Origin of the sequence: Mycoplana azooxidifex (assembly GCF_014196765.1) — a bacterium.
In the GTDB taxonomy this organism is placed as follows: domain Bacteria; phylum Pseudomonadota; class Alphaproteobacteria; order Rhizobiales; family Rhizobiaceae; genus Mycoplana; species Mycoplana azooxidifex.
The window spans coordinates 1-46,336 of sequence record NZ_JACIEE010000004.1 but is presented as its reverse complement, the minus strand read 5'-3'; the positions used below and the strand labels follow the sequence as shown (position 1 = coordinate 46,336).

39 protein-coding genes are annotated in these 46,336 nt (G+C 65.4%); 23 read left to right on the top strand and 16 right to left on the bottom strand.

Annotated features, from left to right (window positions below):
* Positions 1 to 913 (bottom strand): cadherin-like domain-containing protein (locus GGQ64_RS09500; protein WP_246422553.1); only part of this gene is annotated, 913 nt, incomplete at its 3' end.
* 490 nt (positions 914 to 1,403) lie between these two features.
* Positions 1,404 to 2,738, bottom strand: a complete 1,335-nt coding sequence (locus GGQ64_RS09495) for a dicarboxylate/amino acid:cation symporter (protein WP_183802753.1) — start codon at positions 2,736 to 2,738, stop codon at positions 1,404 to 1,406.
* A 245-nt stretch (positions 2,739 to 2,983) separates the two neighbouring features.
* Between GGQ64_RS09495 and GGQ64_RS09490 the strand changes: the two genes are divergently transcribed.
* Together GGQ64_RS09490 and GGQ64_RS09485 are read left to right on the top strand one after the other, a co-directional pair.
* A complete protein-coding gene (locus GGQ64_RS09490; protein ID WP_246422551.1) occupies positions 2,984 to 4,822 on the top strand; it encodes an ATP-binding protein in 1,839 nt (612 codons plus the stop codon).
* The gene (locus GGQ64_RS09485; RefSeq protein WP_183802747.1) at positions 4,819 to 6,168 is read left to right on the top strand and encodes a sigma-54-dependent transcriptional regulator; all 1,350 of its coding nucleotides are present in this window, start codon (positions 4,819 to 4,821) and stop codon (positions 6,166 to 6,168) included. Before GGQ64_RS09490 ends, GGQ64_RS09485 begins: the two co-directional genes overlap by 4 nt.
* 15 nt (positions 6,169 to 6,183) lie before the next feature.
* Here GGQ64_RS09485 and GGQ64_RS09480 read toward each other — a convergent pair whose 3' ends face one another.
* The 5 genes from GGQ64_RS09480 to GGQ64_RS09460 form a co-directional block, all read right to left on the bottom strand.
* Positions 6,184 to 6,987, bottom strand: a complete 804-nt coding sequence (locus GGQ64_RS09480) for an ABC transporter permease (RefSeq protein ID WP_183802744.1) — start codon at positions 6,985 to 6,987, stop codon at positions 6,184 to 6,186.
* A 13-nt stretch (positions 6,988 to 7,000) separates the two neighbouring features.
* Positions 7,001 to 7,825, bottom strand: coding sequence for an ABC transporter permease (locus GGQ64_RS09475; RefSeq protein ID WP_183802741.1), 825 nt, complete (start codon positions 7,823 to 7,825; stop codon positions 7,001 to 7,003).
* 145 nt (positions 7,826 to 7,970) lie between these two features.
* Positions 7,971 to 9,086, bottom strand: coding sequence for an ABC transporter substrate-binding protein (locus GGQ64_RS09470; protein ID WP_183802739.1), 1,116 nt, complete (start codon positions 9,084 to 9,086; stop codon positions 7,971 to 7,973).
* Positions 9,087 to 9,178: 92 nt separating this feature from the next.
* Positions 9,179 to 10,252, bottom strand: a complete 1,074-nt coding sequence (locus GGQ64_RS09465) for an ABC transporter ATP-binding protein (protein ID WP_183802737.1) — start codon at positions 10,250 to 10,252, stop codon at positions 9,179 to 9,181.
* A 109-nt stretch (positions 10,253 to 10,361) separates the two neighbouring features.
* Positions 10,362 to 11,267, bottom strand: coding sequence for a LysR substrate-binding domain-containing protein (locus tag GGQ64_RS09460; RefSeq protein WP_183802734.1), 906 nt, complete (start codon positions 11,265 to 11,267; stop codon positions 10,362 to 10,364).
* A 126-nt stretch (positions 11,268 to 11,393) separates the two neighbouring features.
* Between GGQ64_RS09460 and GGQ64_RS09455 the strand changes: the two genes are divergently transcribed.
* Complete coding sequence (locus tag GGQ64_RS09455; protein ID WP_183802731.1) at positions 11,394 to 12,971, top strand: zinc-binding metallopeptidase family protein; 1,578 nt, start codon at positions 11,394 to 11,396, stop codon at positions 12,969 to 12,971.
* A gap of 47 nt (positions 12,972 to 13,018) precedes the next feature.
* The gene (locus GGQ64_RS09450; protein ID WP_183802728.1) at positions 13,019 to 13,942 is read left to right on the top strand and encodes a dimethylarginine dimethylaminohydrolase family protein; all 924 of its coding nucleotides are present in this window, start codon (positions 13,019 to 13,021) and stop codon (positions 13,940 to 13,942) included.
* Between the two features lie 19 nt (positions 13,943 to 13,961).
* Here GGQ64_RS09450 and GGQ64_RS09445 read toward each other — a convergent pair whose 3' ends face one another.
* The gene (locus tag GGQ64_RS09445; RefSeq protein WP_183802725.1) at positions 13,962 to 15,176 is read right to left on the bottom strand and encodes an adenylate/guanylate cyclase domain-containing protein; all 1,215 of its coding nucleotides are present in this window, start codon (positions 15,174 to 15,176) and stop codon (positions 13,962 to 13,964) included.
* Positions 15,177 to 15,342: 166 nt separating this feature from the next.
* On the opposite strand from GGQ64_RS09445, the gene GGQ64_RS09440 reads away from it, so the two are divergent.
* Complete coding sequence (locus GGQ64_RS09440) at positions 15,343 to 15,606, top strand: BON domain-containing protein (RefSeq protein WP_183802722.1); 264 nt, start codon at positions 15,343 to 15,345, stop codon at positions 15,604 to 15,606.
* Positions 15,607 to 15,691: 85 nt separating this feature from the next.
* Complete coding sequence (locus GGQ64_RS09435; protein WP_183802719.1) at positions 15,692 to 17,347, top strand: AMP-binding protein; 1,656 nt, start codon at positions 15,692 to 15,694, stop codon at positions 17,345 to 17,347.
* A 33-nt stretch (positions 17,348 to 17,380) separates the two neighbouring features.
* Here GGQ64_RS09435 and GGQ64_RS09430 read toward each other — a convergent pair whose 3' ends face one another.
* From GGQ64_RS09430 to secA, 3 genes are all read right to left on the bottom strand, one after another.
* Positions 17,381 to 18,643, bottom strand: coding sequence for a GNAT family N-acetyltransferase (locus tag GGQ64_RS09430; RefSeq protein WP_183802716.1), 1,263 nt, complete (start codon positions 18,641 to 18,643; stop codon positions 17,381 to 17,383).
* Position 18,644: 1 nt separating this feature from the next.
* The gene (locus GGQ64_RS09425; protein WP_183802713.1) at positions 18,645 to 20,063 is read right to left on the bottom strand and encodes a lipopolysaccharide biosynthesis protein; all 1,419 of its coding nucleotides are present in this window, start codon (positions 20,061 to 20,063) and stop codon (positions 18,645 to 18,647) included.
* Between the two features lie 202 nt (positions 20,064 to 20,265).
* The gene (secA, locus tag GGQ64_RS09420; protein ID WP_183802709.1) at positions 20,266 to 22,983 is read right to left on the bottom strand and encodes a preprotein translocase subunit SecA; all 2,718 of its coding nucleotides are present in this window, start codon (positions 22,981 to 22,983) and stop codon (positions 20,266 to 20,268) included.
* 232 nt (positions 22,984 to 23,215) lie between these two features.
* Between secA and GGQ64_RS09415 the strand changes: the two genes are divergently transcribed.
* The 6 genes from GGQ64_RS09415 (at position 23,216) to GGQ64_RS09390 (ending at position 27,402) form a co-directional block, all read left to right on the top strand.
* Complete coding sequence (locus GGQ64_RS09415; protein WP_183804210.1) at positions 23,216 to 24,133, top strand: peptidylprolyl isomerase; 918 nt, start codon at positions 23,216 to 23,218, stop codon at positions 24,131 to 24,133.
* 54 nt (positions 24,134 to 24,187) lie between these two features.
* Complete coding sequence (gene argJ, locus GGQ64_RS09410; RefSeq protein ID WP_183802706.1) at positions 24,188 to 25,429, top strand: bifunctional glutamate N-acetyltransferase/amino-acid acetyltransferase ArgJ; 1,242 nt, start codon at positions 24,188 to 24,190, stop codon at positions 25,427 to 25,429.
* A 62-nt stretch (positions 25,430 to 25,491) separates the two neighbouring features.
* A complete protein-coding gene (locus tag GGQ64_RS09405) occupies positions 25,492 to 26,259 on the top strand; it encodes a GNAT family N-acetyltransferase (protein WP_183802703.1) in 768 nt (255 codons plus the stop codon).
* Complete coding sequence (gene mutT / locus GGQ64_RS09400; RefSeq protein ID WP_183802700.1) at positions 26,256 to 26,672, top strand: 8-oxo-dGTP diphosphatase MutT; 417 nt, start codon at positions 26,256 to 26,258, stop codon at positions 26,670 to 26,672. The genes GGQ64_RS09405 and mutT overlap by 4 nt, the downstream gene beginning before the upstream one ends.
* A gap of 183 nt (positions 26,673 to 26,855) precedes the next feature.
* Complete coding sequence (locus GGQ64_RS09395; protein ID WP_183802697.1) at positions 26,856 to 27,176, top strand: hypothetical protein; 321 nt, start codon at positions 26,856 to 26,858, stop codon at positions 27,174 to 27,176.
* Positions 27,177 to 27,234: 58 nt separating this feature from the next.
* Complete coding sequence (locus tag GGQ64_RS09390) at positions 27,235 to 27,402, top strand: Flp family type IVb pilin (RefSeq protein WP_183802694.1); 168 nt, start codon at positions 27,235 to 27,237, stop codon at positions 27,400 to 27,402.
* A gap of 48 nt (positions 27,403 to 27,450) precedes the next feature.
* Here the strand turns inward: GGQ64_RS09390 and GGQ64_RS09385 are convergent, their stop codons facing one another.
* Entirely contained in the window at positions 27,451 to 28,326 is an 876-nt protein-coding gene (locus tag GGQ64_RS09385; protein WP_183802691.1) for a class I SAM-dependent methyltransferase, read from the bottom strand.
* Between the two features lie 85 nt (positions 28,327 to 28,411).
* On the opposite strand from GGQ64_RS09385, the gene GGQ64_RS09380 reads away from it, so the two are divergent.
* From GGQ64_RS09380 to GGQ64_RS09365, 4 genes are read left to right on the top strand one after another with little or no spacing between them, the layout of a single operon-like run.
* Positions 28,412 to 29,188 carry a ComF family protein gene (locus GGQ64_RS09380; RefSeq protein WP_183802688.1) on the top strand — a complete coding sequence of 259 codons (777 nt, stop codon included), beginning with the start codon at positions 28,412 to 28,414 and terminating at the stop codon, positions 29,186 to 29,188.
* 41 nt (positions 29,189 to 29,229) lie between these two features.
* Positions 29,230 to 29,487 (top strand): glutaredoxin 3, encoded by a 258-nt coding sequence (gene grxC, locus GGQ64_RS09375; protein WP_183802685.1) that lies wholly within the window; start codon positions 29,230 to 29,232, stop codon positions 29,485 to 29,487.
* A 12-nt stretch (positions 29,488 to 29,499) separates the two neighbouring features.
* Complete coding sequence (locus GGQ64_RS09370; protein ID WP_183802682.1) at positions 29,500 to 30,357, top strand: carbon-nitrogen hydrolase family protein; 858 nt, start codon at positions 29,500 to 29,502, stop codon at positions 30,355 to 30,357.
* Entirely contained in the window at positions 30,354 to 30,782 is a 429-nt protein-coding gene (locus tag GGQ64_RS09365) for a DUF1178 family protein (RefSeq protein ID WP_183802679.1), read from the top strand. Before GGQ64_RS09370 ends, GGQ64_RS09365 begins: the two co-directional genes overlap by 4 nt.
* 67 nt (positions 30,783 to 30,849) lie before the next feature.
* On the opposite strand, the gene ubiG is transcribed toward GGQ64_RS09365, so the two are convergent.
* From ubiG to GGQ64_RS09350, 3 genes are all read right to left on the bottom strand, one after another.
* A complete protein-coding gene (ubiG, locus tag GGQ64_RS09360; RefSeq protein WP_183802677.1) occupies positions 30,850 to 31,599 on the bottom strand; it encodes a bifunctional 2-polyprenyl-6-hydroxyphenol methylase/3-demethylubiquinol 3-O-methyltransferase UbiG in 750 nt (249 codons plus the stop codon).
* A 165-nt stretch (positions 31,600 to 31,764) separates the two neighbouring features.
* A complete protein-coding gene (locus tag GGQ64_RS09355) occupies positions 31,765 to 32,166 on the bottom strand; it encodes a nuclear transport factor 2 family protein (RefSeq protein WP_183802674.1) in 402 nt (133 codons plus the stop codon).
* 169 nt (positions 32,167 to 32,335) lie between these two features.
* Positions 32,336 to 33,202, bottom strand: a complete 867-nt coding sequence (locus GGQ64_RS09350) for a LysR family transcriptional regulator (protein WP_183804207.1) — start codon at positions 33,200 to 33,202, stop codon at positions 32,336 to 32,338.
* A 464-nt stretch (positions 33,203 to 33,666) separates the two neighbouring features.
* Here GGQ64_RS09350 and GGQ64_RS09345 point away from each other — a divergent pair, with 464 nt between their 5' ends.
* The 7 genes from GGQ64_RS09345 to clpB all read left to right on the top strand — a co-directional run bounded on the left by GGQ64_RS09345 (position 33,667) and on the right by clpB (position 43,869).
* Positions 33,667 to 34,941: an aspartate kinase gene (locus GGQ64_RS09345; protein ID WP_183802671.1), complete on the top strand. Its 1,275-nt coding sequence runs from the start codon at positions 33,667 to 33,669 to the stop codon at positions 34,939 to 34,941.
* Positions 34,942 to 35,012: 71 nt separating this feature from the next.
* Positions 35,013 to 37,280, top strand: coding sequence for a phosphoenolpyruvate--protein phosphotransferase (ptsP, locus tag GGQ64_RS09340; RefSeq protein WP_183802667.1), 2,268 nt, complete (start codon positions 35,013 to 35,015; stop codon positions 37,278 to 37,280).
* Positions 37,281 to 37,403: 123 nt separating this feature from the next.
* Positions 37,404 to 38,486: a peptide chain release factor 1 gene (gene prfA / locus GGQ64_RS09335; protein ID WP_183802664.1), complete on the top strand. Its 1,083-nt coding sequence runs from the start codon at positions 37,404 to 37,406 to the stop codon at positions 38,484 to 38,486.
* A 3-nt stretch (positions 38,487 to 38,489) separates the two neighbouring features.
* Positions 38,490 to 39,353, top strand: a complete 864-nt coding sequence (gene prmC / locus GGQ64_RS09330) for a peptide chain release factor N(5)-glutamine methyltransferase (protein ID WP_183802661.1) — start codon at positions 38,490 to 38,492, stop codon at positions 39,351 to 39,353.
* 348 nt (positions 39,354 to 39,701) lie between these two features.
* On the top strand, positions 39,702 to 40,382 hold the full coding sequence (locus tag GGQ64_RS09325) for a DUF4167 domain-containing protein (RefSeq protein ID WP_183802657.1): 681 nt from the start codon (positions 39,702 to 39,704) through the stop codon (positions 40,380 to 40,382).
* A gap of 218 nt (positions 40,383 to 40,600) precedes the next feature.
* A complete protein-coding gene (locus tag GGQ64_RS09320) occupies positions 40,601 to 41,050 on the top strand; it encodes a PACE efflux transporter (RefSeq protein ID WP_183802654.1) in 450 nt (149 codons plus the stop codon).
* Positions 41,051 to 41,265: 215 nt separating this feature from the next.
* The gene (gene clpB, locus GGQ64_RS09315) at positions 41,266 to 43,869 is read left to right on the top strand and encodes an ATP-dependent chaperone ClpB (protein WP_183802651.1); all 2,604 of its coding nucleotides are present in this window, start codon (positions 41,266 to 41,268) and stop codon (positions 43,867 to 43,869) included.
* A gap of 83 nt (positions 43,870 to 43,952) precedes the next feature.
* Here clpB and GGQ64_RS09310 read toward each other — a convergent pair whose 3' ends face one another.
* On the bottom strand, positions 43,953 to 45,893 hold the full coding sequence (locus GGQ64_RS09310; protein ID WP_183804204.1) for a M23 family metallopeptidase: 1,941 nt from the start codon (positions 45,891 to 45,893) through the stop codon (positions 43,953 to 43,955).
* Positions 45,894 to 46,336 lie beyond the last annotated feature (443 nt).

Sequence of the window (46,336 nt, the reverse complement as noted above, 5' to 3'; positions counted from 1 at the left end):
CCTTGAGGTCGCCGGTGAGCTTCGGCGCGTCGTTGACCGGGGTGACGCCGAGGTTGAAGATCTTGCCGACCGGCGTCGAGCCGTCCTCGTTGCCATCCTCGACTACGACCTTGAAGGAGGCCTTGGTCGTTTCTGAGCCCGAGTGGACGAAGGTGACCTTGCCAGCGGCGAGTTCGGCGCCGGTGAAGCTGGTCGCGGCCTTGCCGTCGACATGGACCTTGCCGTTCGAGGCGTCGGAGATGGTGAAGCGCACGCCGGAGGCGTCGTCGTCGGGGTCGGAGAAGTTGAGGTCGGCGGTGGTGATCCTGTAGCTGCCGCCTTCCTTCACCGTCGCCGTCAGGTCGCCCGTGAGCGTCGGCGGGACGGGGACGCCCGCCACGACGATATCGTCGATGACGAAGGCGATATCGGGCGCGCCGTTCGGCTGGACGATGCGAAACGTGTCGATCGACTGCCAGAATTTGCCCTGCAGCGTTACCGTCGTGTCGACGAAGTCCGTGACCGTGAAGTCCTGGTGGCCAACCTCCACCCCGTCGGCATAACCGACCACGCGGACGGTGTCGGAGAAGACATCGTTCTCGGCTTCTCCCATGCCGTAGTTGTCGATCTGGAAGCTCTTGAGCCAGAACTTCTCGCCATCGGTCGCGGCAAACTCCGCTGCAGCGATCGTCCCCAGGGTGCCGAGCACACGCAGGCCGTAGTCGCTCGAATTCACGAGGACGGATTCTTCCGTGTCGCTGATGACGTCGAGAAACTCGGTGTGGGACGAGCCGACATTGCCGTCCTCGTCCAGCAGTCTGATCGTCCAGTTTCCGATCGCCCGCTCGCTGCCGCCCAAGCTCGCGGTATCGTCGCCATCATCGTCGCCCGTTAGCGGAATGCCTTCGAAAGTAAGTGACTCCGGTGTGGCCATGGTGCGACTTCTCCTCAAGGGGCGGGGCGGATTGATCGGGACGGCGCGGTCGGTCGACCGGGCCCTGTGTGTGCTGTCGTCCCGCCTTGCGGATGGCGCCGCGCCTGTCGCGGCGACTGTGCGGGATGCCGGAAATTCTTTCTCCACCTAGGGTTATACGCAGGGACTGTCCGGAAACGAACACAGCCAATGGGCGAAATGGCCCCTCCCTTGCCACCGCCTATGAAGTGGGTGGGATGACCCACCCATGAGGTAGATCGGCGGTGGGAGGGGAGGTGATGGGCTATGGCAAAGGCCGTAGATGGCGGCTTTGGTCAGCCGTCACGCACCCTTGCGTTGCGTCCTATTCGCTAGCCCCATGATGCCCGGGTGCATGCGTCGAGACAGGTGAGCCGGTGCGGACTTTGCGACGGCGCCGAAACGACGAATGGCCCGCCGCGGGTTGCGGCGAGCCATTCACGGAGACCGCGGTCTCTTCCCTTGGGAGGAATTACTCTGCGGGCTGGAGCGCGCCGGCGGGCTGCAGCTGGCCGTTGCTCCTGCGTCCGCCCATGGCGCTGTTGAGCTTTTCGACGTCGAGCTCGTTTTCCCAGCGGGCCACGACGATGGTGGCGACGGCGTTTCCGACGAAGTTCGTCAGCGCACGGCATTCCGACATGAAGCGGTCGATGCCGAGGATCAGTGCCATGCCGGCGACCGGGACGGAGGGGACGACGGAGAGTGTTGCCGCAAGCGTGATGAAGCCCGCGCCGGTGATGCCCGCGGCGCCCTTGGAACTCAGCATGGCGACCAGAAGCAGCAGGATCTGGTCGGCGTAGGAGAGCTGGATGTCGACGGCCTGCGCGATGAAGAGCGCCGCCAACGTCATGTAGATGTTGGTGCCGTCGAGATTGAAGGAATAGCCGGTCGGAATGACGAGGCCGACGACCGAGCGCTTGCAGCCGGCGGCTTCCATCTTCTGCATCAGGCCCGGCAGGGCGGCCTCGGACGAGGAGGTGCCGAGCACGAGCAGCAGCTCCTCCTTGATGTAGCGGATCAGCGCCACGATCGAAAAGCCGTTGTAGCGGGCGACGGCGCCGAGCACGACGAACACGAACAGCAGCGAGGTGGCGTAGAAGGTGGCGATCAGGAAGGCGAGGTTGGCGATCGAACCGATGCCGTACTTGCCGATGGTGAACGCCATGGCGCCGAAGGCACCGATCGGGGCTGCCTTCATCAGGATGGCGACGAGGCGGAAGATCGGCGCGGTCAGCGCGTTCAGGAAATCGGTGACCGGCTTGCCCTTTTCGCCGACCATGCCGAGCGCAATGCCGAACAGCACGGAGAAGAACAGCACCTGCAGGATGTCGCCCTCGGCAAAGGCGCCGACGATCGTCTGCGGGATGATGTTCATCAGGAAGCCGGTGATGGTGCTCTCATGCGCCTTGGTCGCGTAGGTGGAAACCGCGCTCGCATCGAGCGAGGCCGGATCGATGTGCATGCCGGCGCCCGGCTGGACGACGTTGGCGACCAGCATGCCGACTGCCAGGGCCAGCGTCGAGAAGGTCAGGAAGTAGATCATCGCCTTGCCGGCGACGCGGCCGACCTTCTTCAGGTCGGACATGCCGGCAATGCCTGTGGCCACGGTCAGGAATATCACAGGTGCGATGATCATCTTGACGAGGCGGATGAAGGCATCGCCGAGCGGCTTCAGCGAGGCGCCGAGCTCGGGAGAATAGTGGCCGAGCAGGATGCCGGCGGCAATCGCCACCAGAACCTGGAAATAGAGGTGCCGGTAGAAGGGCAGGGTTTCGCGCTTGATCGCGCCGTCAGTCGAAATCTGCATGTGATCCTCCGTTGTGCCCCAACCGCAATCGGCCTCCCGGGGCGAACAGTTACGTCGGGGAATGGTTCAGCAAGCGTCGTGCCAGTTGCTCGTGGTCGATCTAACGAATTGAAATCATGCGATTTCGTGGAGAGGCGGAAAATCCAGCAACGTCAATATGTGCGATATTCCGCACGTCCGTTCTTGCCGTCCGTGTGATTTCATGCACATATTGGATCATGCATAGGTTTGCGCCTGCGACACTCATGACCAATTCGCTGGTCGGCAGCCGGCCCCGCCTCGCCTGGGCGACATTCGCCGGGATAGCGGCCCTGCTCGTCGCGGCCGCTCTGGTCGCTGCCGGCATCTATGGGCGCTCCAGCGCGCTGTCCGCCCTGGAAGGGCAGGGCCGGACCGATGCCAACATCAAGGTCGCTCTTCTGCGGGCCGTGCTGGAGCGGCCGCGGGCGGTGCCGTTGCTGCTTTCGCTGGACCGCGACGTGCAGGACGCGCTGTCGCAGCCGACGCCCGGGAACCGGGACCGTCTCAACCGCAAGCTGGAACAGCTCGTCCAGGCCAGCAGCGCCTCGGTCATCTACGTGACCGATGCCAGCGGGCTGGCGATCGCCTCCAGCAACTGGCAGGAACCGGACAGTTTCGTCGGCAACAACTACGCCTTCCGGTCCTATTTCACCCGCGGGATGGCGGAAGGGAAGGCGGAGCATTTCGCGCTCGGCACTGTCAGCAGGCGGCCCGGGCTCTACATTTCCCACCGGGTCGGCGACGCATCGGCCCCGCAGGGCGTCGTCGTGGTCAAGATGGAATTCGACGGGCTGGAGCGCGAGTGGTCGGATGCCCGGCGCCCCGTCTACGTCGTGGACGACAACGACGTCGTGCTGATCTCCAGCATTCCCTCGTGGCGGTTCATGACGACGCGGGCGCTTCCGTCTGACAGCCTTGCGGCGATCCGCGAAAGCCTCCAGTTCGGCGATGCCCCCCTCGTTCCGCTGCCGATCGCCGAGCGGCGCACGGTCGGTCCCAACAGCGAGATCATCACGGCGGCCATGCCCGGCGGCGGTAGTGCCGATTACCTGAGGATCCTCGTGCCGGCCGCATCGACGCCCTGGCGCCTGGGCTATCTCGTGCCGATGCAGCCATCCGTGGCGGCCGCCGTCCGGGAAGCGCGGATGATGGCGCTTCTGGCGCTGGCGCCGCTGCTAGCGACCGCCGCCTTCTGGCTCCGCCGCCGCCAGCTGGTGCTCGCCGAGATCGCGGCGGCGGAGGAGGCGCGGTACGCGCTGGAGCGGCGGGTGGAGGAGCGGACCGCCGACCTCAGCCATGCACGCGACCGGCTGCAGGCGGAGATCGCCGAGCACCGGTCGACCGAGACGCGGCTGCAGACGGTGCAGCAGGAGCTGGTGCAGGCCAACAGGCTGGCGATCCTGGGGCAGGTGGCCGCTGGCGTGGCGCATGAGATCAACCAGCCGGTCGCGACCATCCGCGCCTATGCCGACAACGCCAAGGTCTTCCTGTCACGACAGCAGGCGGGCACGGCGATGGAGAACCTCGACCAGATCGCCGGCCTGACGGAGCGCATCGGCGCGATCACCGACGACCTGAAGGCGCTGGCGCGAAAGGGCCGGGCCGGGGCCGAGCCGGTGAACCTGCGAGAGGCGATCGAGGGTGCGGTGGAGCTTCTGAGGAGCCGCTTTGCCGGCAGCCTGGAAGCGCTCCGCATCGATCCTTCCGCGCACCGTGTCTTCGTTCTCGGAAACCGGCTGCGGCTCGAGCAGGTGTTCATCAATCTCTTCCAGAATGCGCTGGAGGCCGTGGCGGAACGCTCCGACCCGATCGTTACGGTCTCGACCGAGGCGAAAGGCGACGTGGTCGCGGTGTCGATTGCCGACAACGGCCCCGGCATCGCGCCGGAGGTGATGGACGAGCTGTTCTCGCCCTTCAACTCGTCGAAGGAGAAGGGCTTGGGCCTCGGGCTCGTGATCTCCAAGGACATCGTGGCCGATTATGGCGGCCGGATCGAGGTCCGGACCGGGCCGGACGGCACCTGCTTCACCGTCCATCTCAAGCCTGCGGGAGAAAGCCCATGACGATCCCGGTGCATCTCGTCGACGACGACCGGGATCTGCTGCGGGCGACGGCGCAGACGCTGCAGCTCGCCGGTTTCGACACCTCGACCTTCACCTCGGGCCGGGAGGCGATTGCAGCGCTGGATGAGGATTTTTCGGGCGTCGTCGTCTCTGACATCCGCATGCCCGGCATGGACGGGCTGGAGCTTTTTGCACAGATCCAGGGGCTCGACGCGGAAATTCCGGTGGTGCTGGTGACGGGCCATGGCGACATTGCGATGGCGGTCAAGGCGATCCAGGACGGGGTCTACGATTTCGTCACCAAGCCGTTCGCCACCGACCGGCTGATCCAGTCCGTCCGGCGGGCGGCCGAGAAGCGGTCGCTGGTGATGGAGAACCGCAGACTGCGCGCCGCGGCGCGGGACGTGGAAGGCGATCTTCCGCTGATCGGCCAGTCGCGTGCCATGCTGCGCCTGCGCGACATGCTGCGGCAGATCGCCGACACCGACGTCGATGTGCTCGTCACCGGCGAGACCGGCACTGGCAAGGAGGTGGTGGCGACACTGCTGCACCGCTGGAGCCGGCGGGCCAAGGGCAATTTCGTGGCGCTGAACTGTGGGGCGCTGCCCGAGCAGGTGATAGAGAGTGAGCTCTTCGGTCACGAACCCGGCGCTTTCACCGGCGCGCAGAAGAAGCGCATCGGCCGCATCGAGCATTCGAGCGGCGGTACGCTCTTTCTCGACGAGATCGAAAGCATGCCGCCGGAGAGCCAGGTCAGGATGCTGCGGGTGCTGGAGATGCGCGAGGTGACGCCGCTCGGCACGAACGAGGTGCGGCCGGTGGACCTGCGCGTGGTAGCCGCCGCCAAGGTCGATCTCGGCGACCCCGCGCAGCGCAGGGACTTTCGCGAGGACCTCTACTACCGACTCAACGTGGTCAGCCTCGCCATTCCGCCGCTGCGCGACCGGCAGGACGACGTGCCGCTGCTGTTCGGCTATTTCGCCGAGCGGGCGGCCAGGCGCTTCGGCCGCGACCTGCCGCAGCTTTCGGCCGCCGTGAGCCGGCACCTGCGCGAGCATGCGTGGCCCGGAAACGTGCGCGAACTGTCGCATTTCGCCGAGCGCGTCGTGCTCGGCATGCAGCCGGAGGATGCGCCCGGCGCCGGGAAGGCAGCAGCCGCCGAAGCACTGCCGTTGCCGGAAAGGCTGGAGCGCTTCGAGGCGGAAATCATACGGGAGACGCTGAAATCGCATGGCGGTGACGTGCAGCAGTCGCTTGCCGCCCTCGGCGTGCCGCGCAAGACCTTCTACGACAAGCTGCAGCGCCACGGTATCGTCAGGAGCGACTACGCCGGCAAGAAGGGGTGAGCGGCCGGGCCGGCCCTATTGCCTCTTGGCCGCCATCGCCGTGATCGCCGTCTTGCCGAGGATCACGGCGATGACGACGACGATCAGCACCACGGAGATTGCCGCGATCGCCGGGTCGATGTTGTCGCGCAGGCCCATCCACATCATGCGCGGCAGGGTGACGGCGTTGACCGACGTGATGAACAGCGTCACGCCGATTTCCTCCCACGAGAGCACGAAGGCGAGGAAGAAGGCCGTCAGCAGGCCGAAGCGGATGTTGGGCACGATCACCTTGAAGATGCGCTGGAAGACGCCGGCGCCGAATCCGCGGGCGGCGAGGTCGATGCGGCGATCCACCTGCGCCAGCGCCACCATGATCAGGACAACCGCGAAGGGCACGATCATCACCGAATGTGCCAGCGCCACCCCGAGCGTGGTGTCGTAGCCGACGAGGCCGTTGAGGCGGGAGAGCGAGGTCAGGAAGAAGTAGAGCGTGATCGCCGAGACGACCGGTGGGGCCACCATCGGCATCAGCACGAAGCCGATCAGGATGCTCGCAATCCAGGGGCGATACATCCACAGGCCGAGGCTGAAGGCGAGCGCCAGCGCCGTCGAGATCGTAGCGCTCAGGGAGGCGATGCGGACCGACAGCAGGGTGGCCTGCAGCCAGGCCGGGTTGTCGACGAGCGCCTGGTAGTGGCGCAGCGACCAGTTGCCGCTCGGCATGGTCAGGAACCGGGCCGGCGTGAAGGATACGGGGACCACGGCGAAGAGCGGCAGCAGCAGGAAGATCGCCACGAAGGCTGCGAGGACGAGGGCGAGGGGGCCGGGCTTGTACATGGGACGACCTCGCTCAGCTCAGCATGCTTTTCGGACGGGCATAGCGCATCAAGAGGCCGAGCAGCAGCCCGACGACCACCATCATCAGCACGCTGATCGCCGCTCCCAGTCCCCAGTTCGGGCTCTGGAAGATGCGCAGGTAGATCAGCTCCGCCGCCATGACCGACCGGCCGCCGCCCAGGATCGCCGGGGTGATGAAGAAGCCGAGCGAAAAGACGAAGACGATGATGGCGGCGCCGAGGACGCCCGGGGCGGTCATCGGCAGGAACACCTGCCAGAAGGTGCGGGCGCGTGAGGCGCCCATGCCGCGGGCGGCGAGCAGCACGCGCTCGTCGAGACTGCGCATGGCAGAGGCGATCGGGAAGACGGCGAACGGAACGAGGAAATGGGTCATGCCGAGGATGACGCCGAATTCGTTGCGCACCAGCGTCAAGGGCTCGGAGATCACCCCGAGCTGTGTCAGCCAAGTGTTGATCAGGCCGCGGTTGGAGAGCAGGGCCACCCAGCCGAAGGCGCGCGTCAGCACCGAGATCCAGAAGGGGATGAGGATGCAGACCTCGGCGGCAAGCCTCTGGGCGGGCGTGCCCCGGACCCAGACGAGCGCGATCGCATAGGCGGCTATCACCGCAAAGACCGTGACGAAGAGGCAGATGCGGAAAGTGCGCAGGAAAACTGACAGGATCAGTTCGTCGGTCAGGGCGTTCGCGTAGTTGTGCAGGCCCGGTTCGGGCAGCGTGAAGCTCCAACTGAGGACACCGAGGAACGGCACGACATAGGCAGCCGCGAGGAAGAGCAGAAGCGGACCGACGAGCAGGGCTGGTTTCAGGATGTCGCGCATTGGCTTTTCCGTTGTCTCGGGCTTACGTTTTCGATCGAGGCCCCGGGGCTTCCCCCCTCATCCGGCCGAGAGGCCGGATGAGGGGGCCTTCGGATCAGGCGAATCCGCCGAAGCAGCCCACCCTGACGGACGGGCGGGGGCTCGATCAGGCCGAGATCACCTTGGTATAGGCGTCCAGGGCGGGGCCGTAGTTGGTTTCGTACCAGGCCATGTCGAGGGGGATTTGCTTGGACATGTTGGCCGGATCCACTGGGTTGAGGCGCGCCTGCTCGGGATTGAGCAGGGCGTCGGCTGCCGGATTGGCCGGGCCCTGGCCGAGCATGTCGAACATGATCACCTGCTTTTCGGGAACCTGCGCGGAGGCGATGAATTTCATCGCGTTCTCCTTGCCGCCCGGATTGCCCTTGATCACGCCCATGGCGCCCGGCGAAATCAGCCCCTGGTCCCAGACGAACTTGATCGTGCCGCCGGAATCCTTCTCGATCAGGCTGGCGCGGGTCGACCAGATCAGTGCCATCGAGGCTTCGCCGTTCAGGAGCACTGACTGGCTTTCCGAGCCGCCGCCCCAGAAGGAGACGATGTTGTCCTTGAAGGCGGCGATCCTTTTGTGGGCGCGGTCGAGATCGAGCGGGTAGAGCTTGTCGGCGGGAACGCCGTCGGCGAGCAGGGCCGCCTCCCACATGCCCGCACCCCATTTGTAGAGCGAGCGCTTGCCGGGGAACTTCTCGACGTCGAAGAAGTCGGCCATGCCCGTCGGCACCTTGTCGCCGAACTTCGAGGCGTCGTAGGCAATGATATAGGAGAAGAAGTAGGAAGAGGCGGCATATTCCCAGCCGAAGCCCGGCCGCATCTTGGCCTTGTCGACCACCGCATAGTCGATCGGCTCCATCATGCCCTTCTTGCCGAGCGCTTCGGCCGAGAACGGATCGATGTCGACGATGTCCCAAGTGGGCGAGCCACTTTCGAACTGCGCCTGCACGGCGCCCTCCGTCGGGCCGGAGCCGTCCTGCTTGACGGTAACGCCGGTCTCCTCCTTGAAGGGCGCGCCGTAGGCCTTGTCGTAGGCCGTGCCCGCATCGCCGCCCCAGTTGACGAAGACGAGTTCGTTGGCGGCGGCGAACGCACCCTTGGCCTTCAGTGCGGCCGGCGCGCCGACAATCAGGAACGCGGCGATCTGGGCGAAGCGACGGCGCGATATCTCCCCTCGCGCGACTTTCTTTTCCAGGATTTCAAGGCAATCTTTCTCGAAACGGTCAGTCATGTTGTTCACCTCATATGGTTATGATTGGCATGCTTGATTTCGATCGTTCAGATTTCGCCCGTGCGGGCGCGGCCGGCTCCCAGGTCCCGATCCTAGAGGAAGTAGCCTTGCTCCTCCTTCCAACTGACCCAGGCATGGCTGCCCGGCACGAGGTTCGGCGTCGTCGCGTGCGTCGGCGTTTCCAGCACCAGCGAGGGGCCGGCGTCCACGCGCGCGGCGAAGCGGGTCATCGGTCCGAGATAGGTGACGGCCTCGATCGTCACCGGCAGCACGTTGCCGGCTGCCGGACGCTCGGTGGAGAGCGCCATGTGCTCGGGGCGGATGGCGAGATGGGCGGTGGGCGCGCCGGCGGCACTGGCGATGCGGATCTGCTGCTCGCCGCAGCGGGCCACGGCACCGTTGCCGTTCATGGCGGCCCCGGCCAGCGGCAGGATGTTGATGTCACCCAGAAACTCGGCGACGAAGCGGTTGGCGGGGCGCTCGTAGATGTCGCGAGGGCTTGCGACCTGCTGCAGCTTGCCCTGGTTGAAGATCGCCACCCGGGTCGACAGCGCCAGCGCCTCCGACTGGTCGTGAGTGACGAAGACGAAGGTCGTTCCCGTCTCCTGGTGGAGACGCCGGACCTCGTCCTGCATGGATCCGCGCAGGTTCTTGTCCAGCGCCGAGAAGGGTTCGTCGAGTAGCAGCACCGAGGGGCCGAAGACCAGCGCGCGCGCCAGCGCCACCCTCTGCTGCTGGCCGCCGGAGAGATCGGCGGGCCGCTTCTTCTCGTGGCCGCGCAGCCCGACGCGATCGATCATGTCGTCGACGCGGGACTGGATTTGCGTTCCCGACTGCCCCTGGATCTGCAAGGGAAATGCGATGTTCTTCTCCACCGACATGTGGGGAAAGAGCGCATAGCCCTGGAAGACCATTCCGAAGGCGCGCTTTTCCGCCGGCAGGCGGGTGACGTCGGCGCCATCCTTGAACAGCGTGCCGGATGTCGGCCTGTCGAAGCCGGCAAGGATCATCAGGAAGGTGGTCTTGCCAGATCCGGAGGGCCCGAGAAGGGTAAGGAACTCGCCGCGACCGATGGTCAGGGAGATATCGTCGAGGGCGTGGAAGTCACCGTAGGTCCTGCCAATTCCCTGAGCGGTCAGTTCAGCCGCCTGCTTCGCGATCTGCATTAGCCGTCCCTCGTTCCGTGGAGACAGTACGAAGCAAGCCCGGCAAGCACAAACAAATTATTTTACTCCGCTCGGCAAATGAAATTCACCAAGTGGGCCTGCTTGTCGGCTATCCGGCCAACGACCCTGCGTCATTTTCCATCACTTCTTCCCGCAGCCAGTCGGCAAACGCGTTGACGGAGGATGTGTCCGCCTTGGCGTCGGAGACGACCAGATAATAGGCGTTCTTCGACTTGATCTTGATGTCGAACGGGCGGACGAGTGCGCCGTTGGCCATGGCACCCCGGCAGATGAACTCGTCGCCCATCGCCACCCCTTGCGCCGACATGGCGGCGGAATAGACGAGGTTCATGTCGGAGAAGGTGATGCCGCTGCGCGAAAGCGCGGGATCGACGCCGGCGACCGTCAGCCAGTTCTCCCAATCGGCATCGTCAACGAGATGCAGCAGGCAGGCCCTGCCCAGGTCGGCGGGACCGGAGAGGTTTGTCACCTTGTTCAGGAGGACAGGGCTGCACAGCGGCGTGAAGTCCACTTCTTTCAGGAGTTCCACCTGCATGTCGGGCCAGTAGCCGGTGCCGAAGGCGATGAAGACGTCGACGTCCGGATTGCTGACGTCGTCCAGCCGGCGCGGGGTCTGGATCGTCAGGCGGACGTCGGGATGCGCCTCGCGGAAGTCGGAGATCCTCGCGCACAGCCAGCTCGAAGCGAAGCCGGGCGTGCAGCAGACGTTGATGGTGCCGCTCACCCCCCGGCTGGCGTGGCGTGCGGCCGAACCCGAGATGGTGTTCAGGGCGCGGCGGACGTCGAGCGCATAGCCCATCCCCTGTTCGGTCAGCTCGATCCGCGTTCCGACCCGGTTCAGGAGCTGGAAGCCGAGGTCGCGCTCCAGCAGCCGCAGCTGGTGGCTGACGGCGCTGCGGGTCAGGTTCAACTCGTCGGCGGCCTTCCAGACGGAGCCGTGTCGCGCGAACCTGTCGAGCGCCCGCAGGGATTGCGTCGAGGGAAGATGCTTCATGCGGCCGGCTCCATGTCGCCGTTCAATTTTTGAGCAAAGGTGAACGGAATTTGTCGATCGTTGCAAGATATTTCACTTTTTCGGAATTTCGAAGTGCGTTGTAGTGGCCGGCACAAGGAGAACGACATGCCCCGCTCGGCCGCCCAGTCACACGCGCTTGACCATCTGGATGCCATGCGCTGCGAGCTTTCGGGCTGGACCGCGACGATCTTCGATTTCGGCGAGACCGCATGGCGCGAATACCGGTCGGCCGACTGGTATGTGCGCACGCTTCGCGCCCATGGCTTCTCCGTCGAGGAGGGTTCCGCCGGCATGCCGACGGCGTTTGCCGCCACGTGGTCCGGCGGGCCGGGTCCCTCGATCGGCCTCTATGCCGAATACGACGCGGTGCCCGGAAACTGCCAGGCGGCGGCGACAAGCCGAATGCCGCGCGAAGGGCTGTCGGTCCATGCCGGCGGCCATACCGACCCGCATTCAGGCCTCGGGATCGCCGGTTTCGGAGGGCTCCTGGCGACGAAGGCGGCGATGGAGCGATATGGCATCGGCGGCACGCTGCGCTTCACCGGCGAACCGGCGGAGAAGGTGCGCGGTTCCAAGCCGATCCATGCGGCGAAGGGCTACTATGACGGGCTCGATGCGATCCTCTCCTTCCATCCGTTCTACATGCTGCCGATGTGCAACACGGTGCGCTGGGACACACATTGCGGCGCGGCCTATTCGATGATCTACCGCTTCGTCTGCGACGAGCCGCACGCGTGGCTGCGCGAGGCGCATGACGGGGCGCCGATCCCGCAGTCGCATTCCGCCGTGCGCGCGCCGGGCGCGAACGACGCGCTGATGATGATGTACCAGTCGTCCAAGGCGCTGCGCGACTCAATGCTGCCGCACCAGGGAGGCTGGTCGATCAGCGAGGCGATCCTGACGGCCGGCCAGGCAACGGCGGACAACCTTCCGGCCGGTCTCGCCGAGATCCAGTATATGATGCGCGTGCCGACCGTCGCTATGGCCGAGCAGGTGACGGCTGTGCTCGACCGAAACGCGCAGGCCGCAGCCGACATGACCGGCTGCCGCTTCGAACGGCACTGGGTGTGTAAGTCGCGTCCCGGTCTCGCCAACCATGCGATGGCCGGTCTCGTCTGGGAGGCGATGCAGGACGTCGGCGCCCCGCACTTCGGCGAAGAGGCCCGCACCGTCGCCCGCGCGATCCAGGAAAACTGCGGGCTCCAGCCGATGGAGGCCCCCTTCATTCCGGAACTGGAGCGGTTGATCCCGCCGCAGGAGGCAGAAGCCATCCTGCGCCGCGACCTGCCGCCGTCCCAGCTTAGTTCGACGTCGGACGACTACACCGACATGTCCTGGCATGCGCCGCTCGCCCGCTTCTACGTCGCCCGCCCTGCGCTGCAGGCGCCCGCCGGATATCGCTATCCGGCCTGGGTGATGAATGCGCTGGGCGGCATTCCGGCGACGATCGACCCGATGGTGATCACCGCCGCCAAGATCCTTGCAAATTCCGCTCTGCGCCTGCTGGAGGACGAGGCGGTGCGGCAAGCGGCGATGGACGAGTTCAAGCAGCGCACCGGCGGCGGGGTCGGCGGCAGCGAATGGATCGCACCGCTTTGCGACTACGACCCGCCGACCGGCTTCCGCTGGCCCGAATATGTCACCACGCCGCGCGGCCGCGACTGGTGGATCCCTTCCCTCTGAACACCTGTCCCCCGAACCTCACTTCTGAACGCCTGGAGAAAACGAAGATGACGGCACTGTTCGACGAACCCTTTTCCCTTCAGCGGCGCAATCTCAAGGGCGACACGGAGCGCCTGACGAACTGGGGTTTCCGCAACGAGCTCGACAGGCTGACCGACGTGCTGCTCGGCTCGCCGGCCTACCTTCGGCACATGGCGACATCGTCGCTGTCGCGCAAGCACCTGCGCGAGAACCCCTGCAACATCCAGGTGGCGCAGGCGCAGCACAAGGAGCTCGTTTCGGCCTACGAGCATTTCGGCGTCCGCATCCACTGGCACGAGCCGACGCCGGAATTGCCGATGCAGGTCTATTCGCGCGATTCCTCGGTCATGACCCCCTATGGCGCGATCATCACCGCGATGTCGCAGCCCTGGCGGCGCGGCGAGAACTATGCCGCGATCCGCACCTATGAAAAGCTCGGCCTCCCCATCTACGACATGGTGACGGCCGGCACCTTCGAAGGCGGCGACTTCAACGTCATCGAGGACGGCGTCGTGCTCATTGGCTGCGGCGGCGCGCGCACCAACGAGGACGGCGCCCGCCAGGTCAAGGACTGGTTCGACAAGGAGGGCTGGGAGACGCGGCTCGCCTTCATCGACGAGTACTATGTGCACATCGACCTGATGGTTGTGCCGATCGCAGAGAAGCTGACGGCCGTCTGCCTCGACTGCACCGATCCCGCGATCGTCGGCTGGCTGAAGGACAAGGGCCACGACATCGTCAACGTGCCGTTCCCCGACACGATGGCACTCGGCTGCAACTTCATGTCGCTCGGCAACAGCAAGATCATCGCGCCGACCTCGAGCAAGGTGCTGATCGAACAGCTCAAGGCGCGGGGCTTCGAAGTCGCAGCCGTCGACACGGCGGAGATCTCCAAGACCGGCGGCGGCATCCATTGCATGGCGCAGGCGCTTCGCCGCGAAGCCGCTTGAGCAGGGCCAGCCGTCTCGCCTATCGCCTTTCCGGGTCGATCGTGAAGAGTTCGGTTGCCCGGCCGACGCCGCGCAGCGCGTAGCGGCCGAGCGACACCATCTCGGCGATGCGGTCGTCCGGGCACGCCTCGACGAAATCGCGCGACATCAGGACGTCCCTGTCGACCGAGGTACAGAGCTGCGAGATGCGGCTCACCTGGTTGACCGCCGGGCCGACCACGGTGAAATCCAGGCGCGTCTGGCTGCCGATGTTGCCGTAGAGCACGTCGCCGACATGGAGGCCGAGATAGACCTCGGTCGCCGGCATGGCGGCGGCCATGCGCCGGGCGTTGAGCTTGCCGAGATTCCTGTGCACGGTGCGTTCGGCATCGAGCGCCGCCGCGCAGTCTGCATGGCGATCGCCGGACCGGAAGATCGCGAGCACTCCGTCGCCGACCAGCTTCAGCACGCTGCCGCCGTGGTCGTGGACCGCGTCGATCACGAGCCCGGCATAGTCGTTCAGGAACGGGATGATCTGTTCGGGCTCGGTCCGGTCGGAGATGCTGGTGTAATTGTGAAGGTCGGAGAACCAGATCACGGCGTCGATCTTCTCCACTGCCCCGCGGCTGATCTGCCCGCTCACCACTTTCTGTCCTGCGTCGCGGCCGAGATAGACGTCGGCGATCGTGCCGATGATCCTGATCGACGACACGCATTTGACCGCGAGCGCCAGCGTCGGCACGAGAAAGCGCAGCGCGCGAAGGGCATCCTCGCTGAAACCGTCCGGGTCACGCGTCGTCCAGCTCGAGAAGAACGCATCCATCTCGCCCACGCGGCCGTTCTCGGTGAAGCGGTGGATCATGGCGATGTAGTCGGTGTGACCGGCCTCCCGCAGTTCCCGCATGTTCGAGAAATCCGTCGGTGCGCCGCGCATAAAGGGGCGGTGGATCTCGTCGATATCCTCCGTCATGAGGTGATAGAAGACCGAGGCGCGCCAGGATTCGAGCGCGCTGCCCTCGGTGCTTGCCTCATATTCGCGGACGGCGTCGGGCACCGGTCCGGTGCTCTCCCAATGAAACGCCCGCCCCTCGAAATCCGGATGCAGGGTGTCGATGATCGCAAGGACGCGGTCGATCGGAAGCCCCCTGGCATTGCAGAGCTCGCAGAAGCCGGTGATGAGGTCCGCCTCGTCGGTGCCCCGATAGCCTTCCTGCGATAGCCAGAGGTTGATTTCGTGCAGGTCGCGATCGTTCATGGATGTCAACAAATGCGAATGATGGATCCTTGACTATGCAGGATTACAGGAAAAATCACCGTTGTATATCGATTGCTCGGCGAGCCGCGCCGCGTGGAAAGGTGAACGCTCAGATTGTGCAAGGCAGCCCGGGCAGCCGCGCGGGCGGGAACCTCAGGAGGCAGGGATGGTATTCAAGGAAGGGACGTTTCATGGCGAGATCCCCGAGCATTTCGACGGTCCGCATCCGGCGGTGCTCGAAACGGCGGTGGCGGACGCGCTCGCTGCTGCCGGTACGGTCGACCCCTCCGACGTTGCCGTGACCTGCGAAAACGGGGTGATCTACCTGACGGGGCGCGTCGGCTCGGCAGAGGAAATCGCCCGCGCGATCGATATCGCCAGTTCGGTGGCCGGAGTCCGCGCGGTGGAATCCACCCTCGTCGCGGGATAGGTTCTGATCCTTGGTCGTGGCGGAAGCATTGCGGCAGGTCCTTGCGAAATGCTAGTGCAATGCAGCGAGGAGGCTGCGTTGCACCATGCTTGCAGAACGCACGACATACGAGGCGCTCTACAGCGACTTTCGCTGGGAGATACCCGAACGGTTCAATATCGGCACTGCGGTGGCCGACCGGTGGGCCGAGCGCGATCCTGATCGCATCTGTCTCCAGCATTTCTGTCCGGACGGCAATCACCTGAGCCTGACCTACGGCGCCCTTGCCGAACGCTCATCCGCCTTCGCCGGCGGACTTGCGGCAAGCGGCGTGCGCCCAGGAGATCGGGTTGCGATCCTCCTGCCGCAGGGCTTCGAGACGGTGATCGCCCATTTAGCGCTCTACAAGCTTGGCGCGATCGCGCTGCCGCTGGCGCTTCTGTTCGGTGCGGAGGCGCTGGAGTTCCGCCTGCGGGATGCCGGCGTCAGGGCTGTCGTCACCAACGCCTTCGGCCTCAAACGGCTGGCCGAGATTCGGGGTCGGCTCGAGGAACTCTCGCTGGTGGTCCTCGTCGACGGCGACGGTACGGAGGGCACCGTCTCTCTCGAGGCTCTGGAGGCTTTGGGCAAAGGGGCCTTTACGCCGATAGACAGCAGCCCGGACGATCCGGCGCTGATGATCTACACCTCCGGCACCACCGGGCCGCCGAAGGGGGCGCTCCATGGGCACCGTGTCCTTCTCGGCCACGTGCCCGGCTTCCAGATGCACCACGAGTTCCTGCCGCAGCCCGGCGACCGGATCTGGACGCCGGCGGACTGGGCGTGGGCGGGCGGCCTGCTGAACGCGCTACTGCCGGCACTCTTTCTCGGCGTTCCCGTCGTTTCTTCGCCGGGGCAGAAATTCGATCCGCACATGGCCTACCGGATCATGGCGGAGATGGACGTTCGCAACGCCTTCATCCCGCCGACCGCGCTGCGGCTGATGAAGAGCGTGGAGGAACCGCTGAAGCACTACCGGCTCAACCTGCGGACCATCGGCACGGCTGGCGAATCGCTCGGGCGGGAAACCTGGGAATGGGTGCGACGCACGCTCGGCATCACGATCAACGAGTTCTACGGCCAGACGGAATGCAACATCGTCATCGGCTCGATCGGCCGTCTCGGCGTGTCGCGCCCCGGGCCGATCGGCAAGGCCGTGCCCGGTCACACCGTTGCCATCATCGACGCTGAAGGGCGTACGCTTCCACCTGGCAGCGCCGGCCAGATCGCCGTCCGCCGTCCGGATCCCGTGATGTTCCTCGGCTACTGGAACAACGAGGCGGCGACGGAAAGGAAGTTCATCGGCGACTGGATGACGACCGGCGATCTCGGCCGGATGGACGAGGAGGGCTACATCACCTTCATCGGCCGGGACGACGACGTCATCACGTCGTCCGGGTATCGCATCGGTCCGAGCGAGGTGGAGGATTGCTTGGCCGGCCATCCGGCCGTGCAGCTTGCCGCCGTCGTCGGCAAGCCGGATCCGGTGCGCACCGAGATCGTCAAGGCCTATGTGATGCTGCGGCAGGGATTTTCGGCGAGCGAGGCGCTTGCCGCCGAGATCGGCGCCTGGGTCAAGATGCGGCTGTCGATGCACGAATATCCGCGGGAGGTCGCCTTCGTGGACAGCCTGCCGCTGACGACGTCCGGCAAGGTCATCCGCCGCTTCCTGCGCGAGCGTGCTGTGGCGGAAGCGCTGTCGGCGGACCCGGCCGGCGCCTGAGGTGTCTAAGGCACCTGAGGCCTGCCGCGCTCCTTACCGCTTGGCGAGTGCGCGGATCTTGTCCCGCAGCATGCGGGCCACGTTGCGGGTGTTGCGGTAGAGGTGCAGCTGTGCGGCGACCTGGCGGACGTCGCGGTCGCCGTTCTGCTGCAGGCCGATGACGAGCGTTCCCATCTCCTCGCGTTCCTCCCAGAAACGGCTCATCACCGGATGGTCCGGCACGGCGCAGCTGTCGGAGCGGACGATGTTGGCGTCGTCGAGATGCCATTCCGTCAGCTGCGCCAACAGCAGCTTGCCGGGCGAGAAGCGGGCGAAGGCCTCGTCATAGGCGGTCTTCCAGGTGTAGGCCTCGCCACCGGCAAGGAAGACGATCATCGAGGCGATCGCCTTGCCGTCGAAGTCGAGCGTGTGGATGCGCACGCTGTCGGTCTCGGCGAGGTTGGTGATGGCCTCCCGAGCGAAGGCGGCGCGGTAACGATCGTTGATCATCGCGGTACGGCCCCGTCCTTTCCAGCCGGCCGCCTCCAGCAGCAGGAACTGCTCCATCCTGAGGCGAATTTCCGAGGGTTGGCGGGCAACGTGGTAGGAGGGCTCACCCGTCTCCTCGAGCTTGCGCCACTGGCGCTGCAGTTCGCGGAAGTGCTGCGCCGAGATCGCCTGCTTCAGGTAGGTCGGCCCGTCCTGCAGGCTTTCGAGCATCGGCCGCTCATAGGTGTTTGCAATCGTCAGCGGAAGGTTGCGACCGATGGCGACGGCGCGTGCCAGCGCTGCGAAGGCGCCGTTGAGCCGCAGGTCGGGCAGCACGAGGATCGGCGGCAGGCCGTTTCCGGGCCGCGCCAGCGCTTCGAGGAGGTTGTCGATGGTTTCGGCCGCGTCTTCGGTATCGACGAGCGGGGTGCCCAGCGGCCCGAACGGGTTCGACCAGCCGCGGATGATCGCCGTGCCCATGGAGAAGCCGGGCCGTTCGACCGAGAACGGCATCAGGAAGCGAATGCGGCTGCGCCGCTCATCCTCGTCGCGGATCAGGGAAAGACGGACGGTGCGGTCCTCGAGCCGGGGCATGGCGGGCGCAAGGAAGCGGCCGGTGAAGAAAACGTTCGGCTCCAGCGCCCGGTTGGCGAGGTAGTCGAGTTCCTGCTGCAGCTCGTAGCCGGCCATCGCCGGATAGAGCGACAGCGACCGACCGGGCCGGCCGACGGCGATGCGATGCTCGGCCGGCGGCGTCTGCGCGGACAGATGGGACGCGCCCTGCGCTGCCCCAATATCCTCGCTGCCGGATCCGGAGATGAAGGTCATGTCAGTCTGCCTTGTCATGGCGTGTCACGGCGCTGGTCGGCGCGGCAAACGCAAAGATGGTGATGCCCAGCATGCGGCGGACGGCGGTAAAGAGCAGGGCGGCCTCCAGGGCCATGGCGCCGGCCGTGGCGATAGCGGCGCCGTCGATGCCAAACGGCGGGATGAGGGCGATGTTGAGGCCGATGTTGGCGGCGAGCGCGACCGCATAAAGCCACATGCACAGTTTCTGCTGGCCAGCCATGGTCAAGAGCACCTCACCGGGGCCGACGGCGGCCTTGGCAAGGATACCGACCAGCAGGATCACCATGACGCCGTAGCCGGCGGTGAAGGCCGGGCCGAACAGGGACAGCAGGAAATCGCCCACCAGCAGCACCGCGAGGCCAACGGCCAGCGACGGCCAGAAGCTCCAGCGAACGGTTTCGCCGGCGAAATGCGCCAGCCCGATGCGATCGCCCTGTCCATAGAGAGCGGAAAAACGCGGCGCGGCCGCCGCCTTGACGGAGAAGAGGACGAAGTGGACGAGCGCCATGGTCTTGGCGGCGGCGTAGTAGATCGCGACGCTCTCCGGATCGAGGACCAGGCCGACCACGATGACGTCCGAATTGGTCAGCAGGAAGCCGAACCCCTCGATCAGGAAGATCGGCAGAGCCACCCGGATCCAGGTGCCGAATTCGAGGCGGCGCGGCCCTTTCAGATAGGCGCGGCGAAGCCGGCGGCCGACATTGAAGAACTGTACGACCGACGTGAGGTAGGTGGCCGCCAGTGCTGCGGCCATGGCGGTGACCGCCGTATGCGGAGCGCCGAGGAGAAAGACCGCGACGAGGAAGAGGAGGATGAGCAGCGGACGAACGAGGTAGGTGGGGCTCAGCGCCACGACGGCCCAGCTGTGAGCGCGCGCCGTGCCTTCCAGGACGTCTCCCAAGGCAATCATCGGCAGGCAGAAGATGCCGAGATAGATGGGCACCACGTAGAAGCTCTCCAGGTGCGCAGAGAACAGCCACAGGCCCAGGAGGCCGATGAGCGCGAGCAGACTGGAGGACACGATCGAGAACGTGTGGGCCGTCGCGGTCAGGCCGCGGATCTCGGCATGGGCGCCGTGGGCGCTGTATTGCGGCAGGAAGCGCACGACGGTGGAATGGAAGCCAAGGCAGGAGAGATTGCCGAAGATGACGACCAGGACCCAGACGAAGACGAAGATGCCGTATTCGAACTCGCCCATCATGCGGGCCATGATGATCTGGGAGACGAACGCGATGGCAGCGCTGGCAACGCGGATGACGAAGGCGATCAGCGCCATGCGCCGGGCGAGGTTGCGCGGGTCGTCGCCGACAAGGATCTCGCCGAGACGGCGCGTCAACGGGGCCACCTTGCGGCGCAGACCGTTTGGCAGCAGTTTTTCTGCCGACTGAATCACCGCCATGAACACAGCTACCCGAACATTCACGCAATACACACGCGGCAGTCTTGACAGATCAGGGTTAACAAAGCGTGGGCGGGACCTGCCGGGACTGGTGGGTGCCAGGTCGAAAAATCTGGCCCGAGAAGACCCGGCCGGCTATGAAAACGAGGATGCCGCCCGAAGGCGGCATCGTTTTCCAATCGCGAAGATCGTCCGGCAGGGATCAGGCCTGCTCGAAAACACCGTGGCAGTGCTTGTACTTCTTGCCCGAACCGCAGGGGCAGGGCTCGTTGCGGGCGACCTTGCCCCAGGTGGCGGGGTCCTGCGGATCGCGGTTCTCCGGGTCGACGCCGGTTGCCATGAAGCCGCCTTCGCCGAAATCGTCCTCGCCGGTCGTGCCGTCGATGTGATGGCCTTCCATGACGGGCAGGGCGGGGGCCGGAGCTTCGGCCGCTTCGCGGACGAGTTCGACACGCATCAATTGCGCCGTCACGGTCTGGCGGAGATTTGCCAGGAGTGCCTGGAACAGTTCGAAGGCCTCGCCCTTGTATTCCTGCAGGGGGTCGCGCTGGGCATAGCCGCGGAAACCGATGACGGAGCGCAGGTGGTCGAGGTTGACGATATGCTCGCGCCAGAGATGGTCGATGGTCTGCAGCACGACCGATTTCTCGACATAGGCCATGATCTGCGGACCGAAGCGCTCGGCGCGCTCGGCAGCGGCCTGGTCGGCGGCAACCTTGACGCGTTCGAGGATATCGGCTTCGTCGATGCCCTCCTCGGCGGCCCACTGCTCGATCGGCAGATCGAGATTGAGCTGCTCGGCGACGCCGGTCTGAAGACCGGCAACGTTCCATTGCTCGGCATAGGCGTTTTCCGGGATGTGCAGCTTCACGAGGTTTTCGGTCACCTCGTGGCGCATGTCCTCGACGATCTCGGTGATGCTCTCGGCATCCATCAGTTCGAGCCGCTGCTCGAAGATGACCTTGCGCTGGTCGTTCAGCACGTCGTCGTACTTGAGCAGGTTCTTGCGGATGTCGAAGTTGCGCGCCTCGACCTTCTTCTGCGCCCGCTCCAGCGCCTTGTTGATCCAGGGATGGACAATCGCCTCGCCTTCCTTGAGGCCCAGCTTCTGCAGCATGCCGTCCATGCGGTCGGAGCCGAAGATGCGCATCAGGTCGTCCTGGAGCGACAGGTAGAACTTGGAACGGCCGGGGTCGCCCTGGCGGCCGGAACGGCCACGCAACTGGTTGTCGATGCGCCGGCTTTCGTGGCGTTCGGTCGCAAGCACGAAGAGGCCGCCGGCGGCGAGCGCCTGATCCTTCAGTTGCTTCACTTCCGCGGTGATCGCCTGCTTCCTGGCCTCGCGTTCGGGGCCCTCCTCCATGTCGGCGAGCTCGCGCTCCAGCCGCATGTCGAGGTTGCCGCCGAGCTGGATGTCGGTGCCGCGGCCGGCCATGTTGGTGGCGATGGTGACGGCGCCGGGCACGCCGGCCTGGCTGACGATGTAGGCTTCCTGCTCGTGGTAGCGGGCGTTGAGGACCTGGAAGTTCTTCAGCCCCGACATCTTCAGCCGTTCGGCCAGAAGCTCGGACTTCTCGATCGAGGTGGTGCCGACCAGGATCGGCTGGCCGCGCTTCTGCGCGTCCTTGATCTCCTCGATGATCGCCTTGTACTTCTCCTCGACGCTCCGATAGACCTCGTCGTCCTCGTCCCTGCGCTGGATCGGAAGGTTGGTCGGAACCTCGACCACTTCGAGGCCGTAGATGTTGCCGAATTCCTCGGCTTCCGTCGAAGCCGTGCCGGTCATGCCGCCGAGCTTCTGGTACATGCGGAAGTAGTTCTGGAAGGTGATCGAGGCGAGCGTCTGGTTCTCGGGCTGGATCTGCACCTTTTCCTTGGCTTCCAGTGCCTGGTGCTGGCCTTCCGAATAGCGGCGGCCGGGCATCATGCGGCCGGTGAATTCGTCGATGATGACGATCTCGTCGTTGCGGACGATGTAGTCCTTATCGCGGGCGAACAGCTTGTGGGCCTTCAGCGCGTTGTTGATGTGATGGACGATCGCGACGTTCTCGACGTCATAGAGCGACTCGCCTTTCAGCAATCCGGCCTCGCGCAGCAGGTTTTCCAGCTTTTCGGTGCCGACTTCGGAGAAATTCGCCGAACGCTGCTTCTCGTCGATCTCGTAGTCTTCCTCCGACAGCATCGGAATGAAGGCGTCGATGGTGATATAGAGGTCGGAGCGGTCGTCGAGCGGGCCGGAAATGATCAGCGGCGTGCGCGCCTCGTCGACCAGGATCGAGTCGACCTCGTCGACGATCGCGAAGAAGTGGCCGCGCTGGACCATCTGGCCGCGGTCATACTTCATGTTGTCGCGCAGATAGTCGAAACCGAGCTCGTTGTTGGTGGCGTAGGTGATGTCGGAGGCGTAGGCCGCGCGGCGCTGATCGTCGTCGAGACCATGGACGATGACGCCGGTCGACATGCCGAGGAAGCTGTAGACCTTGCCCATCGTGACGGCGTCGCGGCTGGCCAGGTAGTCGTTGACGGTGACCACGTGGACGCCCTTGCCGGCAAGGGCGTTCAGGTAGACCGGCAGCGTGGCTACCAGCGTCTTGCCTTCGCCGGTCTTCATCTCCGAGATCGACTTCTCGTGCAGGATCATGCCGCCGATCAGCTGGACGTCGAAGGGGCGAAGCCCGAGCGTGCGGACCGCTGCCTCGCGCGCAACGGCGAAGGCGGGCACGAGCAGGTCGTCCAGCGTCTTTCCTTCGGCGAGCTGCTTGCGGAACTCCACCGTCTTTGCGGCCAGCTGCTCGTCGGAAAGCGCCTTTGTCTCGGCTTCGAGGGCATTGATGGCGTCGACCTTGTCCTTGTAGGAGCGGACACGGCGCTCGTTTGACGAGCCGAACAGTTTGCGGGCGAGACCGCCGAGGCTGACCATCAGGATGGTCCTTTCTTCTCTGTCGCCGACGTCTCGGGGCGCCAACGATGATGCGTGCAAAGCCGTGAAACGCCCGGAAACGTTCTGGACGCGGGATTGCGTGACAGATAAGAGGGGGGTCGAATGATGTCAACGGCGCAATCGGTTACACAACGGCCACATTCCAGTGCTGTTCAACCGGGGGAGAGCCGGTTTCGCATCGAAGTTGGCCGACTGTGAAAGGTTTATGAGAATGTTCAAGTATAACAAGCTCGCCGCGGTGGCGCTTATCGCCATCACGGCTGCCCATGGCGCCTTCGCGCAGGACGCCTCCGATCCGGTCGTGGCCAAGGTCGGCAGTGCGGAAGTCCGTCAGTCCGAAATCGATCTGGCGATTGCAGGCCTCGATCCGCAGCTTGCAAACCTGCCGCCGGAGCAGAAGCAGGTTGCCGCCCTTTCGGCCATCATCGACGTCAAGCTGCTCGCCGCCGATGCCAGCAAAGAGGGGCTGGAGAACGATGCGACCTTCAAGCAGCGCGTGGCCTTCCTGACCGAGCGCGAGTTGCACAATGCCTACTTCAAGAAGCACGTGGTCGATGCGATCACGCCGGAAGAGGTGAAGGCGCGCTATGAAAAGGAAATCGCGGCCATTGAGCCGCAGGAGGAAGTCCGGGCCCGCCACATCCTGGTGAAGACCGAGCAGGAGGCGAAAGACGTGATCGCCGCGCTCGACGGCGGCAAGGACTTTGCCGAGCTCGCCAAGGAGAAGTCGACCGACGCCGCATCCGAAGGCGGCGACCTTGGCTACTTCAGCAAGGGGCGCATGGTACCGGAATTCGAAACGGTAGCCTTCGCGCTGGAGAAGGGCGCCTACACCAAGGAGCCGGTAAAGAGCCAGTTCGGCTATCACGTGATCCTCGTGGAGGACAAGCGCACGCAGGCGCCGCCCCCGATCGAGCAGGTCGAGCCGCAGGTGCGCCAGCTGATCATGCGCGACAAGTACGTTGCCCTGCTGGACGCCGCGAAGGGCGCGGCCACGGTCGAGATCGAGGATCCGGCGCTGAAGACCGCCTATGACCAGATCAACAATCCCCAGCAGGTTTCGCCCGATCAGCCCGCTGCGCCCGACCAGCCTGTTGCACCTGAACAGCCGGCGCAACCGCAGCAGTAAGTCTTGACCAGGGCCCGCCCTCGTGGCGGGCCGTCTCCATTTGCAGGAAATGCCATGTCCGGTCCCGTCTCGCCGCTTGCCCCGAAGTCCTTTGTCGACATGCCGCCGGTGCGCGGCGTGCGGATGGCGACCGCTGCGGCCGGCATCAAGTACAAGGGCCGCACCGATGTGCTGATGATGGTCTTCGACGCGCCGGCGACGGTCGCAGGCGTGTTCACGCGGTCGAAATGCCCCTCGGCGCCGGTCGATTTCTGCCGGGACAACCTTGGCGGCGGCAAGGCCCGGGCCGTGGTCGTCAATTCGGGCAATGCGAATGCGTTCACCGGCAAGAAGGGCCGTGAATCGACAGCGATGACGGCAGTTGCCGCCGCCAAGGCCGCCGGATGCAGCGAGGGCGAGGTGTTCCTCGCCTCGACCGGCGTGATCGGCGAGCCGCTGGACGCCACCAAGTTCTCCGGCGTGCTCGACGGGCTCGCCACTTCCGCCAACGAGGACTTCTGGCTCGAGGCGGCCAAGGCGATCATGACCACGGACACCTATCCGAAGGTCGCGACACGGACGGCCCGCATCGGCGACGTCGAGGTGCGGATCAACGGCATGGCCAAGGGTGCGGGCATGATCGCGCCGGACATGGCGACGATGCTTTCCTTCGTCGTCACAGATGCCGACATTCCGGCCACGACCCTGCAGGCGCTTCTTTCCGAAGGCGTCGAGCCGACCTTCAATGCCGTGACCGTCGACAGCGACACCTCCACGTCCGACACGCTCCTGCTGTTTGCCACGGGAGCCGCCGCGGCGGATGGCCAGAAGCCGGTTTCCAGCCCGTCCGATCCTGCGCTTGCAGCCTTCAGGACGGCGCTTAACAACCTCCTGAAGGATCTGGCGCTGCAGGTCGTTCGCGACGGCGAGGGCGCGCGCAAGATGGTGGCGATCACCGTGGAAGGCGCCGAAAACGACGGCGCCGCCAAGAAGATCGCGCTGTCGGTTGCCAATTCGCCGCTCGTCAAGACGGCGGTCGCCGGCGAGGACGCCAACTGGGGCCGCGTGGTGATGGCTGTCGGCAAGTCCGGCGAAATGGCAGACCGCGACCGCCTGGCGATCTGGTTCGGCGATGTCCGCGTTGCAGTCGACGGTGAGCGCGATCCGGGCTACTCGGAAGAGGCCGCCTCCGCCGTGATGAAGGAAGAGGACATCGCCATTCGCGTCGAGATCGGGCTCGGATCCGGCAAGGCGACCGTATGGACGTGCGACCTCACCAAGGCGTATGTCGAGATCAATGGCGACTATCGCAGCTGATGGCCGGGACCATGTCTGTCGTGACCGATCCTGCCAGCCGCACTTTCAGGGAGCAAAACGCCATGGCTGACCTGGCAAGCGTCCGCCGGCTGGAAGCCGTCGGCTTCCGGGCGTGGCCGGCCGCGTCGACCCAGTATGACGGCAGCTGGCTGATCCGGCTGAATGCCGGCCATCCTTCCAAGCGGCTGAATTCCGTCAATCCGCTCGATCCCTCGGACGTGCGCGATCTCGCCGTCCGCATCGAGAAGGCGGCCAAGCGCTTTTCCGACTATGGTCGGCCGCTGCTGGTGCGGCAGACGCCGCTGACCCCGCCTCCGCTCGTCGAGATGATGGACCAGGCGGGCTGGCGGCATGCCGGGGAGACGGCGGTGATGCTGGTCGACCTGGCGGAGCCGGTGGCTCCGGAAAGCGCGGACGGCGTGGAGCATGTGCCGAGCCGCGATGTCGGCCGCTTCGTCGATGCGCGCATCCGCGTCTCCGGTGACGATCCCGCGCTGAAGCCGGGGCTGACGGAAGTCGTCAGCGCCATCAGCCCGGAGGCGGGGCTGTTCATCTTCGAGAAGCCGGAATTCGGGCCCACCGCCGTCACGCTCGCCGTGCACGACAACGACCTCGCTGGCATCCTGCAGCTTGCCGTGGCGCCGGAAATGCGCGGCCGCGGCATCGCTACCTCGATCCTGAACTCGGCCATGCGCTGGGCGCGCCTTCGCGGCGCCAAACGCGCCTGGGTGCAGGCCGAAATCGAAAACGAGGGGGCTGTGCACCTCTATCGCAAGGCGGGCTTCCGCGAGGTCTATCGCTACGTCTACCGCGGGCCGGTGGCGCCATGACCGGGCAGGCCCCCCGCCGGATCCTGCTCGTCGCCGCCTGTGCGCTGATCGATGCCGACGGGCGGGTGCTGCTGGCGCAGCGGCCGGAGGGCAAGACGCTCGCCGGGCTCTGGGAGTTTCCCGGCGGCAAGGTGGAGCCGGGCGAGACGCCTGAGGAAACGCTGATCCGCGAGCTGGACGAGGAGCTCGGCATCACTACCAAGGTGGCCTGCCTGGCGCCGTTGACCTTTGCCAGCCACACCTATGAGGACTTTCACCTGCTGATGCCGCTCTATGTCTGCCGCCGGTACGAGGGAACCGCGCACGGCCGCGAGGGGCAGGCGCTGAAATGGGTCAAGCCGAAGATGCTTCGGGACTATCCGATGCCACCGGCCGACGAGCCGCTGATCCCCTACCTGATGGATCTGCTCTAAAAAACTGCCCGTTTTCCCGTATCGGGCCATTCATTAATCGATCATTCATCTCCATCGTTCAGGATGAAGCCCTGCCGTCGTGCTCTGGCGCTTCCGTCGCGCGTGGACGCAACGGCACCGTGAGCGGGTGCCATGCGGAAAGACGCAGGCAGCGACAAAGACGCCCATCGAGAGATTGCGAAAATGCGGGACGACGAATTCTGGCAGGCAGTTCAGGACAAGGAACTGACGACGGTAACCGGCAATGGCCGGATCGGCGTCCTCAACCTTGCGCTTCTGTTCGGCACGGCCGCGATCGCGCTTGCGCTCGTGCTGGCGCCGGTCCTGTCGTCCAGGACGAACACGCGCATCATGGCCCAGACGCCAGGCGAATTCGACATGATGTCGACCGGCTCGGTGCCCAGGCGCGGCGAAGGCAAGCGCTACACTGTTCGCCGCAGCGTTCTCCAGGAGATGCCCGGCGCCGTCTGCATCGTCGGCGAGAACGGTACGAACGGCTGCTGAGCCAGTGTCCGAAGCGACTTTCGCCTCGGATCCGGCAAGAGATTGAAGCGAGGTTGTCATGCGTCTGCTCAGAAATTTCCTGCTGGACCGAAGCGGCGCCACCGCCGTCGAGTACTGCCTCATCGCCGTCATGATATCGGTCGCGGTCGTCAGCGGCCTCAGGGCGTTTACGGGCGAGCTGAACAACACCTTCACGATCGTCGGAGACAGCCTCGACCGCCCGTGAGCGGCACCACTCCTCGTTCAATCGATGTGCCGCGGCGGGCGACGTGCGTCAGCCTGTCGTCTTCGCCTTCAGCGCGTCCGCAAGCCGTACTTTCGCCGAACCGGGCTTCAAGGGCTTCTGCTGGCTCTCGTGCGGCGCCCAGCCCGACAGATAGATGATCGAGAAGGTGGCGCGGATCCGGCCGTCGGGGTCGGAGTAACGTTCGGCATAGAGTTCGGCCGCGCGCAGGAAGAAGGCGCGCGTCAGCGGCTTGCGGCTGCGGGCGGAGAGCGGATTGGACATCCCCATCGCGCGCAGATCCTTCATCAGCGGAAAGATCGAATCGTAGCGGACGGTGTATGTCTCCTTGTCGGTGACCGGCAGGGCGAAGCCGGCGCGCTGGAGCAGCGCGCCGATGTCGCGGATGTCGGCAAAGGGAATGACGCGCGGGCTGGCCCCACCCGTCATCTCGATCTCGGTCTGGAGAAGCACGTCGCGCAGTTCCTGCAGCGTGTCGCCGCCGGGGATGGCGGCCAGGAACAGCCCGTCCGGCCTGAGCGCGCGGCGGATCTGCACGAAGACGCCCGGCGTGTCGTTGGTCAGATGCAGCGACAGCGGCGACACGGCGAGATTGATCGAGGCCGGCGCGAGCGGCAACTGCTCCAGCGGCGCCTTGAGGAAGATGTCGCCGGGTGCTGCAAAGCGGGGATCGGTCTCGACCCGCGCCATCCTTCCGATCTTGCCCGTGCGGGCGAGCGCCCTGGAGACCAGGCCGGAATAGCCGTGGATCTCGGCTGCCTCGTCGAACCGGCGCTCGACGACGGCAAGCCGCTCCGACAGCTCTTCGGCGGCGACCTTCAGGAGGAAATCGACCGGCTCCGCCGACGAGCCGATTGCACGCAGTCTGTTCTTTTCAACCAGGGCTTGATCGAAGATCGCTTCCAAGGAACACTTCCCGTCGTTTGGTACGCTTTTCTGCAGGGGTGGACCCGCCGTGCAATGGCGTCATGGAGATGGGGATGTCAACCGCATGACGCAAACAGGTCTTGCCGGGTTTTATGACATCGTGCTGCGAGGCGGCCGCGGTGTGGCGGCGGCTGCGCTCGCATTCGTTTATCCGCCGTGCTGTCCAGGATGCCAGGTTCTGCTCGGGCGGCACGCTGGCATCTGCGCCCACTGCTGGTCGTCGCTGCGTTTCATAGAGCGACCCTATTGCGAGGTGCTCGGCGTTCCCTTCTCGCATGATCTCGGCAGCGGCATCCTGAGCGCGGATGCGATCGCCAACCCTCCGCCCTTTGCCCGGCTGCGCTCTGCGGTCGTGCACGATGGCCTCGCCCGAACGCTGGTGCACAATCTCAAGTACCGCGACCGCACGGACCTGGCGCCGATGATGGCGGGCTGGATGGTCAGGGCGGGAGACGGGTTGCTGGCCGATTGCGATGTGATCGTCCCCGTGCCGCTCCATCGCTACAGGCTGCTCGCCCGCAAGTTCAACCAGGCGTCGGAGCTGGCGCGGGCGATCGCCCGGCAGACCGGGAAGCCGCTCGTTCTCAGTGCACTCAAGCGCACGCGGCGGACGCGGCAGCAGATAGGGCTCGGCGCGAATGCGCGCCGCGACAACGTGAAGGGCGCCTTCTCCGTGACCGGGGAGGGGCGGGTTTCGCTCTTCGGCAAGCGGGTCCTACTCATCGACGACGTCTACACGACGGGAGCCACGGTCGCGGCCGCCACCCGGGCGCTCAAGCGCGGCGGTGCGGCGGAAGTCTGCGTCCTGACCTTTGCAAGGGCACTTGCGGATCATATATGAAAAGGTGAACAACAGCTCAGCGCCTATGGAGATTGCATAGCATGGCTTCTATCGACATCTACACCCGGCAGTTCTGCGGCTATTGCGCCGCGGCCAAGAAGCTCCTGGAAACCAAGGGCGTCGCCTTCAACGAATTCGATGCGACCTATGCGCCCGATCTCCGCCAGGAGATGATCAAGCGGGCCAGCGGCCGCAACACCTTCCCGCAGATCTTCATCGACGGGACGCATGTCGGTGGCTGCGACGACCTGCAAGCGCTGGAGCGCGCCGGGAAACTTGATCCGCTGCTGGCTGCCTGAGGAGCAAGACCGATGTCCGTGAGGATCGCCGCCGTCCAGATGTGCTCCGGAACAGACCCGCAAGCCAATGCCGAGGCCATGGCGCGACTGGTGCGGCAGGCTGCGGGCGACGGCGCCACCTACATCCAGACCCCGGAAATGACGGGTGCGGTGCAGCGGGACCGGAGCGGGCTGAGGGCCGTGCTCAAGGCCGAGCCGGGCGACCTCATCATCCGCACCGCCGAAAACCTTGCCACTGAGCTCGGCGTGTTCGTGCATGTCGGCTCGACGGCGATCGCGCGGGAAGACGGCAAGATCGCCAATCGCGGTTTCCTGTTTGCCCCGGGCGGCGGGCGGGTCTGCAGCTACGACAAGATCCACATGTTCGACGTCAACCTGGACAACGGCGAAAGCTGGCGCGAGAGCGCGGCCTATACGCCCGGCAGCGTCGCCAAGGTGGCGCAACTGCCGTTCGGCAGGCTCGGCTTTACGATCTGCTACGACGTTCGCTTCCCCGAGCTCTTCAAGGCCGAGGCGCAGGCCGGCGCCGAGATCATCTCCGTGCCGGCAGCCTTCACCCGTCAGACAGGCGAGGCGCACTGGGAAACGCTGCTGCGTGCGCGCGCCATCGAGAACGGCGTCTATATCGTCGCGGCCGCCCAGGCAGGCCTTCACCAGGACGGCCGCGAGACCTTCGGCCATTCGATCATCATCGACCCTTGGGGCCGTGTACTTGCAGTTGCCGGCGGGAGCGGGGAGGCGGTGATTGTCGCCGACATCGACGTGGCGGCGGTCAAGGCCGTGCGCGACCGGATCCCCAACCTGAAGAACGGTCGCCCGTTTTCCGTGGAGGAGGTCATCCTTCCCGCGAAGGGAGGCGTCGCCGCGTGATCCGCTACGACATCGTCTGTGACAACGCCCACGAATTCGAGGGCTGGTTCGGCTCGTCCGAAGACTTCGACCGACAGAGGGAGCGCTCGCTCGTCAGCTGTCCGGCCTGCGGCTCGCCGCGCGTGACGAAGCGCCTGATGGCGCCGTCCGTCTCGACCGCCCGCAATAAGGAGGAGCGGCGGCATGCGGTCATGACGGCGCACAACCAGGAGATGGTGGGCAAGCTGCGCGAACTCGTGGCGACGATCCGCGCCAATGCCGAGGACGTCGGCGAGCGTTTCCCCGAAGAGGCACGCAAGATCCACTATGGCGAAGCCGAGCAGCGGGGGCTGATCGGCAAGGCGACCGCGCAAGAGGCGCGCGAGTTGATCGAGGAGGGCGTGGAGATCGCGCCGCTGCCGGTCCTGCCGGACGAGACGAACTGACGACGGATGCGGGCTGGCCTGCCGCGCCGGCAGGTCGCCGAAGGATGCAGTGGCTTCGCCTGGGCAATCAGGCCTTCGGCCGCTGCGCCACCAGCATGTAGTTGACGTCCATGTCCTTCGACAGGTTCCACTGATTGGATAGTGGGCTGAAGAAGACGCCGGTGCGGTCGGTGACGGTCAGGCCGGATGCTGTGAGCGGCTTTTCGATCTCTTCCGGGCGGACCAGCTTTTCGTACTGGTGCGTTCCCTTCGGCAGCCAGCGCAGGACGTTCTCGGCCGCGAAGATGGCAAGGGCGGCCGCCTTCAGGGTGCGGTTGATGGTGGCGACGAACATCATGCCGCCGGGCCGAACCATCGACGCGCAGGTGGTGAGGAAGAAATCCACGTCGGCGACGTGTTCTACCACCTCCATGTTGAGCACGATGTCGAAACTCTCGCCGGCCTCGGCCAGCGCCTCGGCCGTCACGGCGCGATAGTCCACCTCGACGCCGGAGCCGGCAGCGTGGGTCTTGGCGATGCCGATGTTCTTTTCCGAGGCGTCGGCGCCGACGACGGCAGCGCCCATCCGGGCCATCGGTTCCGACAGGAGGCCGCCGCCGCAGCCGATGTCGAGCACGCGCAGGCCCTCCAGCGGGCGATGCGCCTTCGGGTCGCGGTCGAAATGCGCCGAGGCCAGGTCGCGGATATAGCTGAGGCGAACCGGGTTGAACTTGTGCAGCGGGCGGAACTTGCCGGTCGGATCCCACCATTCCGCGGCCATCGCCGAAAACCGGTCGACTTCGGCCTGGTCGATGGTCGTGCGTGCTGCCTCGGTCATGGGAAACTCCTTGTTGCCTGCGGTGTTGAAGTCGGACGAACCGGCGGGGAAGTCAAGGGGCGCGACCATGCCACCATGGGCGGACGGCGCTCGCGGCCCGCCCGTTTCGATCTGCCGTCCGCGTGGCAAGCCAGGCAAGGCGACGCCGTGCGGCTTTCCGCTATCCTATCGAGCTTGCGGCATGTCGGCGTGCCGGTGAACGAGTTGCCATTGGCCGTTGGTGCGGCGAAATATCTCGGTCACGCGCAGGCGCATCTGCACGGGATCGGGCACGCCCTTCAGGCGGACCGAGGCGTTCTGATAGCCGACCCAGTAGCCGACCTTGGTGTCGTGTCCCATCTGGATGATCTCGATGTCGCTTTCGCCACCCGGACAGAAGGCCGTGGCATCGTCGGTATAGCGCGCCAACACCCGCTCCGCACCCTCGACCACAGCCCCCTTCGGGTGGAAGAAGCTGGCGGGGAAATCGACCGCGGCGATCCGTTCGAGCGGGGCTGCATCGCCGTTGACATAGGCGCGCGCCACTTCCTTGCGTTTCTGAATGAAGGCGTGGAAATCGTCGGACATGAATAGGAACTCCGTTCGGGTCGCGTCCTGCCAGCGCGACGACGAGGCCGGATGCCGGTCGTCCCGTGCCGCTCGAGGGTCGCATTCTTGACCGATCCGGCCGTCGTTGCAACCGTGCAGGCGTCGGGATTCACGACGCAGCCGGCCCGCCCGTGCCGCGGTCGATCCGTCAACCGGAAGGTACGGGCTGAAATGCGGTCCGGACGACCTTGGCCATGCCGTCGACGGCCGGGCTGGAGCGCCTGGGATTGCGTTTCAGCACGACACGCGAGGAATCGACCGGCGGGAAACCGTCCTCGCGTGTCAGTTCGCGGCCGGAGGCGGGGATGTTGCCGCGCGCCAGCGGCGCGATCGCGAGGCCGGCCGAGACCGCCGTCTTCAGCCCGCCGCAGGTGTCGCAGCCGAACGCTTCGCGATAGGGGATGGCATGCTGCCGGAGCGAGGTGATCGCGAAGTCGCGGTACCAGCTGGAGTTCCGGTAGACGGCGATCGGCACCGGGCGCACCAGATGAATATCGTGGGCGCGCGAGGTGACCCAGACGGTCGGATCGATGCAGAGGACCTCGCCCGATAGCGAACCGCGCCAGTCGAAGACGACGACGATGTCGAGCTCGTCACTCTCCAGCGCCGACATCAGCTGGACGGAATGGCCGCACTGGACCGTCACCTCGGTTGCCGGATGGCACTCGGCGAAGGCGGCAAGCGCCCTCGGCAATACGGTCTGGGTGTACTCTTCGGGGATTCCGACCCTCACCGGCCCGTCCAGCGGACGGGCGCGCATGGCCGAGGTCGTCTCGTCGATCAGGCCGACGATGCGCTGGGCATAGGGGACGAGCCGCTCCCCGTCCGGCGACAGCGCCACACCGCGGGGGCCGCGCTCGAAGAGCGGCGCGCGGACGATTTCCTCGAGCCGCTTGACCTGCATGCTGATGGCGGACTGGGTCCGCCCCAGCGCATCGGCCGCACGCGTGACGTTGCCCGTCTCGGCGATCACGAGGAAGGTCCGCAGCAGTTCACTTTCGAGCGCCAGCGACATCGTCACGCCATCGATTTTTCTGATGCCTGGCATCATATCTATTTGTTTGTGAAATGTCGAGCGGCCACGGACGATCGCCCCGAGGAACGGAGGGCGAGATGTCCAGGATGTCGGCGTGGCGGGCATACAGAAAAGCGGTGCGGCTGTGGCTCGAGAAGCGCCGGCAGAGGGCGGCGGAACGGCGGGCGCTCGCGATATTGAGGGTGCGGGGTGACAAGCGGCTTCTCGACGAAGCCGACCTAGGGGCGGAAGCTTCTATCCGCTGCGGCAATTGCCGTGGAGATGGTCCGGCGGTGCATCCGGGCATCGGCGGCGACAGTCCCCGCTGGCTCGGATGAGCGCTGCCGGCGGGACCGCGTTCCATGAGGCCGGGCCTCGCCATTGCGCGCTGCCCCCTCATCCGCTAAGAGACCCCGCGAAATCCCGCGCGCGTCCGCGCGACCCATCAGTACCGGTAGACAGATATGGCACGCATCGTGATGAAATTCGGCGGGACCTCCGTCGCTGACCTGGACCGCATCCACAATGTCGCGCGCCACGTCAAACGCGAGGTCGATGCCGGCCACGAGGTCGCCGTCGTCGTTTCCGCCATGTCGGGCAAGACCAACGAGTTGGTCGGCTGGGTCCATGGCATGCCGAAGGCGACGGGCGCCAACTCTCCCTTCTACGATGCGCGCGAATATGACGCGATCGTCGCCTCGGGCGAACAGGTGACGTCCGGCCTGCTGGCCATCGCGTTGCAGTCGATGGGCATCAATGCCCGCTCCTGGCAGGGCTGGCAGATCCCGATCAAGACGGACAACGCCCATGGCGCGGCCCGCATCATGGATATCAACGGCGAGGAGATCATCCGCCGCATGGGCGAGGGCCAGGTCGCCGTCGTCGCCGGTTTCCAGGGGCTCGGTCCCGACAACCGCATCGCGACGCTCGGCCGTGGCGGCTCCGATACCTCGGCCGTCGCGATCGCGGCAGGCGTGAAGGCGGACCGCTGCGACATCTACACCGACGTCGACGGCGTCTACACGACCGACCCGCGCATCGAGCCGAAGGCGCGGCGGCTGAAGAAGATCGCCTTCGAGGAAATGCTGGAAATGGCTTCGCTGGGCGCCAAGGTGCTGCAGGTGCGCTCGGTCGAGCTCGCCATGGTGCACAAGGTGCGCACCTTCGTGCGTTCGTCCTTCGAGGATCCCGATGCGCCGGGCATGGGCGATCTTCTGAACCCGCCCGGCACGCTGATTTGTGATGAGGAAGAGATCGTGGAACAGGAAGTCGTAACCGGCATCGCCTATGCCAAGGATGAAGCGCAGATTTCTCTCAGGCGCGTCGCCGACCGCCCGGGCGTCTCGGCTGCGATCTTCGGCCCGCTCGCCGAGGCCCATATTAACGTCGACATGATCGTCCAGAACATCTCCGAGGATGGCTCGAAGACCGACATGACCTTCACGGTGCCGTCGGGGGATGTCGAAAAGGCGCTCAAGGTGCTCGAGGCTGCGAAAGCGCAGGTTGGCTTCGACGTGATCCAGCACGAGACTGGCCTGGTCAAGGTCTCCGTCATCGGCATCGGCATGCGCAGCCATGCGGGCGTCGCCGCCTCCGCCTTCCGCGCCCTCGCCGAAAAGGGTATCAACATCAAGGCGATCACCACCTCGGAAATCAAGATTTCCATCCTGATCGACGGACCGTATGCCGAACTCGCGGTGCGGACTTTGCATTCCGTCTACGGGCTCGATAAGAAGTAAACGACCGGATTCGTCGGGCGCCCCGCCCGACCGGATGTTCAGGGTGGTTCATTTTCGGGAGACGCCACGCGATGAGAGACCTCTCCGCGGGTCCGCGCGTACTTCTCAAGCGACTGCGCGAGTTGATGGCGGAGCCGCTTGAGCCACAGGAGCGCCTGGACCAGATCGTGCGCCAGATCGCACAGAACATGGTCGCGGAAGTGTGCTCCGTCTACGTGCTGCGTTCCGACGGGGTGCTAGAGCTCTACGCCACCGAGGGCCTCAATCCGGGCGCCGTCCATCTGGCCCAGCTGAAGATGGGGCAGGGCCTCGTCGGCACGATCGCCGCCTCCGCCCAGCCGCTCAACCTTTCCGACGCCCAGTCCCACCCGGCGTTCCGCTATCTCCCGGAAACGGGTGAGGAAATCTATCACTCCTTCCTCGGCGTGCCGATCCTCAGGACCGGCCGCGCGCTTGGCGTTCTCGTCGTGCAGAACAAGGCGAGCCGGACCTATCGCGAGGACGAGCTCGAGGCGCTCGAGACGACCGCCATGGTCATTGCCGAGATGGTGGCGACCGGCGAACTGAAGAAGCTGACGAAGCCCGGGCTGGACCTCGACCTTTCGCGGCCGGTTTCGATTGACGGCGCCGGTTTCGGCGAAGGCATCGGGCTCGGCTATGTCGTCCTGCACGAGCCGCGCATCGTCGTCACCAACCTGCTCAACGAGGATTCCGAGCACGAGCTGGGGCGACTGGCGGAGGCGCTGGGCAGCCTCAGGATATCGATCGACGACATGCTGTCGCGCCGCGACGTGCCGGTCGAGGGCGAGCACCGCGAAGTGCTCGAGACCTATCGCATGTTCGCCCACGACCGCGGCTGGGTGCGCAAGCTCGAAGAGGCGATCCGCAACGGCCTGACCGCGGAAGCGGCCGTGGAGCGGGTGCAGAGCGAAACGAAGGCGCGGATGATCCGGCTGACGGATCCCTACCTGCGCGAGCGCATGCACGACCTCGACGACCTCGCCAACCGCCTGCTTCGGCAATTGACGGGCTACGGGGCGAAGCTCTCGGCCAGCAGCTTTCCCGGGGACGCCATCGTCGTCGCCCGCGCCATGGGTGCGGCGGAACTCCTCGACTATCCGCGCGAGAACGTCCGCGGGCTGGTGCTGGAGGAGGGGGCGGTCACGAGCCATGTGGTGATCGTGGCGCGTGCCATGGGGATCCCCGTGGTCGGCCAGTCGGCCGGTGCCGTTGCGCTGGCCGAAAACGGCGATGCGATCATCATCGATGGCGACGAGGCGAAGGTGCACCTGCGCCCCGTCCAGGACCTGCAGCGCTCCTATGAGGAGAAGGTGCGGCTGAGGGCGCGGCGGCAGGCGCAGTATCGCGCGCTCGTCGCGGTCGATCCGGTCACCAAGGATGGCAAGAATATCAACCTGCAGATGAATGCGGGCCTGCTCGTCGACCTGCCGCACCTGGCGGAATCGGGTGCGCTCGGCATCGGGCTCTTCCGCACTGAGCTGCAGTTCATGATCGCCTCGACCATGCCCAAGGCGGAAGAGCAGGAGGCTTTCTACCGCAGCGTCCTGAAGCAGGCGGCGGGCCGGCCGGTCACGTTCCGAACGCTGGATATCGGCGGCGACAAGGTCGTTCCCTATTTCCGCGGCGCCGACGAGGAGAACCCCGCGCTCGGCTGGCGGGCGATCCGGCTCTCGCTGGACCGGCCCGGCCTGCTTCGGACCCAGCTGAGGGCGATGCTGAACGCGGCTGCCGGCGGCGAGCTGCGACTGATGTTGCCGATGGTGACTGAAGTCGCGGAACTGAAGGAGGCGCGCGGGCTTCTCCAGAAGGAAATCGAGCGGCAGTCGAAGGTCGGTGAACAGTTGCCGAAGAAGCTGCAGTTCGGGGCCATGCTGGAAGTGCCGGCGCTTCTGTGGCAGCTCGACGAGCTGATGGCGGAAGTGGATTTCGTTTCGGTGGGCTCCAACGACCTGTTCCAGTTCACGATGGCCGTGGATCGTGGCAATGCGCGCGTGTCGGACCGCTTCGACATCCTCGGCCGGCCGTTCCTGCGCGTGCTGCGCGACATCGTGCGGGCAGGGGAACGCAACTCGACGCCGGTGACCCTGTGCGGCGAAATGGCGAGCAAGCCGATCTCGGCGATGGCGCTGCTCGGCATCGGCTTCCGCTCGGTTTCGATGTCGGCGACCGCGCTCGGTCCGGTCAAGGCGATGCTGCTCAGCCTGGATGTGGACACGCTGTCGACCGCTCTCGAGGACGCGCTGAACGACATGCGGCCGACGCGGACCGTGCGGCAGATCCTGACGGATTTCGCTGCCGAGAACGGCATCCCGCTATAGTGGCCGGCCAATGCGATCGGCACGCTTGCGGGTGTGCGGGGATCGCCTGATCATCAACATCCGCGCGCGACACGGGGACCATGCGCCCTGCGACGCGCGCGAGGGAAATCTTGGAGTGCTACGGTGGCGAAGCTTCCGGTTGAAAAGATGCGCGAGCTGGAACGCCGCTTCGGCGAGATCGAGGCGCGCATGTCCGCAGGTCCGGATTCGGAGACCTATGTGAGGCTGGCCTCCGAATATTCGGAGCTGCAGCCCGTCGTGACGAAGATCCGCGAGTACCAGAAGGCGCAGGACGAGATCGCGGACCTGGAGGCGATGCTGTCCGACAGGGGGACGGACCGGGAGATGCGCGATCTTGCCGAGATGGAACTGCCGGATCTGAAGGAGCGGGTCGAAAAGCTGGAAGAGGACATGCAGATCCTGCTCCTGCCGAAGGATGCCGCCGACGAAAAGAGCGCGATCCTGGAAATCCGTGCCGGCACCGGCGGTTCGGAAGCCGCCCTTTTTGCCGGCGATCTCTTTCGCATGTACGAGCGCTACGCCGCCGCTAACGGCTGGAAGGTCGAGGTGCTCTCGGCGAGCGAGGGCGAGGCGGGTGGATACAAGGAAATCATCGCCACGATCACCGGCCGCGGCGTGTTTGCGAAGCTGAAGTTCGAAAGCGGCGTACACCGCGTGCAGCGCGTGCCGGAGACGGAAGCGGGCGGCCGCATTCACACGTCTGCCGCCACCGTTGCCGTCCTGCCGGAAGCCGAGGACATAGACATCGAGATCCGTCCGGAAGACATCCGCATCGACACGATGCGCTCGTCGGGTGCCGGCGGCCAGCACGTGAACACGACCGACTCGGCTGTGCGCATCACCCACCTGCCGACCGGGCTCGTCGTCACCAGCTCGGAGAAGTCGCAGCACCAGAACCGGGCTAAGGCGATGCAGGTGCTGCGTTCGCGGCTCTACGACATGGAGCGCCAACGCGCGGACAGCGAACGTTCGGCCGACCGCAAGAGCCAGGTCGGCTCCGGCGATCGCTCCGAGCGCATCCGCACCTACAACTTCCCGCAAGGGCGCGTCACCGATCACCGGATCAACCTGACGCTCTACAAGCTCGACCGGATGATGGTAGGCGAGATCGACGAGGTGGTGGACGCGCTCGTCGCCGACTACCAGGCCGGCCAGCTGGCACAGCTTTCCGAACAGCGGGGCTGACCCATGGGCTCCGTCACGCTGGCCGATGCGCTGACCCATGCCAGGCGCAGGCTGTCGGAGGGGGGTATCGAGGATGCAGCACGCGAGGCGCGGCTGCTGGTCGGCGGACTTCTCGGGCTGGCACCCGCTGCTCTCATCTCGCAGGAAGCGCGGGCGCTGACCGCAGAGGAGGAGGTGCTGATCGAGGGCGCGCTCGCGCGGCGGCTCGATCGGGAGCCGGTCTACCGCATTCTCGGGCAACGGCCGTTCTTCGGCCTGGTCCTCTCGCTGTCGCCGGACACGCTGGAACCGCGCCCGGATACGGAGATCCTGGTCGAGCGACTGATCCCCATTGCCCGGGAAGTCGTTGCCGCAAAGGGCAAGTGCCGTGTGCTCGATCTCGGCACGGGAACGGGGGCCATCTGCCTGGCGCTGATCGATGCGGTCGCGGGCGTGCACGGCACCGGCACTGACATTTCCGCCGGCGCCCTTGAAACCGCCCGCAGGAACGCCCAACTCAATGGTCTGTCGGACCGGTTCGAGACGCTTGAGAGCGACTGGTTTGCCGCCGTGAGCGGCAGGTTCGACATCATCGTCTCCAATCCGCCCTATATCCGCTCCACGGTCGTGGACGGTCTCGCCGAGGAGGTGAGACGCTTCGACCCGAGGCGGGCACTCGATGGCGGAGAAGACGGGCTGGACGCTTACTACAAGATCGCCGAAGACGCGCTTCCTCACCTTCAAGAGGGGGGCGCGGTTGCCTTCGAGATCGGTTTCGACCAGAAGGAAGCCGTGACCAACCTCATGGTCGGCAAGGGATTTCGCCTCATCGAGGCGGCCAGCGATCTCGGCGGGAACGACCGCGTGCTGGTTTTTGCCGTCGCTTGAGGTCCGGCAGTTGCTGCAAATGCACAACTTCCTGCGCCACTGCGAAGAAGTCGCAAAGAAAAGGCTTGGAATCAGCAGTGAAGCGGGATAGGTTGCCCCTACGCACCGGGCAAGGTCATGGGAAACAGACTCGATCTGCATATGACCGACGCGAAGCTTCCTCTCAAAGTAGAGTTGCTGGGGTTAAAGGCTGCTCTGTGCGGGTACCTGTCAATTTGACGTTTTGCGGCGACAGGACCACGGATAGAGCGTGGTGTGTTCTCCGACGAAATTCGCCCAGGTCGACGCTAGCGACCGGACGATGCAGAAACACGATCATCAAGACTAGAGAGTTCAGGTGAGTGAAATATGAGGCCAGGACAGCAAAACAAGCGCGGCCGCGGGCGTAACAACAACAACAATAATAATAACACTAACAACAACAACAACAACTTCCGCAAGGGCGGCAACCCGCTGACCCGTACCTATGACAGCTCCGGTCCGGACGTGAAGATCAGGGGCACGGCGCAGACGATTGCCGAGAAATATGCGGCCCTTGCGCGCGACGCCCAGAGTTCGGGCGACCGTGTCATCGCGGAGAACTATCTCCAGCATGCGGAGCACTACAATCGCATCATCCTGTCGGCCCAGCAGCAGATGCAGGACCGCCAGCAGCGCGACGACCGGCAGGACATGAACGATCGTGACAACGACCGTGACGCTTTCGATCGCGATCAGGACGACATGGACTATGCAGGCGATGACTTGCCGGCAGTAGCGGCCTCAGCACCTCCGGCGCCCGCGCCGGTCGCTGCTCCGGTTGCGGCAGCCGCGTCCGAACCGGTCATGGACGGAACTGGTCCGCAGCCGATCATCGAGGGCACACCGGCGGAAGTTTCGCTGGAAGAGGAGGCATCCGCCCGCCAGCCGTCCCGCCGCCGCAGTGCTCCGCGCCAGCGCCGTCCGCGCCGCGGTGAGGCACAGCCGGCTGACGGCACGCCGGCAGAAGGCGGCGACGGTCCGGTACTGGAATCCACGACGTCGGAGTGAGCAACGGCTCCTTTTCCCATCGGGAACCGGAGCGAGCAGGGTTACGTCCTGCCTAGGAATTGATGGAAAGCCGCCTGCAACCGCCGTTGCCGGCGGCTTTCGTTTTGCACGAGGCTTCTTGCCCCTCCGGCGCCGCACCTGTAGTGAAGCCGTTGAGGACGACCTCCCCGCATGGGCCACAACCCGGGACGACCCGGACATTGCCGTGAGCATCGAGCATGCGCTCCACACCCGACCGCATCAGGCACGCGATCAGCTTCGAAGTGATCGGTCTTGTGCTGATAACCCCGCTCGGGGCCTGGGCCTTCGGCTTGCCGATGGTCGAGATCGGCGTGGTCGGCATCGCGAGTGCCACGATCGCCACGGCTTGGAACTACGTCTACAACCTGTGCTTCGACCACGCGCTGCAGCGACTGAACGGCGGAACGCGAAAGACGATGCCTATCCGCGTGCTGCACGCCCTCCTGTTCGAGGCCGGGCTGGTGGCGGTGCTGATGCCGCTGATCGCCTGGTATCTGGACATCGGCCTGTTGCAGGCCTTGCTGATGGACGTGTCCTTCTCGCTCTTCTACGTGGTCTACGCTTTCGTCTTCAACTGGGCCTACGACCGCATTTTCCCTTTGCCGGCCTGGCTGGAGGCGTCGGACCCATGCAGGTCCGACCGATAGCCGCGCTGCCGCTGCCGCGGCACACCAAATAGTTCGCATCTGGGCAGGGTTGCCTCCCTTTAATTCCTTTCCCGCCTCACCATATTCCGATCGAAGCGATTGACGCGGTGCAATGCCGCGGCATGTCGTCAATGACAGGCTCGCCGTATGGGGGTCTGATCCTGAATCGTCGACCGGTGCCGAAACGGGCCGGACGAGTTATGGAGGTAGTCTTTATGAACATCGAAAAATATTCCGAGCGCGTGCGCGGCTTCCTGCAATCCGCACAGACCAAGGCGCTCGCCGACGGCAATCCGCAATTTACGCCCGAACACGTCCTGAAGGTCCTGCTCGACGACGAACAGGGCATGGCATCCTCGCTGATCGAGCGCGCCGGCGGCAACGCCAAAGAGGCGCGACAGGCGACCGAGGCAGCACTTGCGAAACTTCCGAAAGTGACCGGCGGCAATGGCTCGCTGTCGCTGACCCAGCCGCTCGCGCGTGTTTTCGCAACCGCCGAGGATGCGGCGAAGAAGGCCGGCGACAGCTTCGTCACGGTCGAGCGCCTGCTTTTGGCGCTGGCGATCGAGAAGGCGGCTGCGACCGCAGACATTCTCGCCAAGGCCGGGCTGACGCCGCAGGCGCTGAACCAGGTGATCAACGACCTGCGCAAGGGGCGGACGGCGGATTCGGCCAATGCCGAGCAGGGTTTCGACGCGCTGAAGAAGTACGCGCGCGACCTGACGGCCGAGGCCCGCGAGGGCAGGCTCGATCCGGTGATCGGCCGCGACGACGAAATCCGTCGCGCCATCCAGGTCCTGTCCCGCCGCACCAAGAACAATCCCGTGCTGATCGGCGAGCCCGGCGTCGGCAAGACCGCGATCGCCGAGGGATTGGCGCTGCGCATCGTCAACGGCGACGTGCCGGAGAGCCTTAAGGACAAGCGGCTGATGGCGCTCGACATGGGCGCGCTGATCGCCGGCGCGAAGTATCGCGGCGAGTTCGAGGAGCGGCTGAAGGCCGTGCTGAACGAGGTGCAGTCCGAGAACGGCGAGATCATCCTGTTCATCGACGAGATGCACACCCTCGTCGGCGCCGGCAAGGCGGACGGGGCGATGGATGCGTCCAACCTGTTGAAGCCCGCGCTGGCCCGCGGCGAACTGCATTGCATCGGCGCGACCACGCTCGACGAATACCGCAAGCATGTCGAGAAGGATCCGGCCCTTGCCCGTCGCTTCCAGCCCGTCTTCATCGAGGAGCCGACCGTCGAGGACACGATCTCGATCCTGCGCGGCCTGAAGGAAAAGTACGAGCAGCATCACAAGGTGCGGATCTCCGACTCCGCGCTGGTTGCGGCTACGACGCTGTCGAACCGCTACATCACGGACCGTTTCCTGCCCGACAAAGCGATCGACCTGATGGACGAGGCGGCCGCGCGCCTGCGCATGCAGGTGGATTCCAAGCCCGAGGAACTCGACGAACTCGACCGGCGCATCATCCAGTTGAAGATCGAGCGCGAGGCGCTGAAGAAGGAGACCGACCGTTCCTCGCAGGACCGGCTGGAAAAACTCGAGCTCGACCTCACCTCGCTGGAAGAGGAAGCCTCCGCGCTGACGGCGCGCTGGCAGGCGGAGAAGAGCAAGCTCGGCCACGCCGCCGACCTGAAGAAGCAGCTCGACGAGGCCCGCAACGAACTGGCGAGCGTCCAGCGCAAGGGTGAATTCCAGCGCGCCGGCGAATTGACCTACAGCGTCATCCCGCTGCTCGAGAAGGAGTTGGAGGAAGCCGAAAGCCAGGACAAGGGCAATGTCGATCCGATGGTGCAGGAGGTCGTGACCGCCGACAACATCGCGCAGATCGTCTCCCGCTGGACCGGGATCCCGGTGGACAGGATGCTGGAAGGCGAGCGCGACAAGCTGCTGCGCATGGAAGACGAACTCGCCAAGTCGGTCGTCGGCCAGGGAGACGCCGTCCAGGCGGTCTCGCGCGCGGTGCGTCGTGCCCGGGCGGGACTGCAGGATCCGAACCGGCCGATCGGCTCGTTCATCTTCCTCGGCCCCACCGGCGTTGGCAAGACCGAGCTGACCAAGGCGCTCGCCCGCTTCCTCTTCGACGACGAGACGGCGATCGTGCGCATGGACATGTCGGAATACATGGAGAAGCACTCCGTGGCCCGGCTGATCGGCGCGCCTCCCGGCTATGTCGGCTACGAGGAGGGCGGGTCCCTGACCGAGGCGATCCGTCGCCGGCCGTACCAGGTCGTCCTGTTCGACGAGATCGAGAAGGCGCATCCGGACGTGTTCAACGTGCTGCTGCAGGTGCTCGACGACGGGCGGCTGACGGACGGCCAAGGCCGTACGGTCGACTTCCGCAATACGCTGATCATCATGACGTCGAACCTCGGGGCGGAGTATCTGGTCCAGCTCGGCGAAGGCGACGACAGCGAGAAGGTGCGCGACGAGGTGATGGCGGTGGTGCGCGGGCATTTCCGCCCCGAGTTTCTCAACCGCGTCGACGAGATCATCCTGTTCCACCGGCTGCGGCGGCAGGAGATGGGTGCGATCGTCGAAATCCAGCTCGCACGCGTGCGCAAGCTGCTCGCCGAACGCAAGATCACGCTGGAGCTGGACGAGGAAGCCACGCACTGGCTGGCTGAGAAGGGCTATGATCCGGTCTATGGCGCCCGGCCGCTGAAGCGGGCGATCCAGAAGTACCTGCAGGATCCGCTCGCCGAGAAGATCCTCTCGGACGAGGTTCCGGATGGCTCGACCGTGCGTGTAACCTCTGGTTCGGACCGGCTGCTGTTCCACACGGTCGGCAGCAAGAGCCAGGCCGCCTAAAGCCCTCGTGGCGATATGGCGGGAACGTCAAAAAAGGCGCGCGGACCGCAAGGACCGCGCGCCTTTGCCGTTTCGGTGGTCGATTATTGCTTGGCGGCGACTTCCGAGGGGTCATCCTCGTGGCCGAGAAGGTCGTCGATGCGCTTGCGCTCCACCTGGAATTGGGCGAGCGCTTCGCCGTCGAGCGACTTGCCGCCGGGCAGGCGGATCTTCAGCGCGTCGACCTTGTTGCCGTTGACGATCAGTTCGTAATGCAGATGCGGACCGGTGGACAGGCCGGTGGTGCCGACAAAGCCGATCACCTGGCCCTGGCGCACCTTGACGCCGGGCTTGACGCCCTTGGCGATCGCGCTCTGGTGGTTGTAGGACGAAACGTAGCCGTTGGCGTGGCGGATCAGCGTCTGGTTGCCGTAGCCGCCGGAATCCCATCCCGCCTTCTCCACGACGCCGTTGCCTGCAGCGATGATCGGCGTGCCGCGCGGCGCCGACCAGTCGACGCCTGTGTGCATGCGCGAGAAGCCCAGGATTGGGTGGCGGCGCATGCCGAAGCCGGAGCGGAACCGTCCGTTCGGAACCGGATTGCGGAGCAGGAACTGGCGGATGCTCTTGCCGTCCTGGTCGTAGTAGTCGATCGAATCGTCTTGCGGATCCTGGAAGCGATAGACCCGCGTCTCGGTGTCGCCGAACCTGGCATCCAGGAACAGAAGCTCGGAGTCCTCGCTGGCGACGCCGGTGTCGTCGGCGACCGAGAAGAAGGCCTCGAGCGTATCGTTCGGGCGCAACTGCGCCTGGAAGTCGACATTGCTGGCCAGGATACGCACGACCTGCGCGGTCATGTCCTTGCTCATGCCGTATGACAAGGCGGCACGGTAGATCCCGTCGTAGACCCGGGGCATGTCGCGCCCGGACGCCATCACCTGCCGGTTCTCACCGTCGAAGGCAGTGGCGACGGCCGCGAGCGGCGGTGGTTCCATGCCGGGAATGAAGCGTCCCTTGTCGTCGAGCGCCACGGTCGTCACGTGGCGGCCGCCGGAATAGACTGAGGCGCGCACGATGTCGGCCTGCTTGCCCTGCTGCATGATGCAGATGCGCAGAACGTCGCCTTGCGCGAGCTCGTCGCCGTCCAGGACACCCTTCAGGTAGCTTGAAAGGTCTTCTGCCTGTGCCTTGGTGTAGCCGGCACCCGTCATCACCCCGACGATGTCCTGCGCGCGGCGAACCGGGATCACGTCGTCGGCATACTCGGGATCGTCGGCGGAGCGCGTGTCGAAATCCGAGACGCTCATGTTCTCCTCGACGACGCGGGCCGTCAGCCCCTGCAGCAGGTCGAGGTCGCCGCTGTCGGAGGCGAAGCGCTGGGGGTCGACATAGTAGAGCGAAGCGATCTGGGTGCTTCCGTCGGTGAGCGCCGAGCCGTTGGTGCGCACGTTCTCCTCGACCTCGTCGGCCGACATCTGGTCGGCGAAGGCGAGCGCCGAGCCGCCGGCCGGGAAATCGCCGCTCTTCAGGGCAACCTCGGATTCTACCTCGGAACCATAGATCGTGCCCGTGCGCGAGACCGGCTGGTCGTCCTTGTCGCCGTCGGAGAAGATCGCGAGCGGATCGAAGGGCGGATAATCGTCGCCGGCCGTGTGGCTGGCGGCAAGCGCCATGGTGACGTGGGCGAAGGGCTTGCGCCGGACGACTTCCTTCTCGCCGTCGTGGATCATGGTCGAGACGTCCATGATCTTCTTGTCCGCCGGCTTGGCGACGACGTTGGGTTCCAGGATGCGTTGCCCGCGCTTGACCGTGTTCTCGGGGTGAGGGGGGTGGTCCTGGGGCTCGAGCGCGGCATAGGCCTCGGCAGGAATTGCAAGCTGCTGGCGGCCGTCGAGGGCCGCAAACAGCGCCACGCCCATGAGGATGGAAGAGGTGATGCCGGTGAGGAAGGTGCCCGAAAGCCAGCGTAGCGAAATCTCGCGACGGTCGGGGGCGCGCCGGCCATCCGCCACGAGTGGCGGCTCGTTGCCGAGCGTGCGGATCATGTTCCTGTCGGTCGTCGTCATGCCGATCGCGCTTGTCCCGTATCGTTGCGTCGCCGTGCCAGCGGCTCGAAGATGTACGTGTTGTGCAGTCAAAGTCAAATCGAAGCGAGACTGCGCACACGCCGACATGACGCACGCGAGCGACGCGCGAAGCCGTTGTGACGACGCCATTGTGAGGAATTGAGGGCAGAATGCAGAATCCGGCCGTAAATGACGTGGATGAAGTTTTATCCGGCGCGGGAACGCTGAAAACCCGGAGCCTGACGCGTCACCGGCCAGGAATTTTCAAAAAACTGTCAAAATCCCTGTTGACTTGGTTTGATGTTGGTCTTAGAAACCGGCTCACCAACGAGGGCGGCGGCGCTGCTGGCGACCGACGAACTCGCTCTGAAGTTTCCGCAGGATGCTGATGGGTTTAAGATCTGGCCTGCTGGCCGGTGACG

What these genes read in the sequence shown, in the direction of transcription:
- GGQ64_RS09430 (WP_183802716.1), bottom strand. Translation starts at nt 18,643, where the DNA reads ATGACCTTCATCTCCGGATCCGGCAGCGAGGATATTGGGGCAGCGCAG.
- ptsP (WP_183802667.1), top strand. Translation starts at nt 35,013, where the DNA reads ATGAGAGACCTCTCCGCGGGTCCGCGCGTACTTCTCAAGCGACTGCGC.
- GGQ64_RS09495 (WP_183802753.1), bottom strand. Translation starts at nt 2,738, where the DNA reads ATGCAGATTTCGACTGACGGCGCGATCAAGCGCGAAACCCTGCCCTTC.
- GGQ64_RS09445 (WP_183802725.1), bottom strand. Translation starts at nt 15,176, where the DNA reads ATGAACGATCGCGACCTGCACGAAATCAACCTCTGGCTATCGCAGGAA.
- GGQ64_RS09325 (WP_183802657.1), top strand. Translation starts at nt 39,702, where the DNA reads ATGAGGCCAGGACAGCAAAACAAGCGCGGCCGCGGGCGTAACAACAAC.
- GGQ64_RS09470 (WP_183802739.1), bottom strand. Translation starts at nt 9,086, where the DNA reads ATGACTGACCGTTTCGAGAAAGATTGCCTTGAAATCCTGGAAAAGAAA.
- GGQ64_RS09440 (WP_183802722.1), top strand. Translation starts at nt 15,343, where the DNA reads ATGGTATTCAAGGAAGGGACGTTTCATGGCGAGATCCCCGAGCATTTC.
- grxC (WP_183802685.1), top strand. Translation starts at nt 29,230, where the DNA reads ATGGCTTCTATCGACATCTACACCCGGCAGTTCTGCGGCTATTGCGCC.
- GGQ64_RS09480 (WP_183802744.1), bottom strand. Translation starts at nt 6,987, where the DNA reads ATGTACAAGCCCGGCCCCCTCGCCCTCGTCCTCGCAGCCTTCGTGGCG.
- ubiG (WP_183802677.1), bottom strand. Translation starts at nt 31,599, where the DNA reads ATGACCGAGGCAGCACGCACGACCATCGACCAGGCCGAAGTCGACCGG.
- GGQ64_RS09415 (WP_183804210.1), top strand. Translation starts at nt 23,216, where the DNA reads ATGTTCAAGTATAACAAGCTCGCCGCGGTGGCGCTTATCGCCATCACG.
- GGQ64_RS09390 (WP_183802694.1), top strand. Translation starts at nt 27,235, where the DNA reads ATGCGTCTGCTCAGAAATTTCCTGCTGGACCGAAGCGGCGCCACCGCC.
- GGQ64_RS09355 (WP_183802674.1), bottom strand. Translation starts at nt 32,166, where the DNA reads ATGTCCGACGATTTCCACGCCTTCATTCAGAAACGCAAGGAAGTGGCG.
- GGQ64_RS09380 (WP_183802688.1), top strand. Translation starts at nt 28,412, where the DNA reads ATGACGCAAACAGGTCTTGCCGGGTTTTATGACATCGTGCTGCGAGGC.
- prmC (WP_183802661.1), top strand. Translation starts at nt 38,490, where the DNA reads ATGGGCTCCGTCACGCTGGCCGATGCGCTGACCCATGCCAGGCGCAGG.
- GGQ64_RS09320 (WP_183802654.1), top strand. Translation starts at nt 40,601, where the DNA reads ATGCGCTCCACACCCGACCGCATCAGGCACGCGATCAGCTTCGAAGTG.
- GGQ64_RS09370 (WP_183802682.1), top strand. Translation starts at nt 29,500, where the DNA reads ATGTCCGTGAGGATCGCCGCCGTCCAGATGTGCTCCGGAACAGACCCG.
- GGQ64_RS09435 (WP_183802719.1), top strand. Translation starts at nt 15,692, where the DNA reads ATGCTTGCAGAACGCACGACATACGAGGCGCTCTACAGCGACTTTCGC.
- GGQ64_RS09345 (WP_183802671.1), top strand. Translation starts at nt 33,667, where the DNA reads ATGGCACGCATCGTGATGAAATTCGGCGGGACCTCCGTCGCTGACCTG.
- GGQ64_RS09350 (WP_183804207.1), bottom strand. Translation starts at nt 33,202, where the DNA reads ATGTCGCTGGCGCTCGAAAGTGAACTGCTGCGGACCTTCCTCGTGATC.
- GGQ64_RS09475 (WP_183802741.1), bottom strand. Translation starts at nt 7,825, where the DNA reads ATGCGCGACATCCTGAAACCAGCCCTGCTCGTCGGTCCGCTTCTGCTC.
- GGQ64_RS09455 (WP_183802731.1), top strand. Translation starts at nt 11,394, where the DNA reads ATGCCCCGCTCGGCCGCCCAGTCACACGCGCTTGACCATCTGGATGCC.
- GGQ64_RS09460 (WP_183802734.1), bottom strand. Translation starts at nt 11,267, where the DNA reads ATGAAGCATCTTCCCTCGACGCAATCCCTGCGGGCGCTCGACAGGTTC.
- GGQ64_RS09395 (WP_183802697.1), top strand. Translation starts at nt 26,856, where the DNA reads ATGCGGGACGACGAATTCTGGCAGGCAGTTCAGGACAAGGAACTGACG.
- GGQ64_RS09485 (WP_183802747.1), top strand. Translation starts at nt 4,819, where the DNA reads ATGACGATCCCGGTGCATCTCGTCGACGACGACCGGGATCTGCTGCGG.
- argJ (WP_183802706.1), top strand. Translation starts at nt 24,188, where the DNA reads ATGTCCGGTCCCGTCTCGCCGCTTGCCCCGAAGTCCTTTGTCGACATG.
- clpB (WP_183802651.1), top strand. Translation starts at nt 41,266, where the DNA reads ATGAACATCGAAAAATATTCCGAGCGCGTGCGCGGCTTCCTGCAATCC.
- GGQ64_RS09465 (WP_183802737.1), bottom strand. Translation starts at nt 10,252, where the DNA reads ATGCAGATCGCGAAGCAGGCGGCTGAACTGACCGCTCAGGGAATTGGC.
- mutT (WP_183802700.1), top strand. Translation starts at nt 26,256, where the DNA reads ATGACCGGGCAGGCCCCCCGCCGGATCCTGCTCGTCGCCGCCTGTGCG.
- secA (WP_183802709.1), bottom strand. Translation starts at nt 22,983, where the DNA reads ATGGTCAGCCTCGGCGGTCTCGCCCGCAAACTGTTCGGCTCGTCAAAC.
- GGQ64_RS09490 (WP_246422551.1), top strand. Translation starts at nt 2,984, where the DNA reads ATGACCAATTCGCTGGTCGGCAGCCGGCCCCGCCTCGCCTGGGCGACA.
- GGQ64_RS09310 (WP_183804204.1), bottom strand. Translation starts at nt 45,893, where the DNA reads ATGATCCGCACGCTCGGCAACGAGCCGCCACTCGTGGCGGATGGCCGG.
- GGQ64_RS09405 (WP_183802703.1), top strand. Translation starts at nt 25,492, where the DNA reads ATGGCTGACCTGGCAAGCGTCCGCCGGCTGGAAGCCGTCGGCTTCCGG.
- GGQ64_RS09425 (WP_183802713.1), bottom strand. Translation starts at nt 20,063, where the DNA reads ATGGCGGTGATTCAGTCGGCAGAAAAACTGCTGCCAAACGGTCTGCGC.
- GGQ64_RS09450 (WP_183802728.1), top strand. Translation starts at nt 13,019, where the DNA reads ATGACGGCACTGTTCGACGAACCCTTTTCCCTTCAGCGGCGCAATCTC.